Origin of the sequence: Micromonospora sp. WMMD1120 (genome assembly GCF_029626235.1) — a bacterium.
GTDB lineage: Bacteria > Actinomycetota > Actinomycetes > Mycobacteriales > Micromonosporaceae > Micromonospora.
In genome coordinates, this window is the sequence record NZ_JARUBO010000005.1 from 2,195,914 (window position 1) to 2,252,880 (window position 56,967).

Annotated in this window: 57 protein-coding genes, 1 tRNA gene and 4 pseudogenes (2 of these 62 cut by a window edge); 28 read left to right on the plus strand and 34 right to left on the minus strand. The window is 66.4% G+C overall.

The genetic code is table 11. From position 1 onward, the window contains the following. Window positions 1–1,230, minus strand: partial view of an extracellular solute-binding protein gene (locus O7634_RS10420; protein WP_278149924.1) — the 5' portion only. Its footprint begins 207 nt before the window's first position; 1,230 of the gene's 1,437 nt are visible here — the first part of the coding sequence; its start codon is at window positions 1,228–1,230; the stop codon falls past the left edge of the window. A gap of 446 nt (window positions 1,231–1,676) precedes the next feature. Continuing rightward, window positions 1,677–2,447, minus strand: coding sequence for an IclR family transcriptional regulator (locus tag O7634_RS10425; RefSeq protein WP_278149925.1), 771 nt, complete (start codon window positions 2,445–2,447; stop codon window positions 1,677–1,679). A 211-nt stretch (window positions 2,448–2,658) separates the two neighbouring features. On the opposite strand from O7634_RS10425, the gene O7634_RS10430 reads away from it, so the two are divergent. Beyond that, entirely contained in the window at window positions 2,659–3,255 is a 597-nt protein-coding gene (locus O7634_RS10430) for a dihydrofolate reductase family protein (RefSeq protein ID WP_278149926.1), read from the plus strand. 603 nt (window positions 3,256–3,858) lie between these two features. Then, entirely contained in the window at window positions 3,859–4,017 is a 159-nt protein-coding gene (locus tag O7634_RS10435; protein WP_278149927.1) for a hypothetical protein, read from the plus strand. A gap of 95 nt (window positions 4,018–4,112) precedes the next feature. Here the strand turns inward: O7634_RS10435 and O7634_RS10440 are convergent, their stop codons facing one another. Beyond that, window positions 4,113–4,631: a DinB family protein gene (locus O7634_RS10440; RefSeq protein WP_278149928.1), complete on the minus strand. Its 519-nt coding sequence runs from the start codon at window positions 4,629–4,631 to the stop codon at window positions 4,113–4,115. Window positions 4,632–5,429: 798 nt separating this feature from the next. Further along, window positions 5,430–6,675: pseudogene (locus tag O7634_RS10445) on the minus strand (IS701 family transposase). A 598-nt stretch (window positions 6,676–7,273) separates the two neighbouring features. On the opposite strand from O7634_RS10445, the gene O7634_RS10450 reads away from it, so the two are divergent. The 3 genes and pseudogenes from O7634_RS10450 to O7634_RS10460 all read left to right on the plus strand — a co-directional run. Further along, window positions 7,274–8,656 carry an AAA family ATPase gene (locus tag O7634_RS10450; protein ID WP_278149929.1) on the plus strand — a complete coding sequence of 461 codons (1,383 nt, stop codon included), beginning with the start codon at window positions 7,274–7,276 and terminating at the stop codon, window positions 8,654–8,656. Window position 8,657: 1 nt separating this feature from the next. Then, on the plus strand, window positions 8,658–9,539 hold the full coding sequence (locus O7634_RS10455; RefSeq protein WP_278149930.1) for a hypothetical protein: 882 nt from the start codon (window positions 8,658–8,660) through the stop codon (window positions 9,537–9,539). A 272-nt stretch (window positions 9,540–9,811) separates the two neighbouring features. Next, window positions 9,812–10,544: pseudogene (locus O7634_RS10460) on the plus strand (IS701 family transposase); the annotation flags it as partial. 190 nt (window positions 10,545–10,734) lie between these two features. Here the strand turns inward: O7634_RS10460 and O7634_RS10465 are convergent. Beyond that, a complete protein-coding gene (locus O7634_RS10465; protein ID WP_278149931.1) occupies window positions 10,735–10,920 on the minus strand; it encodes a DUF5713 family protein in 186 nt (61 codons plus the stop codon). Window positions 10,921–11,219: 299 nt separating this feature from the next. On the opposite strand from O7634_RS10465, the gene O7634_RS10470 reads away from it, so the two are divergent. The 5 genes from O7634_RS10470 (at window position 11,220) to O7634_RS10490 (ending at window position 15,694) form a co-directional block, all read left to right on the plus strand. Beyond that, on the plus strand, window positions 11,220–11,945 hold the full coding sequence (locus O7634_RS10470) for an NUDIX domain-containing protein (RefSeq protein ID WP_278149932.1): 726 nt from the start codon (window positions 11,220–11,222) through the stop codon (window positions 11,943–11,945). Further along, the gene (locus tag O7634_RS10475; protein WP_278149933.1) at window positions 11,942–13,099 is read left to right on the plus strand and encodes a 5'-methylthioadenosine/S-adenosylhomocysteine nucleosidase; all 1,158 of its coding nucleotides are present in this window, start codon (window positions 11,942–11,944) and stop codon (window positions 13,097–13,099) included. Before O7634_RS10470 ends, O7634_RS10475 begins: the two co-directional genes overlap by 4 nt. Next, window positions 13,096–13,497, plus strand: a complete 402-nt coding sequence (locus O7634_RS10480; RefSeq protein WP_278149934.1) for a hypothetical protein — start codon at window positions 13,096–13,098, stop codon at window positions 13,495–13,497. The genes O7634_RS10475 and O7634_RS10480 overlap by 4 nt, the downstream gene beginning before the upstream one ends. Before the next feature lie 7 nt (window positions 13,498–13,504). Further along, a complete protein-coding gene (locus O7634_RS10485; RefSeq protein WP_278149935.1) occupies window positions 13,505–15,100 on the plus strand; it encodes a hypothetical protein in 1,596 nt (531 codons plus the stop codon). 126 nt (window positions 15,101–15,226) lie between these two features. Continuing rightward, window positions 15,227–15,694 (plus strand): DIP1984 family protein, encoded by a 468-nt coding sequence (locus O7634_RS10490; RefSeq protein WP_278149936.1) that lies wholly within the window; start codon window positions 15,227–15,229, stop codon window positions 15,692–15,694. Window positions 15,695–15,993: 299 nt separating this feature from the next. Here O7634_RS10490 and O7634_RS10495 read toward each other — a convergent pair whose 3' ends face one another. The 3 genes from O7634_RS10495 to O7634_RS10505 are packed head-to-tail and all read right to left on the minus strand — an operon-like array spanning window position 15,994 to window position 17,588. Next, window positions 15,994–16,674 (minus strand): hypothetical protein, encoded by a 681-nt coding sequence (locus O7634_RS10495; RefSeq protein ID WP_278149937.1) that lies wholly within the window; start codon window positions 16,672–16,674, stop codon window positions 15,994–15,996. A 53-nt stretch (window positions 16,675–16,727) separates the two neighbouring features. After that, window positions 16,728–17,219, minus strand: coding sequence for a hypothetical protein (locus O7634_RS10500; RefSeq protein ID WP_278149938.1), 492 nt, complete (start codon window positions 17,217–17,219; stop codon window positions 16,728–16,730). Window positions 17,220–17,225: 6 nt separating this feature from the next. Next, on the minus strand, window positions 17,226–17,588 hold the full coding sequence (locus O7634_RS10505; RefSeq protein WP_278149939.1) for an ADP-ribosylation/crystallin J1: 363 nt from the start codon (window positions 17,586–17,588) through the stop codon (window positions 17,226–17,228). 90 nt (window positions 17,589–17,678) lie between these two features. Here O7634_RS10505 and O7634_RS10510 point away from each other — a divergent pair, with 90 nt between their 5' ends. Beyond that, window positions 17,679–18,248, plus strand: coding sequence for an NADAR family protein (locus O7634_RS10510; protein WP_278149940.1), 570 nt, complete (start codon window positions 17,679–17,681; stop codon window positions 18,246–18,248). A 66-nt stretch (window positions 18,249–18,314) separates the two neighbouring features. Here the strand turns inward: O7634_RS10510 and O7634_RS10515 are convergent, their stop codons facing one another. The 11 genes and pseudogenes from O7634_RS10515 to O7634_RS10565 all read right to left on the minus strand — a co-directional run. Continuing rightward, window positions 18,315–19,454, minus strand: a complete 1,140-nt coding sequence (locus O7634_RS10515) for a hypothetical protein (protein WP_278149941.1) — start codon at window positions 19,452–19,454, stop codon at window positions 18,315–18,317. A gap of 24 nt (window positions 19,455–19,478) precedes the next feature. Next, entirely contained in the window at window positions 19,479–19,790 is a 312-nt protein-coding gene (locus tag O7634_RS10520) for a calcium-binding protein (protein WP_278149942.1), read from the minus strand. A 50-nt stretch (window positions 19,791–19,840) separates the two neighbouring features. Then, window positions 19,841–20,584, minus strand: a complete 744-nt coding sequence (locus O7634_RS10525; protein ID WP_278149943.1) for a serine/threonine-protein kinase — start codon at window positions 20,582–20,584, stop codon at window positions 19,841–19,843. A 44-nt stretch (window positions 20,585–20,628) separates the two neighbouring features. Continuing rightward, window positions 20,629–21,459, minus strand: coding sequence for a nucleotidyltransferase domain-containing protein (locus O7634_RS10530; protein ID WP_347404312.1), 831 nt, complete (start codon window positions 21,457–21,459; stop codon window positions 20,629–20,631). A gap of 419 nt (window positions 21,460–21,878) precedes the next feature. Then, window positions 21,879–22,331, minus strand: coding sequence for a SitI3 family protein (locus tag O7634_RS10535; RefSeq protein WP_278149945.1), 453 nt, complete (start codon window positions 22,329–22,331; stop codon window positions 21,879–21,881). A 15-nt stretch (window positions 22,332–22,346) separates the two neighbouring features. Further along, on the minus strand, window positions 22,347–22,745 hold the full coding sequence (locus O7634_RS10540) for a hypothetical protein (protein ID WP_278149946.1): 399 nt from the start codon (window positions 22,743–22,745) through the stop codon (window positions 22,347–22,349). Window positions 22,746–22,927: 182 nt separating this feature from the next. Then, complete coding sequence (locus tag O7634_RS10545) at window positions 22,928–23,455, minus strand: DUF6244 family protein (RefSeq protein ID WP_278149947.1); 528 nt, start codon at window positions 23,453–23,455, stop codon at window positions 22,928–22,930. Between the two features lie 98 nt (window positions 23,456–23,553). Further along, window positions 23,554–24,611 (minus strand): annotated as a pseudogene (gene trpS, locus O7634_RS10550) (tryptophan--tRNA ligase). Between the two features lie 455 nt (window positions 24,612–25,066). Next, window positions 25,067–26,260 carry an NUDIX domain-containing protein gene (locus O7634_RS10555; RefSeq protein ID WP_278149948.1) on the minus strand — a complete coding sequence of 398 codons (1,194 nt, stop codon included), beginning with the start codon at window positions 26,258–26,260 and terminating at the stop codon, window positions 25,067–25,069. A gap of 243 nt (window positions 26,261–26,503) precedes the next feature. After that, complete coding sequence (locus O7634_RS10560) at window positions 26,504–27,406, minus strand: phosphotransferase (RefSeq protein ID WP_278149949.1); 903 nt, start codon at window positions 27,404–27,406, stop codon at window positions 26,504–26,506. 124 nt (window positions 27,407–27,530) lie between these two features. After that, window positions 27,531–27,656 (minus strand): annotated as a pseudogene (locus O7634_RS10565) (SAM-dependent methyltransferase); the annotation flags it as partial. Between the two features lie 225 nt (window positions 27,657–27,881). Here O7634_RS10565 and O7634_RS10570 point away from each other — a divergent pair. Further along, the gene (locus O7634_RS10570; protein WP_278149950.1) at window positions 27,882–28,697 is read left to right on the plus strand and encodes a TIM barrel protein; all 816 of its coding nucleotides are present in this window, start codon (window positions 27,882–27,884) and stop codon (window positions 28,695–28,697) included. Here O7634_RS10570 and O7634_RS10575 read toward each other — a convergent pair. From O7634_RS10575 to O7634_RS10605, 7 genes are all read right to left on the minus strand, one after another. After that, a complete protein-coding gene (locus tag O7634_RS10575) occupies window positions 28,645–29,325 on the minus strand; it encodes a TylF/MycF/NovP-related O-methyltransferase (RefSeq protein ID WP_278149951.1) in 681 nt (226 codons plus the stop codon). The two genes, O7634_RS10570 and O7634_RS10575, sit on opposite strands and share 53 nt — an antisense overlap. Continuing rightward, window positions 29,318–30,574 carry an aminotransferase class III-fold pyridoxal phosphate-dependent enzyme gene (locus O7634_RS10580; RefSeq protein ID WP_278149952.1) on the minus strand — a complete coding sequence of 419 codons (1,257 nt, stop codon included), beginning with the start codon at window positions 30,572–30,574 and terminating at the stop codon, window positions 29,318–29,320. The genes O7634_RS10575 and O7634_RS10580 overlap by 8 nt, the downstream gene beginning before the upstream one ends. 17 nt (window positions 30,575–30,591) lie before the next feature. Continuing rightward, complete coding sequence (locus O7634_RS10585) at window positions 30,592–32,181, minus strand: radical SAM protein (RefSeq protein WP_278149953.1); 1,590 nt, start codon at window positions 32,179–32,181, stop codon at window positions 30,592–30,594. A gap of 14 nt (window positions 32,182–32,195) precedes the next feature. Beyond that, window positions 32,196–33,116 (minus strand): NAD-dependent epimerase/dehydratase family protein, encoded by a 921-nt coding sequence (locus tag O7634_RS10590; protein ID WP_278149954.1) that lies wholly within the window; start codon window positions 33,114–33,116, stop codon window positions 32,196–32,198. Next, window positions 33,106–33,936, minus strand: coding sequence for a nucleotidyltransferase domain-containing protein (locus O7634_RS10595; RefSeq protein WP_278149955.1), 831 nt, complete (start codon window positions 33,934–33,936; stop codon window positions 33,106–33,108). Before O7634_RS10595 ends, O7634_RS10590 begins: the two co-directional genes overlap by 11 nt. A gap of 18 nt (window positions 33,937–33,954) precedes the next feature. After that, entirely contained in the window at window positions 33,955–35,271 is a 1,317-nt protein-coding gene (serS, locus tag O7634_RS10600; protein WP_278149956.1) for a serine--tRNA ligase, read from the minus strand. Window positions 35,272–35,344: 73 nt separating this feature from the next. Beyond that, entirely contained in the window at window positions 35,345–36,583 is a 1,239-nt protein-coding gene (locus O7634_RS10605) for a phytanoyl-CoA dioxygenase family protein (protein WP_347404245.1), read from the minus strand. Between the two features lie 101 nt (window positions 36,584–36,684). Between O7634_RS10605 and O7634_RS10610 the strand changes: the two genes are divergently transcribed. From O7634_RS10610 to O7634_RS10620, 3 genes are read left to right on the plus strand one after another with little or no spacing between them, the layout of a single operon-like run. Next, complete coding sequence (locus O7634_RS10610; RefSeq protein ID WP_278149958.1) at window positions 36,685–37,149, plus strand: helix-turn-helix domain-containing protein; 465 nt, start codon at window positions 36,685–36,687, stop codon at window positions 37,147–37,149. Between the two features lie 49 nt (window positions 37,150–37,198). Next, complete coding sequence (locus tag O7634_RS10615) at window positions 37,199–38,056, plus strand: hypothetical protein (protein WP_278149959.1); 858 nt, start codon at window positions 37,199–37,201, stop codon at window positions 38,054–38,056. A 7-nt stretch (window positions 38,057–38,063) separates the two neighbouring features. Then, window positions 38,064–38,948, plus strand: coding sequence for a phosphotransferase (locus tag O7634_RS10620; protein ID WP_278149960.1), 885 nt, complete (start codon window positions 38,064–38,066; stop codon window positions 38,946–38,948). Window positions 38,949–39,053: 105 nt separating this feature from the next. Here O7634_RS10620 and O7634_RS10625 read toward each other — a convergent pair whose 3' ends face one another. From O7634_RS10625 to O7634_RS10635, 3 genes are all read right to left on the minus strand, one after another. Further along, entirely contained in the window at window positions 39,054–39,608 is a 555-nt protein-coding gene (locus tag O7634_RS10625) for an HD domain-containing protein (RefSeq protein WP_278149961.1), read from the minus strand. Window positions 39,609–39,701: 93 nt separating this feature from the next. Further along, on the minus strand, window positions 39,702–40,172 hold the full coding sequence (locus O7634_RS10630; protein ID WP_278149962.1) for an NUDIX domain-containing protein: 471 nt from the start codon (window positions 40,170–40,172) through the stop codon (window positions 39,702–39,704). A 3-nt stretch (window positions 40,173–40,175) separates the two neighbouring features. Continuing rightward, window positions 40,176–40,946, minus strand: coding sequence for a DUF5919 domain-containing protein (locus O7634_RS10635; protein ID WP_278149963.1), 771 nt, complete (start codon window positions 40,944–40,946; stop codon window positions 40,176–40,178). Between the two features lie 227 nt (window positions 40,947–41,173). Here O7634_RS10635 and O7634_RS10640 point away from each other — a divergent pair, with 227 nt between their 5' ends. The 7 genes from O7634_RS10640 (at window position 41,174) to O7634_RS10670 (ending at window position 46,769) form a co-directional block, all read left to right on the plus strand. After that, entirely contained in the window at window positions 41,174–41,521 is a 348-nt protein-coding gene (locus O7634_RS10640; protein ID WP_278149964.1) for a helix-turn-helix domain-containing protein, read from the plus strand. A 208-nt stretch (window positions 41,522–41,729) separates the two neighbouring features. Beyond that, on the plus strand, window positions 41,730–43,136 hold the full coding sequence (locus O7634_RS10645; RefSeq protein ID WP_278149965.1) for an APC family permease: 1,407 nt from the start codon (window positions 41,730–41,732) through the stop codon (window positions 43,134–43,136). Then, window positions 43,133–44,161, plus strand: coding sequence for an acetamidase/formamidase family protein (locus O7634_RS10650; protein ID WP_278149966.1), 1,029 nt, complete (start codon window positions 43,133–43,135; stop codon window positions 44,159–44,161). Before O7634_RS10645 ends, O7634_RS10650 begins: the two co-directional genes overlap by 4 nt. Next, window positions 44,158–44,844: a GPP34 family phosphoprotein gene (locus tag O7634_RS10655; RefSeq protein ID WP_278149967.1), complete on the plus strand. Its 687-nt coding sequence runs from the start codon at window positions 44,158–44,160 to the stop codon at window positions 44,842–44,844. The genes O7634_RS10650 and O7634_RS10655 overlap by 4 nt, the downstream gene beginning before the upstream one ends. Window positions 44,845–45,253: 409 nt before the next feature. Continuing rightward, the gene (locus tag O7634_RS10660) at window positions 45,254–45,853 is read left to right on the plus strand and encodes a hypothetical protein (RefSeq protein WP_278149968.1); all 600 of its coding nucleotides are present in this window, start codon (window positions 45,254–45,256) and stop codon (window positions 45,851–45,853) included. A 58-nt stretch (window positions 45,854–45,911) separates the two neighbouring features. Further along, window positions 45,912–46,685 (plus strand): GNAT family N-acetyltransferase, encoded by a 774-nt coding sequence (locus O7634_RS10665; RefSeq protein WP_278149969.1) that lies wholly within the window; start codon window positions 45,912–45,914, stop codon window positions 46,683–46,685. 9 nt (window positions 46,686–46,694) lie between these two features. Then, a tRNA-Lys gene (locus tag O7634_RS10670) sits at window positions 46,695–46,769 on the plus strand. Here O7634_RS10670 and O7634_RS10675 read toward each other — a convergent pair. Continuing rightward, window positions 46,735–46,965, minus strand: coding sequence for a hypothetical protein (locus tag O7634_RS10675; protein ID WP_278149970.1), 231 nt, complete (start codon window positions 46,963–46,965; stop codon window positions 46,735–46,737). The genes O7634_RS10670 and O7634_RS10675 overlap by 35 nt on opposite strands. Here O7634_RS10675 and O7634_RS10680 point away from each other — a divergent pair. The 6 genes from O7634_RS10680 (at window position 46,958) to O7634_RS10705 (ending at window position 52,535) form a co-directional block, all read left to right on the plus strand. Next, window positions 46,958–47,623 carry a hypothetical protein gene (locus O7634_RS10680; RefSeq protein ID WP_278149971.1) on the plus strand — a complete coding sequence of 222 codons (666 nt, stop codon included), beginning with the start codon at window positions 46,958–46,960 and terminating at the stop codon, window positions 47,621–47,623. The genes O7634_RS10675 and O7634_RS10680 overlap by 8 nt on opposite strands. 189 nt (window positions 47,624–47,812) lie before the next feature. After that, the gene (locus O7634_RS10685; RefSeq protein ID WP_278149972.1) at window positions 47,813–48,796 is read left to right on the plus strand and encodes a hypothetical protein; all 984 of its coding nucleotides are present in this window, start codon (window positions 47,813–47,815) and stop codon (window positions 48,794–48,796) included. A gap of 13 nt (window positions 48,797–48,809) precedes the next feature. Then, window positions 48,810–49,247 (plus strand): hypothetical protein, encoded by a 438-nt coding sequence (locus tag O7634_RS10690; protein WP_278149973.1) that lies wholly within the window; start codon window positions 48,810–48,812, stop codon window positions 49,245–49,247. A 762-nt stretch (window positions 49,248–50,009) separates the two neighbouring features. Continuing rightward, the gene (locus tag O7634_RS10695; protein ID WP_278149974.1) at window positions 50,010–50,192 is read left to right on the plus strand and encodes a hypothetical protein; all 183 of its coding nucleotides are present in this window, start codon (window positions 50,010–50,012) and stop codon (window positions 50,190–50,192) included. Further along, on the plus strand, window positions 50,182–51,906 hold the full coding sequence (locus tag O7634_RS10700; protein WP_278149975.1) for an N-6 DNA methylase: 1,725 nt from the start codon (window positions 50,182–50,184) through the stop codon (window positions 51,904–51,906). Before O7634_RS10695 ends, O7634_RS10700 begins: the two co-directional genes overlap by 11 nt. Further along, on the plus strand, window positions 51,894–52,535 hold the full coding sequence (locus O7634_RS10705) for a restriction endonuclease subunit S (RefSeq protein WP_278149976.1): 642 nt from the start codon (window positions 51,894–51,896) through the stop codon (window positions 52,533–52,535). Before O7634_RS10700 ends, O7634_RS10705 begins: the two co-directional genes overlap by 13 nt. Before the next feature lie 117 nt (window positions 52,536–52,652). Here O7634_RS10705 and O7634_RS10710 read toward each other — a convergent pair whose 3' ends face one another. The 4 genes from O7634_RS10710 to O7634_RS10725 all read right to left on the minus strand — a co-directional run. Beyond that, window positions 52,653–54,008, minus strand: a complete 1,356-nt coding sequence (locus tag O7634_RS10710) for a hypothetical protein (RefSeq protein ID WP_278149977.1) — start codon at window positions 54,006–54,008, stop codon at window positions 52,653–52,655. A 308-nt stretch (window positions 54,009–54,316) separates the two neighbouring features. Further along, complete coding sequence (locus O7634_RS10715) at window positions 54,317–55,051, minus strand: hypothetical protein (RefSeq protein ID WP_278149978.1); 735 nt, start codon at window positions 55,049–55,051, stop codon at window positions 54,317–54,319. Between the two features lie 315 nt (window positions 55,052–55,366). Continuing rightward, entirely contained in the window at window positions 55,367–56,845 is a 1,479-nt protein-coding gene (locus O7634_RS10720; protein ID WP_278149979.1) for a site-specific integrase, read from the minus strand. A gap of 2 nt (window positions 56,846–56,847) precedes the next feature. Beyond that, window positions 56,848–56,967, minus strand: the 3' portion of a protein-coding gene (locus O7634_RS10725) for a DNA-binding protein (RefSeq protein WP_278149980.1). It continues 276 nt past the right edge of the window; the window shows 120 of its 396 coding nt (coding positions 277–396); the start codon falls outside the window, past its right edge — the gene reads right to left on this strand; it ends in the stop codon at window positions 56,848–56,850.

The following is a 56,967-nucleotide window of genomic DNA, read 5'->3' on the forward strand; positions in this document are numbered from 1 at the left end:
CTTGCGCAGCATGGGGAACGCCGGGTCCCCGCTGGTGAAGAACGGGTCGGCGTCCCAGACCTTCTCCCAGGCGGGCATCACCAGGCCGGGTGCCTCCTTCGCCACCCCGAGCAGGGCGGGGGCGCTGACCAGGTACTGCGCCAGGAGCTTGGCGAGCGTCGGGTTCTTCGCGCCCTTGAAGATGACGAAGCCCTGGGACTGGCCGAGCAGCAGGGACTTGTCGGTCGCCGGTCCGGTGCAGTCGGGGAACACGTGGGTGTTCGGGTACACCGGGTTCTTCTTCGTCCTGGAGTCGGCGTAGACGCTGAACTGGTTACGCGTGTAGCCGACCACCCCGGCGAGCCAGTTCTCGTTGTTGCTGGTGTCGGTCCAGCTGGCCACCCCGGGCGGCAGCATCGGCTTGTACTTCGGGTTCGTGTAGATGTCGCCCAGGAAGGTCACCGCCTGCACGGTCTCCGGCGAGTTGAAGGTGACCTTCCGGCCGTCGTTGGAGGCGATGGCCCCGCCGTACGAGTTGATCAACGCCTCGATCATGCCGTTGCCGTCGCCGGAGCGGTTCACCGTCATGCCCCAGCCGAACCGTCGCTTGCCCGGGTCGGAGATCTCCAGGCAGAGGTCCCGCAACTCCTCCCAGGTGTAGCCGTCCTTCGGGGTGATGCCCTTGTCCTGCATCCAGTCCTTGCGCAGGAACGAGCCGATACCGATGAAGTGGTACGGGATCGCGTACCACCTGCCGTCGAAGACGCAGTAGTTCTTCGCCTCGGCGCAGGGCTCGCCGTACTTGGCCGTCAGCGCCTGGACGACGTCCGTCACATCCTCCAGGTCACCGAGCCCCTGGAACTGCGCGACGAACCGCGAGTCGGTCATGAACGCCATGTCACGCGCCACGCCACCCTGCACCTCGGCGTGGATCTTGGCCACCACGTCACCGGCGTCGGCCTGCACCAGGCTGTTCTCGATCTTCGTGCCGGTGGTGTCGGCGAACTTCTTGATCGAGCTGTCGAGGGCGTCGTTGGCCGCCGTCGAGTACAGCTTCTGCGACAGCATCCCCATCGAGGAGCCCTTCGACGCCGCCGCGGCGTCGATCAACTCCTGCGGAACCTCCGGCTGCACCTTGGTCGGTGATTCGGAGTCGCCCCCGCAGCCGGCCAGTCCGGCCGCGCCGAGTACCCCCACTCCCAGTCCCAGGAATCCGCGCCGGGACCACACCGGGCTCTCCTTCATGGACATCCGCCTCCCTCTTTCCGCACCGCTGCACGCCCGAGGGCGTCGGTCATCGTCGTTTGAGTTGGTGGGGTAGCCACGGTGCTGTCGGGCCCGCCCCGCCCCGCCGCGCCACGCCCCGGAGGTCCGCTCGCACGCGTCGTCCCGGCGCTGTCCGGCACCCGGATCGGATGCCGCGTGTTTCCTACAGATCCGTCACGTCGGTAATGGCCTGCGTTCGCACCGGGACGCGTCGGGCCGTGGCTCGTCGATCGACGCGGCAGCGCGAGGTGATCGGCGACCGGGCCGAGATGGTGGCGCTGGTGTGCCAGTTCCGTCGAGCCACGGGACCACCGCCGTTCGAGATTTCGAACTGAGTTCGAGATACCGCATCAAGTGGTCGCGACGCTAGAGCAGCTATGCAAAGGATGTCAATGTTTCGATGATGTTTCGAGCCGAAAACGGGAGGTCGGCTATCGAGGTTGCGCGCGGTATCCCATCCGGGTCGACAGGGCGGCCGCTCCCTCGCGGACCAGCTCGGTCCACTTCACCTGCACCTGCGGGGTCCAGCGGATGATGGGCGCGGACAGGCTCATCGCCGCGATGGTGGCGCCGGAGTGGTCGCGGATCGCCGCGGCGACGCAGCGCATGGCGGTGTCAGACTCGCCGACGTCGACCGCGACGCCCTCCGTCCGGACACTGTCGAGATGTGCCCGTAGGCGGTCCGGATCGGTGATGCTCTCCGACGTCATGCCCGGCAGCGCACCGTTCGCCAGAATGGCGTCCAGGCTGGCCCGGTCGAGGCCGGACAGCAGAATCTTGCCGACCGCCGTGCAGTGCGCCGGCAGGCGCCGGCCGACCCCGGAGACCATCCGGACGGGGTGCGTGCTGTCAAACTTGACCAGGTAGATCACGTCGGCGCCGTCGAGCACCGCCACGTGCACCGCCTCGTTGCACGCGGCGGCCATGTCCCGGGCCACGCACTGCGACTCGCGGACCAGATCGAGCCGGCCGGCGAACGCGGTGCCGAGTTGGAACAGCGGCATGCCGAGCCGGTACTGCACCGGCTGTCCCGGGACGGAGATCAGGTATGACCGGGCCTCGAGCGTGACGAGCAGTTCGTGAACCGTGGTGCGGGGCAGGTCGAGCCGCTCCATCACCTGGCGGGCCGAGAGTTGAGGATGGTCCAGGAACAGTTCGAGGACGTCGAGCGCGCGGATGACCGCCGGAACCACACGGGGCATGTCGATAGTCCCTTCGCAGTGCCAGGCCGGATCAACGATCTCCACGGACCAGCACCTGAAGAGGATAACCGCGTCAGCTTTCGCCGCCAGGTTCCGGACCCGCCGTCGCGCGAACACCGCCGATCCGCCGTGGTTGTCGTCCCTGGCATCGCCGATCAGAATGATCATGTCGGAGCGCGACAGCATCCGGCGCGTTGGTAAGGGAGGTCTGGTGCGCAAGCTCGTGTACTACATCGCCGTCACCCTGGACGGCTTCGTCGCCGGCCCGGACGGCGCGGACCCCACCGGCCCGGACGGCTTCTGGCCGATTCCGGAGGACTATCTGGGTCACCTCGTCGCCGAGTATCCGGAGACGCTGCCGGGGCCAGCCAGGCAGGCCTTCGGCATCACCGACGAGGGCAGCCGGTTCGACACCGTCCTGGAGGGACGCCACTCCTACGAGGTGGGCCTGAAGGCCGGCGTGACAGACGCCTACCCGCACCTGCGCCACCTCGTGTTCTCCCGCACGCTGGGCGGCAGCCCGGACCCGGCCGTCGAGGTCCTGGCCGCGGACCCGATCGCCACGGTACGCGAGCTGAAGCGGCACGACGGCAAGGACATCTGGGTCATCGGCGGTGGCAACCTGGCCGGTGCCCTCTACCCCGAGATCGATCAACTGATCGTCAAGCTCGCGCCGCTGACCATCGGCGCCGGCATTCCGCTGTTCGGCAGCGAGGCCGTCTTCGCACCGCGTACCTGGCGCCTGACCGACCACACGGTGCTGGACAGCGGAGCGATCTTCCTCACCTACGTCCGCGCGAACGACTGAGACAGGTCCGGGCGAGCGCCCCCACCGGCGGCGTGACCGACGCCGACTCAGTCTCGGGGTGGGCCTCGCCGGGCGCGGCGGTAAGCACGTTGCCGGCAGGCATCCGAACAGAAGGCCCGATCGCTGCGCGCGCCCGGATCCACTGGTCTCCCACACCCCAGTCGGGCGCACAACTTCGGCAACCACGCGATCTGAAACGGCACTCTGAACTCTCGCCTGATCGCGAGCGCGAGATCGGCGGGCGAGATCGGCTCTCGCAGGCGACTGGCCAATGTGTAGGTCAGGCTGTACAGCTGAATTCTGCCCATGCTGGCAGCCGCGTCGACCGATCGACGGTCTCGGTAGTGCCTACGCTGCCGGCAGTTGTCGGAACAGTATTTTCTGTCCCTCCTGCTGGCCTGCGGAAGTGGAGTTTCGCAGACCTGGCAGCGGCGCCCGACAAGCACCACCGCATCGTAGGGCGTTACGGCTAATTTCGACGGCTGGCATCACTCGGAGCGGCGCTGACCAGGCCTGTCGGCCTGGGCTCAAGTGTTCATAAGTGGTCGGGCGCACTCGCGTCGCCCGCCACGCTTCTCTGGCATGCCGCGAAGGAGGGAATCATTGAAGTGGCGCACCTTATCGATCTTGACAGTGAGCGCGGTTGCCGGAGCCGCTCTCGGCATCGCCAGTTCAGTCCAGGATGGATTCTTCGGCGCTCTCGGCCTCGCCACGCTTCTGCACACGATGACCGAACCGAAGTCGCCCACCGGAGATGATTGAGGCCACCCCGCCGGTATTCCTGCCGACCCGGAACCCGGCCGCACGGGCGACAGCTCGATTCCTGCGGTGCGTCTGCTTCGATCGCCAGCCGTAGTTCAGCGAGGGCCGCGACCGGTGGCGCCGTCGAGGAGTTCTCGAGCGGCATCGAGGTGGCCGGCGTGGCGGGCGGTCTCCTCGATTATGTGCATGGCCACCCAGCGAAGGTCGGTGATCGGCTCGCCCGGCCAGTCGCGCCCGGGTGCGCCGAGCAGGGACGCGTCCAGGTCGACCGAGCGCAGGACCTGGTTCGAGATCTCACACTGACCCCGATAATGGTCGATCACCGCGGCGGTCGAGTGTTCGGTGGTGAACGGCGCCGTCGGGTCGTACGGCGGGTCGTCGATGTCGTCGTCCCAGGTCACCTGTGGTTCGGTGCCGAGGGTGACGCGTTGGAACCAGTGGGCTTCCGCGCCGGCGAGGTGCTGGATCAGACCGATGGGCGTCCACCCCGACGGAAACACCGGCGTACGCAGCTGGGACTCGTCCAAGCCGTCGATGATCGCCAACACGGCGGCCCGCTGCTGATCGAGAAAGTGCTGCAACCGGTCCAGTTCGCTGATTGTCGACTCACGCACGGGCCGACTCTAGACCGAACCGGGGCATCGAGGTTGCCCCGAACGGCCCACCGGAGGCGACATCGCCGCGCCAGCGACCCCAGCGCCGCCCCGGTCCGCTACCGGTCGCCGTCGTGGATTCGGCAGGTGATGATCTCGACGTCGTCCTTGCTGAGTTGCCACACACCCGGCCGATGCTGTACCCGCTGCTGCACGGGCCGAGATCGCGGTTCGCGCGACCCGACACAGAGCCGCTGACCTGCGGAGGAGTGGGCCGCCAGGGACTCGAACCCTGAACCTATGGATTAAAAGTGCCCAGGAGCGGACAAAAGCGCGCTAAGTGCCGTGCGGTGATGACGGTCCGGACTCCGCGTGTGTCGTCCGGCCGTGTTCGCGCTGGTCCGCGCCCAACCTGCGTGTCGTGATGTTGCGGTGGCCGTCCAACGAGGGCCCGAATCCGGGGACGGCGTAGCGAATCCGATTGATGCGGCGTCGTCCGAGCACCCGTAGAGCACCCACGAGCCGACGCGGTCCGGCGTCGGCGATCCATCTGGTGAGCTGCAAGCGCCTGGGTCAGCTGCCTGTTCTGCCTGGTCGGCTCACCATTCCCGATTGGCGATCAGTCGCTCACTGTCGGCGTCGGTGAACCCGTAGCTCGTCGCGACGAACCAGAATTCCTCTCCGATTGCTTCACGCGCGACCGTCTCGATCTCGCTGCCAGCCGCCTCGAACTCCGCCTCAAGCAGATTGAACTCGTCGGTCGCATCGTCGGTGAGTGTGTATGTAGAGGGCTGCTAGTACTCCAGCCGGGGATCGTGATCACGGCTCGATGAGGGCTTGTCGGGCGTAGTGGCTGGTCATGGCTCTGGCTTGGTGGCGGCGTCTGCGGATGGACCAGAGCAGCGGGTCGCAGCGTCGGCGGGTGGGTTCGATGATCAGGATGTGGAACAGGTGGCGTAGCTCGTTGACGGTTAGCGGGATCAGCTCGACCGGCTGGTTGTCGTTGCCGTGGTCGGCGGTCGCGGCGGCGAGGAACGCGTGGGCGAGGATCGCCAGGGTGGTCCAGCGGTGCCAGGAGGCCCAGCGGCGGTGTTGGTGCTGGTCGAGGCCGAGGCCGGTCTTCGCGGCCTGGAATGATTCCTCGATTTTCCAGCGTCGGCCGGCGACCGCGACGAGAGTGCCCAGCGCGACGACCTGCGGTGACCAGCAGCGATAGAAGGCCAATTCACCGGTGCGGTGGCTGCGGCGGATCAGCAGCCAGTGGTGCCCGCCGTGGGCGTCGGTGGCGTGGGGCAGGGCGATGAAGGACCAGTCGTAGTAGCGGTGGCCTTTCGCGCCCCGGCCGGAGGACATCCGCTGCCAGGCGGTGGCGGGAAGCTCGGCGGCGAGGGCGTCGACGCGGTAGACGTCGAGGCCGGTGATCACCTGATGTGAGCAGGCCACGGCCAGGACATAGCCCAGTCGCAGCTGACGCAGCCGGGCGGCCAGGTGGGGATCGTTGCCGTAGGCCTCGTCGCCGGTCGCCCACCGGCACGGCAGCTCAGCGGTGACCGCGGCGGCGATCATGCGGGCCGCCAGCTGCGGTTTGGTCGCGAAACGCACCTGCTCAGGGATACCGGCCTCGGCCCGGCGATCGGGATCGTCGCACCACGACTTCGGCAGGGTAGAGGGCCCTGTCGAGCATTGCGTGAGCAGCATCGGTGGCATAGACCAGGTGCACGGCGAGCTGGCAGTTCTCGATCTTCCCGGCCGTGCCCGAGTACTGCCGCTGCACACCGACGGTGTGCCGGTCCTTCTTCAGATCCCCCGTCTCGTCGATGACCAGCACCGCCTCGACATCCCCGAGGTGCTCACCGACGAACTGCCGGACATCGGCACGAACCTCGGCGTCGTCCCACACCATCCGGGTCAGCAGCTCCTGCATCCCGTCCGGGCCAGCATCCCCAGCCTGCTCGGCAATGGTTCAGCAGTTCTTCCGCAGCAGCGGGGCCAACAACCCTCGAACGAAGTCCCGGACCCGCCGACGCGGTTCCGGCCTGCGGAAACGCTGCCCGACCGTCAACATCAGCTCATCGAACAACACCCGCCACTACTGGGCGTCTACCCTATATCCGGCAACCACCGCTGCGTCATGGTCAGTCCACACAACCGCCCATGATCAGCGGTGGCTGCCCTCGTTCCCTCACCGCATCGAACCGCAGCTCAGCCAAAGTCAACATCCCCGGCTGGAGTATTAAAGAGACCGCGAGATCCTGAGTTGGGCTGGGTTCGAGCCATTGGTCGACAAAGGTCTATTGATCAGGCGACGCGGCGACACGGGCGGTCCCTACCGCGGACGGCGGCGAAGGAGACCACAGTTTAGACCACCCGTTCCCAACGGAGAAGCGGGACAAGTCGATGCCATGGCAAAGGGGTCCCAAGCGGCTCGCCGCTACCTTCCCGAGGCCACACCGAGGCACGCAAACCGGGCAGGATTGCCGCAACTTGCCGCTAAGTCCCCACCGCCTATACCGCAAGCGCTTAGCGCATATCCGACAGAAGATGTCGCCGAGATCGCCTGTTCAGCGCCACACCGCTTAGTCTGCTACGGCGTCAAGAGGCCGCCGACCGATGGCTAGCAGCATGGGCGACATGCGGTCACGTGTCTAGGAGGAATAGCAGCCGTGCCCCAGCTAGTGCGAATCGAAGTAGACGGCATGCTTGGCCGGTTCGACCATGTGGTGCCCTTCCCAGAGGACTGGGAGTTCGTTATCATCCACGGTCCGAACGGAGTAGGTAAAACAAAGTTCCTTGAGCTCCTGTCGGCAACCTTTAATTTCCAGATCGGTCGGATAGCCTCAATTCCTTTTCAAAAGGCGCGCTTTGATTTTGACGACGGAGCGTCTCTTCGGGTAACTAAGGTTGTCGCTTCACCTGAAGAGATAAGGCCTAGGCGCGCCCGTAACGTGAGTTTGCACAGTGGTATAAACCTTCACTTTGAAATACTAGGCGTCAAAGGTCCGAAGATATCGTGGACGTCGCAATCGGATATCTCGCCTTCAAGCGCCCGTCTCCGGCAGTTCCTCATGCAAGTCGCTCCGGTGCAAAGGATTGGTGGCGACCGCTACCAGGACATGTCCAACGGGGATTTGCTCAGTTTCATCGAGGTGCTCGACAAATATGGCCACATGTTGCCACAGGAACTATCTCCAGTGGCAGAGCGCCCGGCAGAGCTCAAGGACTTCCTTGCGCAAACGAAGGTTTATCTAATCGAAACGCAACGGCTCCTGAACCTTCCGACGCGGGTATCAAATATCCAGACGCGGCCTGCGCCCGATGCAGAGCTGCCGCAATCTCGGGTATCTTACTATTCTGACGACCTCTCCCGGAGACTGCGCGAGGCACTAGCGCAGAACTCACGCCGCTCGCAGGAGCTTGACCGAACGTTTCCGCTTCGGCTCCTGCAAGGAAACACCTCTGTCAAGGTGACGGACGATCAGATTCGCCGCAAGTATGCCCAGCAGGACCAATTGCGCGCTCGTCTCGCCGAGATTGACGTAGCTCAGGCGTCGTCTGGCTACTTCCCGCTGCCGGAACGGAGCCTAGAGCCGTGGGAACGGCGCGTTCTGTGGACCTACCTTGAAGACACGGAGCGCAAGCTCGAAACCTTTAAGGACGTTCTCGACAGAGTTCGCCTACTTAAGGAGATCGTCAATTCGCGTTTCAAGTACAAGACTCTGCGCATCAGCAGGGAGCAGGGCTTCCTCGTTGAAACAAATGACACCGGCCAGGAAATCCCTCCCGACCGCTTGTCGTCTGGCGAACAGCACGAGCTTGTTCTTGCCTATGATCTGCTGTTTCAAGTGCAAGAGAAAACGGTTGTGCTCATTGATGAGCCTGAGATCTCCTTGCACGTCGGCTGGCAGCGACAGTTTTTGTACGACCTTGTTGAGATAGCAAAGGTTACCTCTCTGCGATTCGTGATCGCAACGCATTCTCCTCAAATCATTCATAAGTGGCGAGAAAGGACGGTGCCATTGGTTCCGAAGTCGGAAATGGATGATTGAGTTGTTTGAACTTCTGACGGGTGACGACCTGTACGCCGAAGTACTCTTACTTCTCGACGACACGGGGAAAGGTGTCGTCTTAGTCGAGGGGCCCGACGACGTCGACACTCTCGATACCCACGTCGACGAGGACAAGTTCTATCTAATTCCGGGTTATGGCAAGACCTCGGTAGTTGAGACCATTGCGCTTGTCGACGCGGATCAACTCGACTTAGTTCTAGCGATCCTGGACAGGGACTGGGTGGGTATTCTCGATGAGCCCAATCCGTCCAGCAACGTTGTCTACACCGACATGTACGACCTAGACTCGACAGTAATGCTAACTGGAGATAGCTGCTCCCGTGTCGTCACGAGCTTCTGTAAGACTGCTGTGATGAAGAAGCATGTGGCGCAATCGGAGTTCGGCAAGCCCCTAGAGTTCGCGATTCGGCCCGCAGTGGCGGTGGGTGCTATTCGACTCATTACCCGTGAGCATGGTTTAAACCTCCGGGCCCGAGAATTCCCGGTCGCTGAGATTATGGATTTTGATGGGGGGCACCCGAACCTCCAGTTGGCCGCCACGATCGCGATCTCCAAGGCTGCCGGCGCTCGTCCTAAGGAAAAGGCTGAAGAAGTGCTGCCACTTTTGGCGGCTAAGTATGGCGAGATCGACATGGAGGCTCGTTACTGCTCCGGTCACGACATATTCCCGGCCCTCGCGGCGGTGATGAAGAAGCGGTGGGGTGGATCGGTTAATGCGAACAACGTAGCGAAAGCAATACGGGCCGCCTTTTCCTGCGCGGAGCTAATGCGTACGAGCCTTTATCGGGACGTTGAAGCGTGGGCAGAGTCGCGGTCAACCTATGTGTGGAACTGTCCCGAGATCATGCGTGGCGTAGTGTGACCGCCGATGCCGAGTGAAGCGCCATCCCGTCCGGCCCGTCTTCGCACTCGGGCCGGGTACCTGGCTGACGTGTACCTGACTGAACTTCATCAACAGGGAGCCGGTTAATACTCCAGCCGGGGATGTTGACCTTGGCTGAGCTGTGGCTTGATGCGGTGAGGGAACGAGGGCAGCCACCGTCGATCATGGGCGGTTGTGTGGACTGACCATGACGCAGCGGTGGTTGCCGGATATAGGGTAGACGCCCAGCGGTGGCGTTGTTCGACGACCTGATGCTGACGGTTGGGCAACGTTTCCGCAGGCCGGAGCCTCGCCGCCGGGTGCGTGACTTTGTTTGGGTTCTGCTGGCGCCCTTGCCGCGGAAGAACTGCTGGACGATCGTCGAGCATGCCGGTGACGCCGGCCCGGATGGGATGCAGGACCTGCTGACCCGGGGAAGTGGGATGACGCCGCGGTTCGCGCTGATGTCCGCGAGTTCGTCGGCGAGCACCCCGGTGATGCCGAGGCGGTGCTGGTCATCGACGAGACGGGGGATCTGAAGAAGGGCCGGCACACCGTCGGCGTTCAGCGGCAGTATTCGGGCACGGCGGGGAAGATCGAGAACTGCCAGGTCGCCGTGCATCTGGTCTATGCCACCGAGGCTGGTCACGCGATGCTCGACACGGCCCTCTACCTGCCGAAGTCCTGGTGCGACGACCCCGAGCGTCGAGCTGAGGCCGGTGTTCCCGAACAGGTGCGCTTCGCGACGAAGCCGCAACTGGCGTCCCGGATGATCGAGGAAGCAGTCAGCGGCGGGCTGCCCTGCCGGTGGGCGGCCTACCGCTGCTGGTCACCTGAACTCACCCCGCTGCGCACCCTCGTCCTGGTGGCCGGCCGCCGCTGGACGATCGAGGAATCGTTCCAAGCCGCGAAGACCGACTCGGCCTGGACCAGCACCAGAACTGCCGCTGGACGTCCTGGCACCGCTGGACCACCCTCGCAATCCTCGCCCACGCCTTCCTCGCCGCCGCGACCACGCACCGCAGCCGTCCCGATCCGGCCGGGCTGATCACGCTGACCGTCAACGAGCTACGCCACCTGTTCAACATCCTGATCATCGAACCCACCCGCCGCCACACCGACCCGCTGCTCTGGTCAATCCTCCGACGCCGTCACCAGGCCAGAGCCATGACCAGCCACTACGCCCGACAAGCCCTCACTGAACCGTGATCACGATCCCCGGCTGGAGTACTAGGTCCTTCAGCTGCTCCGCCTCGATCTGCTCGCACAACCGCAGCAGGATCGCTCGGCCCTTGTCGACGACGTGGTCCGGGAAGTACTCGTCCTCGTGCAACTCCTGCAGGAAGGCGTACGCCGTCACCTGCTGGTTCGTGAGCGACACGGTCAAGGCTCCCCTCCGCGGATCCACCAATCGATCATGCGACACGCTGCCGACATTTTCGGCCTTGCCGAAGGCGCAGCACATAACGCCTCTCGCAACACGCTTCACCCCGTCAGCCGGAGGCCTTCGACGACAGTCAGTCGTAAGTTCGCCCGGGACGGCGATGTCAGCGCCTCGCCTCGGCGGGAGGGAGGTGCACTTCCTCCTGCGATGTGGCTGCCAGCCTCGGATCGACAGGTGCCGAAACCCGACACACGGCAGGCATTCCTGTCACAGTGACAAAAACCTATGGTGGTCTCATGGTTAAGCCTCAGGGCAGCCCAACGGCTGTGCTCGTCGCGGTGGATCTCGTCATCCTCACGCTGCGGGAAGCCCGCCTCCACGCGCTATTGATTCAGCGGGGCATCGAGCCGCACTCCGGTCGTCTTGCTCTCCCTGGTGGATTCCTGAAGCACCCCGAGGAAGACCTCCTCGACGCAGCCCATCGCAAGTTGGCGGAGGAGGCAAGCCTCGGCTCGGAGCACCCACACCTCGAACTTCTCAGCGTGTACGGCACTCCGGGCCGGGATCCGAGAGGGCGTGTGCTGTCCGTCGCCTACCTGGCCATCGCGCCCCGGCTGCCGGAACCGACTGCGGGTAAGAACGCTACCCAGGCTTACTGGGTGCCAGTCGAGGAGGCGCTCTCCGACCACGTACGGCTCGCCTTCGACCACCGTCAGATCCTCCTCGACGGTGTGGAGCGGGCCCGCGACAAGTTGGAGCGGACCGCACTCGCCACCGCCTTCTGCGGGTCGACGTTCACGATCTCCGACCTGCAGGAGGTCTATGAGGCGGTGTGGGGAGTACAGCTCGATCCCCGGAATTTCTATCGGAAGGTTCAGAGCGTCCCCGGCTTCATCGTCCCGGCCGGACCTATTCGGAAGGCCGAGAGCGGGCGCCCCGCGCGGCTGTTCCGCCCTGGACCGCAGGTGGTGTTGAGGCCGCCAATGACCAGGCCCAACCCGACAGACAAGGAGCCGACGTGAGTTCAGACGAAGACCTCGTGGTAATCCTCACGGCCCTGGATCTTGAGTACGAGGCGGTCCGTGGCCGGCTGAGCGGCCTTGCCGTCCGGCGCCACGCCGCCGGCACGCGCTTCGAGGTCGGTCGTATCGGGCAGAGCGGACCTCGGGTGGCGCTGGGACTGGTCGGTATGGGCAACCATCCCTCCGCGGTGCTGGCCGAGCGCGCGATCGCCGAGTTCCGGCCCTCTGCTGTGCTCTTCGTTGGTGTGGCCGGCGGCCTGAGACACAGCGTCGCACTCGGCGATGTCGTCGTCGCGAGGAAGATCTACGCCTACCACGGGGGCACCAGCGAAGACGACGGGTTGAAGGCTCGGCCGAAGGCCTGGGAGATCCCGCACGAGGCGGATCAGGTCGCCCATCACGTCGCCAGGGTCGGCGAATGGAGCCGTGATCTCTCCGACGCACCCAACATTCGGGTTCACTTCGGCGCGATCGCTGCCGGTGAGGTGGTGCAGGACTCGGCGATCTCCGCCCAGGCCCAGTGGATTCGACAGCACTACAACGACGCGGTGGCGATCGAGATGGAGGCTGCCGGTGTCGCGCAGGCCGGCCACCTCAACCGAGCGCTTCCGGTGGTGGTCGTACGAGGAATCAGTGACCGGGCAGACGGCAGCAAGGCCGTCACCGACGGCCAGAACTGGCAGCCACGGGCTGCGCGTCACGCTGCCGCCTTCGCCATCGCGCTGGCCCAGGAACTGACCATCGACAGCGGCCGCGGAAACGGTACGCCGAGCGGACACGGGAGCGCTTCGATGCCCATGAAGAACGAGAACCTCGCGACCGGCAACGCCCGGGTCGGGGTGCAGGCGGGTCAGATCCACGGCAACGTCACCATCGGCGTCAGTCGGGAGGACCCAGTCGACCTCGCGGTCAGCATTGCCGACCTCCGGCGCCAGATGAAGCAGGCATGCCTGGACGGCAGGTTGGACGAGGAGACCTACGCGGCGGCAGAAGCGGAGCTGGACGCGGCGGCCGGCTGCCTGCGCGACGGATCTGCCACCGACCGCGGCGGATTCCTGGTCTCCCTCAAGCGGCTGCGAGGTTTGGTGGCCGACGTTTCCGAGCTGGCGGCGAGGCTGGCGATGATCATCGCGGCCGCGAGGGGTATGGCATGACGTCGCAGTCCACCCGCAACGTCGCCCAGGACAACGCATATGTCGGCGTCCAAGTGGGTGCCGTAGAGGGTGACTTCCACCATCACCACTACGCGCCTGCGGACCCCGATGCCACGCCTGAGGGCGAGTTCGAGGCCGGTGTGCGATACCTCGACAGGTTCCTGCTCGACACGGCGCGACAGCACATCGAACGAGCGGTCACCCGTGGCTGCCCCATCACTCCTCGGGTCCAGTTCTACCGCCTGGTCGCCCTGCTCAGTGGGCGGACCCCGCGCCAGTTGGAGGACGAGGAGTGGAAGCGGCTTCTGGCTATTTGGAGCGACCCGCCTGATCTCGACGAATGGGACGATTGGACGTTTGGGGCTCCGGGCGATCCTGAGGCTGCTGAGTTCGACTGACGCCGCCGTGCCGGAAACGGCGGCGAAGGATCTGGAATCGTTGCCCCCTCGCCAGCAGGGATACATCCTCGACCATCTGGATATAGCGCTCGAAGGAGCACTGCGGGACCGGCTGTGGCAGAGGTCCGTTGCCCATGCGCGAGAGAACCGGACCGCTGACGATCGGCTCGGTCGAGCGTGGAAGTTCTTCCATCCCACGCCCGCGCGGGCGAGGACTCGGCCGGTCACGCCGGCTGCCATCGCGATGTCGGACCGCGTCAAGGTGGGAGTCGGCGGATCGCTGCTCCTGCTGGCGACAGGCAAGTTGACGGCGTTGCTGGCAGCCAACGGCGAGTTCGGCGGGCTGATCGGCCTGTACAGCGCGGTGGCCGGTCTGGCGATCTTCGGTATCGCAGGGGCGGACCGGTACTTTAGGCACCGCTACCGGCAGGCGAAGGACAGCGAGCTTCGCCCACCCCGTCGTCAGCAAACCGACGCGAGGCCTGGCGGATTCGCCGGCAAGATCGACCGCCTCTTCACCCACTACTTCGCCCGCTACAAGCCCGACGGGATGGCCAGCGACCAGTGGCTCGATGAGACCGCCGGTATCCGCCGACACCTGCGTAACGAGGTGGTCGACGCCTACCGAGAGGAGCGCATCAACGCCGACCGGGTGGCCTGGCTGGTGAGGTACCTGGCGAGTGACGTAAGGACTCGCTGGAATCAAGGTACCCTGACCGCGTACCGCCAGGAGCTACGTGTGCCGCTTCGGACCTGGCTGCTGCAGGTCGTCGGCGTCGTCGCCCTCATCACCGGTTTTGTCTCGGCATCGGCAGCCGTCTTCTCGGCTGCCGTCCTGCCCGGCACGCTATGGCTGGCGCTGACCATGCCAACAGCCGTTGTCACCACGCGGGCGACGTTCCGCATAGTCGCCGAGCGTCGACGGGTTGCTGCCGACAGCGCTCACCGGTCCGCTGAACAGGGCAGACGAACAAAGGCGTACGAACGTTGGGTGGCCAAACTCGCCGACAGGCCGACGGACACCGAGATGGCCGCCTGGCTGGAGTACGACCGCAAGGTCATCACCGACCAGGCCCTACAGCAGTTCCGGCTCCAGCCGGGCCAAGTCGTGGCGCACGCCTTTCTGGAAGCACCCGCGAAGTCCACTCGGAAGAGGCGCGCCGAGGACGGTCCGTGGCGGTACTCCCACTACCGACTCCTGCTCTTCCTGCTCACCGAGGATGGCGTACGGCAGGTCGACCTCGAGCTGGACTTCAGACGCGCTGGCCATCGCGACACCCAGCGGCTCAACTACCGATTCCACGCGATCTCCGCCGTCCGGATCGATGGACTGGCTCTGCGCAAGCCGACGTTCCACCTCACCCTGAACAGCGGCGAGAAGATGACGGTCCAGGTGACCGGGACGGACACCAAACCGACCGAACCCAACGAGGACCCGAGCTCCATCACCGACCTGACCGTCGACGCTTCGGGCCTCCACCAGACCCTGCACGTCCTGGAGGGAGTCGCCGCAGAAGGCAAGGACTGGGTGAGACTCCGCCGGGAGCAGGCCGATAACCGGCTCGCCGAACTGTCCCGCCGCACCAGCGGGCTGCTGGACTGAGGGCACCAGGTTCCGCCCGGCTCCTCGGCCGAATGTCCGCCATCCTGTCGCGGGCCTTCAGGAGCGGGACCGGATCGGGAGGAAATTGGGAGCGCGTACTGATCTTCGCTGGCGATACTGGTGCCCATGAAGCTTGCTGAGGCCCTGGCGCTGCGCGCGGATGCGGCGCGGCGCGCCGAACAACGCCGTGCCCGCATCACGGCCAGCGCCCGCTACCAGGAGGGTGAGGCACCGGCTGAGGACGCCTCGGCTCTCCTCGCGGAGGCAGGCGTTGCACTCGGTGAGCTGGAGTCGCTGATCCGGCGGATCAATCGCACCAACGCGGCCACGGCCGTGGACGGGGTGGGCACGCTCACGGACGCGCTCGCACGTCGCGACGTGCTTCGTCTGCGGCACAGCGTGGTCACGTCCGCCGCGGACGCCGCTGCGGGTGAAGGCCAGCGTGGATACCGGCAGCTGCGGTCGGAGTTGAAGATGATTCCGGCGCTGCCGGTGGCCGAGCTGCGCCGGCAGGCCGACGACCTCGCCCGGCAGCTTCGCGAGGTGGACACGTTGATTCAGCGGACGAACTGGGAGGTCGAGCTGCTGGACTGAAGGGTTGCGGAGCAGGTAGCCAACGTGGAGGCGTGCACGAACCCGCGAGCCGGCGGGTAATCCGGCTCACTCCTGGCGCGCCGAGGGCAGGCGCAGGGGTTCGATTCCCCGGCACACATCGCACGCCCAGCACAGCACACAGGTGACGGCGCACAGGGCACGGCACACCACCGGGTGCAGATCCACGACGGCGAGGGTGGGACAGGGGACTTCCGCAACCTCCTACAACAGGGTCCGGCCGATTCTGGCCGCCGTCGCTCACGCGTGACTGGGCGACGGAGGACGCACCCAGGCATCCACTACGGCGCGGCTACCGGGTAACCGATCGCGGCGAGGTCCTCGTGCGCCATGGCGACAGTGAGTTGAGGGTTCAGGGCGCGAACCACCGCGTCGGTGAGGGGCCGGTGCGCGACGACGTGCGCGACCGCCGCCCGGTCCACCTCGATCTCGTAGTAGTCGCCGCAGAACTCGACGAACCGGTCCACGATGTCGTCGAGCAGGATGTCGAGCATGCCGGAGCCGTCCGGCCCGACGTCGTCGTACGGCCCGCGCAGCGGCGGGAACTCGATGCCCTTCCCGGCACGCCAGCAGTTGTCCCCGTTCAATCGCCACAGCACAGCGGTGGCGAAGAACTGCCCCGTCTCGTCGCAGAACGCAGGTTCGGTCACCTGCGGGTGCAACGCCTCGGGGAGGCCGTCGAGCAGGCCCGGCCACAACTCGTGGTCTGCGTCGCCATAGGGCGACATCGCCGACTCATGATCGAAGACCCGGATGAACGCACCCTGGCTCGTGAACACGATGGTCCACTCGTCGCCGCTGCCGTTGCTCATCGACGCCGCCTCGTCTGGGCCCCAGCGAGCGGTGTAGGCGTAGTAGGGCGCCCCGCCGTCGATGATGCGTTCCAGAACGGCCAGCGCCTTACAACGCTTCCGTAACTCGTCGATAGCGGGCAGCCGGGCGGCGATGTCGTACGCGGTCACCTGACGACCCTACGGGTGACGGAGACGTCATCAGGCGCGCAGGGAGTCGTGACTCAGTCCTCGTCAGTAGCCAGCACCGCGACCATGACGCCGCCGCCCTTGCCGATCACGAACGCGTCCATGACGTGTCGGGTGACCGGTTCCCATGAGACCAGGTCGGTGTTCGTCCACCAACGGGTTCCATGGCCCAGCAGCTTCACCAGCGCCCGTAACACATCACGAGCGCGCTCCTCCGGGTATCGACCCCGGGCACCGTAGGCGAGGGTGCGTGAGGTCATTCCGATCAGTAAGTCGAGGGCAACGTGCTGGCTCGCCTCGCTCATCCGCACCGACAGCTGCGCCGCGTCCTGCGGGGCCTGCGGCGGCGTTCCGTTAGGGCCGCCAGCATCCATGACGCCGACGCTGGTCAGGAACGCGAACGCGTCGGGGAAGGGGTCGCTGGTGTCGGTGGATCGGATCACGGTCCACAGCTGGCCGTTGCCGTACGGGCCCGGCAGCCCGGCCAGAAGCTGCCGGATCCGTACGAGCCGCTCGGTGGCATCCACCGCCGATCACTCGGCCTGCTCAACCGGGCGGAACTCGTGGACCACCTCGATGAGCCCGACGATGTGCCGGTTGAACTCGTCGAGTTCCTCGGCCGGCACCCACAGCTCAAGGATGTCGCGGCCGCCGACCTGCCGGACGGGGTATCGGGCGGCGAACTCCTGGTCGACGTGGAACCGGGTGACGTAGCCGACGCCGGAGGCGGGGACGTTCCAGTCCCGGGCGATCATGATCGCGTACTGCTCGTTGAGGATGGGATAGAAGATCGGCTGGTCGGGCAGCCGCGCCGGCCAGGCCTTCCAACCGGAGGCGCGGACGAGTTCAAGCTCCTGCGGGCCGGTCGGCCGCCACAGCGTCATCGTCTCCGTCACCACAGCTCTCCTCTGCCAGATCGAGGTACGGTACCGACAATCGCGAAACGCGCTGGTCCCGCACCGCCCGGGTCTGACAGCCTGCTGGGCGTGCCTGAGACGGATTCCTTGCCGTACAGCCTGCCCGAGCTGCGGGCGCTCGTCACTGCGAACGTGCGCCTCAAGTACCTGTTCTTCTGGGGCCATCAGCCCCAACCCGACGGCAGCGTCGGACCGGGTTGCCTGAGCCAGTGGTGGCCGGCCCCGTTCGTCGTGGACGGCATCCGCTATGCCACGGCTGAGCACTACATGATGGTCGGCAAGGCGCGCCTGTTCGGCGACGAGGCGATCGCCGAGCAGATGCTGGCCGCGTCGCATCCGGGCGCGGTCAAGACCCTGGGCCGGCAGGTACGCGGCTTCGACCAGGCACTGTGGGACGCGCACCGCTTCGACCTGGTCGTCGCCGCCAACGTGGCGAAGTTCAGCCAGCACCCCGACCTCGGCCAGTACCTGTCGTACACGCGTAACCGGGTGCTGGTGGAAGCCAGCCCGGTGGACCGCGTCTGGGGCATCGGCCTGGCCGCCACCGACCCACGCGTTCATGATCCCGCCCAGTGGCGCGGCCAAAACCTCCTCGGATTCGCACTGATGCGCGCCCGCGCACACCTCGATGCAGGATGACCTCAAGATCCACGGCGGCTTCACCGCCGTCGCCAGCGGTAGCAGCCTGAATCGTCCCCGCTGCAGTCAGCTCAGCCCGGCCCGGTCGAGCCGGTCCAGCAGGCTCGGCTTACGCGCATGCTGCTCCCGCAACAGCCGTATCCGTTGCCGAAACACCTCGGCGTCTCCTTCCCGATCAGCCAACGCCTTCAGGTCGGACAGCAGGACGACGGCGGCGTCGTACTCCTTCGGTCGTTTCGTCTCGATCATCGCGTCCACCCGCTGCCACTCCTGCTCCTGCCGGTCGGCGAGCACGTTCAGCCGTTGCTCACGGGCGGCGGCGGCCGCCCGCTCCCGACGCTCCCGCTCGGCCGCCTCGCGCTGCTGGGCGAGCTGTTGCCGCCGTGACCAGCGTTCCTCCGCGGAGGCCAACAGCTCCCCGACCGTACGGCCGGTCCGAACGCCCTCGTTCGGAGCCGCACCATGGAAACGGGCCAGCAGTTCCGAACGCAGGTGCGCGTCGCCGCGCACCAGCCGTACGACAAGGTCGTCCTTCTCCGCCTCGGGCAGCGCCGTCACCCACCGGGACAACGCCGCCCCCGACGGCGCCTTCTCTTTCAGCGGCGCGCTCCTCTCGGCCGCCACGGCGAGCAGATCGGGGTCCAGCCGCAGGAAGTCGACCAAGGCGCGTTGCGGCCCGGACAGGTCGCCCAGACCAGGCGGGACGGGCGGTTCCGGCTCGCCGTCGGTGACCTCGCGGTTCTGTACGCACAGCAGCCACGCCAGGTACAGCAACCGCCGATCCCCGGCGGCCAACTCCGCCCGGGCGGGAAGGATCGCGGCGAGGCGACCGGCCCCGTCGTACTCCTCGTCCTCGTCGCCTTCCTCGTCCTCACTGTGCAGGTCGAGGATCACGTGGGTACGGGTCGCCCACGAACAGGCCGATCGTCCGACGCAGTACGGTGCGGCCGTGCCCGCGTCCAACACCGTGACCGGCAGCCGCAGCGCCACCCGATGGGTGCCCCAGTTCGCCAGGTACAGGAACGCGTCGAAGTACCGCTGCATCCACTCCCGCGGGTCGCCCTTCAGGTCACCCCACTGGTAGTCGTTGACGAAACTCGACGCCGTGATCCGCGCCCGCGTCGACAACGCCCGCAACTCACGCTGCTGCACCGAGGTCAACGGCCGGTCGACCGCCACGAACTCGTAGTACTGGTACTCACTCATCGCTGGTCCCCCTCGCCACGAGGATCATCCGTTCGCCCAGTGCCGGTACGCCTCGATCCACTGCGCGCCGGACGGTGCCGGCTCCGGCAAGGGGAGATCGAGGAGGCTGATCGCCTGACGGATTCCGTCTCGATGGCAGACCGCGACGACTGCGCCGTGGCGCAGGTCAACCCGCCGCACTGTTACCTCGACACCCAGAACCCGTGTCGTGAACGGCACCGCCAGATGCTCCTCGATCAGCGTGTACAGACCGGTCAGCTGCTCGTCATCGTTGTAGGCGTCAACCGTCGCCTCGTCGACCAACGCGTCCAACTCGGCCTGGCTGAGTGCACCCACCGCAGCACCCTACGACGGCTCCCGCGCTCAGTACCGGACCACCGTGTCCATCACGGCGTCCACGTGGAGTGCCACGCCGCCGTCAGGCTCACCACGTCGGGGTACCGGTCGACGGGCGTCGCGCGGGTCGCGCGCGTCGCCAACCTCTCCTGAGCCGGGGATCCCCGCCAGCCATCAGGGGAGTCGAGCAGTTGGTGGATCGTACGACCGAGGTTGAACACGGTGGTGCGCTGATCGATGACCGCGCCGCGGACGAACTCTTCGGGGGCCATGTAGCGGCGCGAGCCGGGAAGGCGGTCGGCGTCGAGGACGAAAGGTCCGAGTCGGTACTCGTCCAGGTCGATCAGGCGCATTCGGCGGGCATCGAAGTCGTATAGGAAGCAGCCGTCGTACAGGTCGACGGCCACGAAGCCCGCAGCCGTGACGGCCACGTGCGCGTCGAGGATCGCGTCGACAGCCGCTACGACCTCCGGTAGCGGAAGCCGCTGGAATCGGGCCAGCGCGGTTCGGTCCGAGCCGTTCCGGGTGGCGTGGTTGAGCACGTTGCCGTCGTGCCACGGGTACACCAGTGTCAGCCCGTCGGGGCCGTCGAGGACCCGCTCGGGACGGACGATCGCCGCGTGCTCAACTGCGGCGTGTAGGCGGATAGACCGGTCCAGCGAAAGCCGGGCCGTTGGCGTGGTGGCCTTCTTCACGAACCAGCGATGCCCGCCGGACTCGACGCCGTAGGACAAGCAGCCGGAATCCTGCGCGTCGAAGACCGTGAACGCGGACGCGAGCGGCACGTCGGACATGATGCCGAACCTGCGACTCACGCTGACGATGGGATTCTGACCCGTCACGAACCGCTCCGCCCATCGTGCGACGGGTCATCCCGTAGCAGGTGCGTCGCCGCGACGGCGTCGGCAAGGTCGAGGAGGCGGTGAGCCGCGGCGATGGCGGAACGCAACTGCCGGGCGGCGGCCGGTTCGATGCGCTCGTCGAGGATCTGCCGCAGCATGACGTTGTCGGCGCCGGATGGAAGATCCAGATGTCGGGTGATGGCGACATGGCGCGGTTGGTCGCCGCGGGCGAGGTACTTGGCGGCCAGCTGCACCAGCATCAGAACGCTGGCCGGGCGGGTCGGGTCGGTGCCGGTGGTGTCGGGGGTGCGGTGTCGGTCCAGTAGGGGTATGAACGCCAGGTCGGTGCGCGGCGGTGGTGGCGTGCGGTGCAGCAGGAGCCGACCCTCGGCGGGTAGGGCAGCGGTTTCGGTAGGCCACAGGTAGAGATCGACCAGGACGGGCAGGGTGGCCAGCTCGACGCACACGGTCAGGTAGCCACCGCCGGCTGGAGCGTTGCGGGGCTTGCCCACGGTGAACAGCACCGGGCCGGGCAACCGCAGGCCGGCGACTGGGTCATCAAATACGCCCTGGGGTGTGGTGGTGTCGACGGCCACGACGAGGTCGACGTCGCTGTACGGGTCGGCGGTGCCCCGCCCAAGAGATCCCACAAGCCACGCCGCGTCCACAAATCGCCGCTGCTGTAGGGCGGTAACGCTGGCCGCGATCCAATTCGCACGGGCCGCAATCACGGCCCTCAGCGGTGCAGCTTCCCGCCGCAGGGGCGGCGGCGCCTTGGCGGGCCCGCGCTGGCTCATGCCAGCCCCGCCCCAGCTACCCAAGGGCATTGCTGCCCGTACGGGTTCGCGAAGGGCACCGACGGCTTCGAGGTGTGCGGCAGGTACGCGGGCATCCAGGCGTCGGGCCCGGGTGAGGTTGAGTGTTCCGGTCTGACGGTGTTCGTCGTGGTCAGGCGATCCACTTTGCGAGCTGCCTGCCCGCCCAGGAGCGTATGGCGTCCGCCGCCCCAGGAGGCCGCAGGCGTGCCGGGTGACGAGCAGCCGAGCGGCGACCGAGATCAAGGACAGAATTCGGCAGGCGGACTCCTCAGGCGGGAAACGCGTGTCGTACCTGGCGCTCAGGCCGTTCACAACTTTTGGTGAAGCACGTAGATGTCCTCAGCGAGATGGATTGCTGCACGGGTTTGGCGGAGAATCGAGCCGACGTTTGCGATCAGAGCGGACATTTCTGCCGCCGTGGGAACGTCCTACTGGACAATCATGTTCCGGACGCCGTACGTGTCCCACCATGATGATCGGTGTTCGCGTAGCTCCCCGGCGACTCGCGTCAGCAGGAGCCAGTTGCCGTTGAGCACGAGTGCGGCGTCTTCGGGTCGGCCGGCCAGGACACGGGCGACGGCCGACACCATGGAGGGAACCGCACCCTCCGGTGGGTCGTTCTTGCGCAGGTCGAACGCGACACTGGCGTACGCGTCGGGTTCCCATTCCCATTGGGTGCCGTCGTCGTCTTCGGCGTCGAAGTAGCCGTTGCTGCCTGCGTAGATGGTGACCGTGTAGCCGAGTTCCTCCCGGAGGTCGGCGCTGAGCAGCCGGGGGTAGCCGGGCTGTGTCGACTCCTCGACGCCGTGTGGGGCGACGAGGGGAGCGAGGTCCTCCAGCGGGATGTCGCCGGCCAGGGTGAGTCGGTACTCGATGCCCACGTGCTGCCTGCCTTCTCAGTCTCGTCGGACGATTTGAATGATCGCACCGCTTCGGGTCACCGCTGCTAGTTCCTTGAGCTGCGGGACCGGCCAGTCGTCGAACTGCTTCTGCAGGGCGGTGATGTCACCGCGCCAGTCCTGCAGGTTCAGCACCACCCGTTGGGTCTGCTGCCTCGCCACCTTCTGCGATACCTCCGTCCACACCCCGCGTACCGCTTTGCCGGGGGTGGGTGAGTAGCAGTCGAAGACGTGGCCCTCGATGAGGTAGTCAGGTTCCTTGTCCGGCTTGCCCACGTCGCCGGTGCTCTGGCGCGCGTCGGCGATCTCCCGCGGGGTCGGGTTCTGGTGTACGCGGTAGCCGTCGTGAGCGAGAGTGTCGGCGCACTCGTTCTCCAACTCCAGCGAGCGCCGCACCGCGTCGTCCTCGCGCAGTGGGATCCTGGTCCGTGGTCCGGTCGCCGAGCCGCCGGGAACGCCCGTGGGCGGCCTACTCCAGCGGGTAAAGGCCGATCGGGGGTCCTTGGCGGGTGTGGTTGCGGCCGTACTGCCGTCGGTGTCGGGGAATGGGCTGGCCGGCGAGGGACCGCCAGCCCTCGTCAATTTCCCGCTGATCCCAGCTGTCGTGCTTCGGCGGCTGCCGCGTCGACGAACTGCCGGGCGGTGCCGGTACGTTGAACGATGAGCACCATCACCTGTTTGACGCCGTCCAGGGCCTGCAACAGGGGTCCCGGCTGCCCGCCGAGGAGGACGGCCGTGACGAGTTGTTGCGCCGCGCCGGCCTGACTGATCACTGCGGTCGCCGCGTCGCGGGCGCCGTCCACCGCGCTCTGCACCGGCGCGAGCCCGGAGATCGTCTCCTGCGGTGTGCCTTGGCGGGGCACCGCCGCAGTGGCCTGGGCCGCCTCCCCGATCGACGTGGAGAGGCGGCCCAGAGCGGCCTGGATCTCGCCGATCGCGCTATGGACCCGAGCCATGCCGGCAGCCACCGCGGCGAAGCCGGCGCCCGCGGCACGAACCCCGACCTCCTGCGCCTGGGTGCCGGCTGCGGCGGTGAGGCCGCGAGCTCTGTCGACGCCGGCTGTCAGGGCACGCAGTTCGGCGTCAACCTTCTCGATGTTCGACACGTGAAGCGGTCTCCAATCGGCGACGATGTTGCTTGATCACTTACCCGTATTGCGATCGTGTCGGTGGCCAGCCTGACTTGGTCGTCGTCGGTCCTTGTCTACGCCGTGGTGGCCGCGGGTCTCCGGGACGCTCGGCCTTACGGCGGAGCTGGGTGTAGACGCCGGTGAGGCCCATCGCCTTGCGGGCCTCGAACACCGTCTGCTGCACCACGCGCCGGGTACGTTCCGTGCCCGCCACGATCAACTCGTCCACCAGGCCCTTGTCGGCCTCGTAGCGGGCGCGTCGCTCGCGCATGGGGTCGAGGAACGCGATCAGCGCGGTGGCGAGTTTCTCCTTGACCTCGACGTCGCCGACCTTGCCCTCGCGGTAGCGGCTCTTGAGGTCGTCAACCTCGGCCCGGTTGGGGTTGAAGACGTCGTGGTACTGGAACACCGGGTTGCCCTCGACCGTGCCGGGCACATCAGCGCGGATCCGGTTCGGGTCGGTGTACATGCCCATGACCTTGCGGCGGACCTCCGCCGGCTCGTCCGAGAGTGCGATGGCGTTGCCGAGGCTCTTGCTCATCTTGGCCCGGCCGTCGGTGCCTACCAGGGTGGGAGTCTCGGCGCTGACCAGGTCGGGGACGGGGAAGACCTCGCCGTAGAGGTGGTTGAAGCGGCGGGCGATCTCCCTGGTGACCTCGACGTGCGCGGCGTTGTCCTTCCCAACGGGCACCACGTGGGCCTTGACGCAGAGGATGTCGGCGGCCTGCAACACCGGGTACCCGAGAAGGCCGTACGGCATCTCCTCCTTGCCGGCGTCGCGGGCCATGTCCTTGAGCGAGGGCACCCGTTCCAGGCGCGGCACGGTGACCAGGTTCTGGAAGAGGGTGTTGAGGTCTCCGACTTCCTGGATCGCCGACTGGAGGTAGAAGGTGGCGGTGTCGGGGTCGATCCCGGCGGCGAGGGAGTCGACGACCATGTCCCGGGCGTTCTGGGTGGCCCTCGCGATGTCGTCGCGGGTGTTCTTGGTGGTCAGCATGTGGAGGTCGGCGATGATGAAGTAGCTCTCGTACTTCTGGTGCAGCTTCACCCGGTTGGCGATGCTGCCGACGTAGTGGCCGAGGTGCAGTTTTCCGGTGGGGCGGTCACCGGTGAGCATCCGCTGAGCGGTCATGACGATGGGGCCTTTCACGGGCGTGACGGGTCGACGAAGGTCGCGTACCGACGGGGCGATGGTCGCCACGTCGGTCAGAAGAGCTGGATCATCGCCGGAAGTCGCCATCGTGAGCCGTCACGGAACCGCAGCCCCGCAGGCCCGGAGCAGAGCGAGGACCTGACCACGCCGGTCCCCAAGATCGGTCGGAAGACACCTCACGGCCGGATGGGTGTGGTCGACCCTGGCACCGAACGTGACGTGCGCCCTGACCGGCGACCGGCACACCACCGTGTCGTCGCGCTCCTGAACGAGCCGCAGCGTCAGCGCGAACGGGTGTGCCACGGACTCACCGTAGACCTTGCCGTGATCAGCATCGTTCCGATTAGCTCGTGGAGGCGTCTCTGCAAGCGGTCGACCTGTTACGGAGGGAGAAGAACGCACCGTGGTCTCTGGTCGAAAGTCAGCAAAGATGATCACAGCGCTGCCGATTCTGCGATCATGCTTCTCGCGGCCACGAGCGCACTTGGTACGCGGGCGGCAAGCCGCTCGGCGCGCTCGATGTCGCTTGCGCCTGCCCGGCGGTAGGCGTCGTAGTCGCGCAGGAGCAATCTGAGCTCGTCGTCGGGTCCGCCGCGCAGAGCCTCGACCACGTCAGGAAGCCACAAGCCAACCTCTGGCGCTCGGCTGGCGACGAGCAGCCGACCCGCACTCGCCAGGACAGACAACACCTGGCGTGCCGCGTCCTCGCGTTCCGATTCTGCGCGGTGTCTCTCGGCCAGACGGGCGACGGCGAAGTCATGCAGTACAGCAAGGTCACCAGCGAGGTCGGCTCGTTCTGGAGCGGCGGCGAAGGTAGGGGCGGCACCTGCGATCACGGCGGTGTCGAGCCCTACGCGGCGCAGCGCCATTCGCATCTTCATGTCGTAGAGCGGACCGAGGCGACGGGCCTCGGCCCCGTGGCCGTCCGCGAGGTGCAGTGACGCGCGAGGACCGTGGCGTCGGGCCGCATCGCTGATGATCTCCTGGAGCGACGTGGCGGCGGCCGACGTGGGGGGCAGGTTCCAGGCGATGAAGTCGACATCGCTCCAGCCCTCGATGAAGTCTCCTCGTGCGGCGGATCCGCACAGGCCCACCCCAGCATCCGGATGTCCGGCGATGGCGGCCTCGGCCTCTGCCGCCATCTGGTCGACCAGGTGACTGAGCTTCCGGCTGAACGGCAGAGGATGAGCGGCACGCCAGGTGATGACGGCAACGGCGCGATCCAGCACCTGCTGGAACTGGGGGTGGCTGGCGGCCTGCCGGGCCGCGGGAGCCTCGAGCCAGCGGGCCTGGACGAAGCCTTCCTCTCGGGCCGGCGTCGTGACGGTGGTGGATGTCGTGAAGAGGAACCAGTCGACGACCTTCGCCGCTGGCATGCCGTCGTTGTCGGTGAACGTGTAGGCCTCCTGCCCGAGATACCCGCTGTAGCACGTACTGGTGAGGCCGGCCTCCTCGGCCACCTCCCTCCTCGCTGCCTGAAGCGGCGCCTCGCCCGGCTCCAGCTGGCCTTTCGGGGCGACGGTCTGTCGTTCACCGGTCTTTCGAACCTGATCGAGGAGCAGGATCTGTGGAGAGCTGAGGTCGTCGGTCACGACAACGGCACCGGCGGAGGCGGATCGACGAGTCATGGCTGGACGCCTCCTGAGGATGTCTGCGGGGCCTGGTACGCGTCGGGGTGACGAGCCCCGGAAGGTGATGATGTCGGCAGGGTGGGCGCCCCGCTGATCGCTCTGGCTGATGTGACCGGCGCGATGTCCCCCGTGATCATAGTTATCGATGCGCCCACCGTTGCTGGGCCAGGGAGCGGTAGAGGGTGCAGATGCCGCCGCGGCCCACTTCGTGGAGGTCCCGGTGGACCAGGGCTACGTGGATCATGCTGACCTGGCCGCGTTGATGCGTTGTAGGCGGGTGCTGGCCGAGGTCCAGGCGGCCTCGATGATCGGCAGACACCGCGTCCGCGCCGGGTCGTCCTCGGGCAGTTCGTGGTGCAGGCGCAGCTCGCGGGTCAGGACCACAGCGAGGTTGAGCGCGAATGCGGCCTCGATGCCCGTCTCACTCACGATCGCCTCGATACGCTCGCGGATCACTGGCGTACTCGCGCCGACCTGGGTGTGGAGCATCGCAAGGTCGAAGCCAGGAAGGAACAGCCCGGTGAACTCCCAGTCGACCAGCACCGCGGTGGCCTCGGCCTCGTCATCGCTGTCGGGACGGCCGGCATTGAGGAGGATGTTGCTGGCCAGCGGGTCGCCGTGATTGAGCTGTGCCGGCGCGTCGCAGCGGGCCAGCAGACTGTCCAGAGCCTCTCGCTGGCCCTCAGTGAGGTACCCCTTGGCCTGGTACCGCGCCACGCGCTCGGAGTAGTCGAAGGTCGGCGAGAGCCGGGCGGCGGGGTAGGTCCACTCGTTCAACGCGGTGATGCAGTCCAGGACGGCATCGACCTCCCGGGTATCGAGCTCTCGCTGGGGGTAGCGTTCGACCGCGAGGGGCGATGCGTCGACCCATTCCAGGACCAGCAGCCGGTCACGGTCGGTATGGAGCAGCCGAGGAACGCGGACCGGCGGGGTGGTGTCACCGAAGATCTCGTACACGTCCAGCTCATGCCGCCACCTGGCCGCCCAGAACGGATCTGGGTCGATCAGATATTTCACCGCTGCCGGTTCCCCGCGGAACGAGCCTCGCGCCAGCAGGGTCTTGTCCGTGCGCCGTAGCACCGTGTCGATGGTCAGCCCGATCGTGGCTGCCGAGCCCGGCAGATCAGGCGGCGTGTGCGACATCGGCGGTCGCCTTGATCGAGTCGATGAGCCGCTGGCGAAGGCTGGTCTCGGAGCGCTCCCCGTGCCAGACCGCCGTGATCTCTGCGACGCAGCGTGGAAGTAATGGTCGCTGAGCGCATGACCGGCCTTGGTCGAGAAGGCGTCGCGGCACACCGGTAGGGACTGCGACATCCAGCACGTCAACCATGGTTGACGGGATGCCGGGTCGGTACTGCCGGTAGAACTCGACGGTTCCGTGAACCACAATCATGCATGACCATCCTCGTGAAGCGAGTTCGTTAAGGTGCAGGCTGGCGGCGGTTAGATCAGCGGCTACAAGCACACCGTCGCCGTTGTTCGCAATCCCAATCGCCGGCCCATGTGCACCATATTCGCGGGGGGCCACGTGAGGAGTTCCTCGCGACTCGGTTCAGAGTTCGTGACGGATCTGCAGTCGCTTGCCAGAGGCGATGCGAGCCACTAGGAGGCTACCCCGGTGCATTTGAGCCTAAATGTCTCGATTTCACACATCGGCTTGACTCTTGTCGAACGCCTGAGATCAGCCGCTTCTGCAGGTTTTGACGTGGTGGAAATGTGGTGGCCGTTCGAGCAGCCGGACCCCCCTCGCGAGGAACTAGCAAGCCTGGCGTCGGAGATCCGCTCAGCTGGCCTGAAGTTGGCCCTGTTGAATCTGGATGGAGGCGACCTGGGTTCTGGTGAGCGAGGGATCCTGTCACACCCTCATGCCGCCGAGCGCTTCCGCGCCAACCTCCAATCTGCTCTATGGCTGGCCGAGGAGACCGGTTGTCGGGTTCTGAACGCGTTGTATGGTAATCGGCTTCCCGGCTTGGATCAGGAAGTAGCGGGTGCTCTGGCGGTCCGCCATCTGACAGCGGCATCCCAGGCGGCTTCCGACATCGGGGCCGAAATCGTGGTCGAGGCGTTGAACAGCGGGGACTGTCCGGCCTATCCGCTGAACACTCCTCAGGCCGTGGTGGAACTGATTGAAGAAGTCCGGAGCGCGGGTGCTGTTGAGGTTGGTTATTTGTGTGACGTCTACCATCTGGCACGCATGGGAATCGAGCCCGCCGTCGCGGTCCGAGACTTCGGTGCCTACGTCGGGCATGTTCAGGTGGCCGACTTCCCCGGACGGGGCATCCCAGGCAGTGGGACAATACGCTTCCCGGAACTGTTTGCGGCGCTGAGAGCGACAGGGTATGCCGGTTACGTTGGCGTGGAATGCCATGGGGCAGACAAAATCAAGCCTCGGGATGTGATCCGACTGATGGCCGGCGGAGCAGCGGGCGGGTAGCGTGCGATCGCACGTAGGTTTCGTCCTTGAACCAATAGAGTGCTCCCGTAACTCCGTGTCGGTGGACGATGGGTGCAATCTTTCGTTCGACGCAGAACTCGTAGAAGGCTCGTCGCGTTCCTTCCCACCAGGCGAAGTCGTCCATGATGATGACTCCACCGGCTACTACGCGGTCGTAGAAGTGCCGTAACACGGCTCGAACCCCGTCGTAGAAGTCCGCGTCGATGTGAAGGAGGGCGACGGCGTCTGGCCCGGGTTGCGCGAAGGTTTCGTCGAACCATCCCTCGCAGAGGATGGTGGCGTCGGTGCGTACGCCTGCCTCGGCAAGCCGGGCACGCACGCGGCTTGGATCGCCGATCAACTCGCCGGCGAACCGTGCGGCGTCGCGGTCGTCAGACGCGGTAGGGGTGGGCAAACCCTGGAAGGAGTCGTAGAGCCACAGTCGTTTTGGGTGGTGCCGGATGGCGAGGCCGATCGCGGCGGCGGAGCCGCCGTTGTAGACGCCGCACTCGACGATGTCGCCGGGAAGCTGCCTGGCGCAGGCCTGCGCGGCAAGGTTGTAGAGCAAGGTGAGGCCGTCGATTGAGTTCAGTGCCTCGTGGCGGAGTGGCCAGAGCTCCTCAGGCACGTGCATAGGATCCTCCGGGTGGGTTGGCAGAGGCGTGCTGGGAGTAGCTTCGGATTGCCGACGTGATGCGTTGGGCGCCTTCCGCGAGGTCGGCTTCGGTCATGCCTGCCGTGGGGTAAAACCTGGTCGGCATGGCAGGCAAGACTCCGGCGTCGAGTAGGTGCCGCCGCAGCGCTGCGGAAGTGGACGCTGCTGGCCTTCCGACGGGTCTGATCCAGAATCCGCCGGGCAGGCCCGAGATCGAGACGCTAAGCCCTTCCCGCTCGACGTGGGCGGAGACCGAGGTGAGCAGGAATTCGCCCGCTCGCTGTAGGGAGTGCATGGACAGGGCGCCGGGTTTTTGCAGCAGTTCGATGGTGTGGGCGACGGCGGCAGCGGCGAGTGGTGAGCCGTTCAGTGTGCCCCCGTGGACGACGCGGTGGTCGGCGCAAAGTTGGAGGAGAGGGTCGGAGGCCAGGACAGCGCTGACCGGTACCGCTCCCCCGCCCAGCATCTTTCCGACCAGGGTGATGTCTGGTGTAACTGAGCTGGTCGCCTGCCAGCCGCCCAGTCCGGCGCGGAAGCCGGTGATGATCTCGTCGAAAATCAGGACCGTATGGTGGCGGTCGCAGTGCTGGCGTAGCAGTTCGAGGAAGCCCGGCGCGGGCGCTACCGCTCCGGCGTTGATGGGAAAGGGCTCCAGCACAACGGCGGCAAGGCTGTCCCCGAAGCCGCGGAAGACGGCTTCGAGGTCGCCCACGTTGTTCCACCGAGCAAGGTAGTTCTGTGCCTCCAACTGCCCAGGTGCCGAGCCTTCAGTGACCCGCGGATCGTCTGGTAACACCGCAGGTCGGGGGAAGGTGTGTGGCGAGTACGCGCCGCCGAGGAGCGCGTCCAGGTGGCCGTGGTAGTGATCTGCGAAGCGCAGGATCCGGGGGCGGCCGGTCGCTGCGCGGGCCAGCCTGATGGCGAGCTGCGCTGCCTCGGTTCCGCTGGTGCAGAAACGGACTGCGGAGTGCTGTGGGAAGAGCTGCAGGACTGCGTCTGCCGCGTGCTCCACCGCGGCGGAGGGCAGAGAACCTGAGACCACCTTGGCGCCGACCGCCAGGGCCCGCTCATAAGCACGGCAGCCATGTGGGAACGCTCGTGCCCCGAATGCGGAGAACAGGTCGAACACGCGGCGTCCGTCGATGGTGGTGATCCAGGCTCCGGCACCTCCGGCTACCACCAGATGCGGCTCGTGCCCGGGCATGCGGAAGTTGTAGTTCACCCCACCGGCCAAGCGACTCATCGGCGTGTCATCAGGTCGCTGATGCGCGCCCGGACGAGGTCGTCGGTGACGCCGGGTTCGCGTTCTGCGAGTCGGGCGCGTACGAAGTCGAGGTAGGCGGTAATGACCTCGCGCTGTTGGGGAGTGCCTGCCGAGGAGTAGAGCGCGTCGGTGATGTGGGGGCGTAGGTAGAAGGAGTGTTCGATGACGGCGACGAGGTCGTTGAGGGTGCGCTTGTCAATGGCTTCGCATACCGACGGCAGCCCGACGGGTTGGTCGAGACCCCACCGTTCGATGTCCGGGATGACGGTGAGGCCTGTCTCACCGCCGAGGCTCAGTTGCAGGTCGCCGCCGCGGCGTCGTGCCCTCATGAACTCTCGGGTCCGAGGGTCGGGCGTCAGAACGTTGCAGCTGATGGCGAAGAGCGGGAGGGACAGGAAGGCATCCAGCTCGGCGAGCACATCGGAGACTGTGTGGTGCGGAAGCCCGACGATGAATCCACTGACGGCTCCGATGCCGTGCCGGTCGAGAGCAGTCGCCGCCGTGCGGTTCTGGGCGACGGTTGTCGCCTTGTTGAGGTAGTCGAGGCTGCGCTGCGTCATGGCTTCGAGGCCCAGGAAGACTCGCTGGCAGCCGGCTTGCGCCATGCGCTTCGCGACCTTGTCGTCGAGGATTTCGGATCGGGCGTAGCAGAACCATGGCAGCTGAATCTCACGCAGGACGTCGAGCACCGCGTCGAACTCGGGGTGCTGCAGGAGGTCGTCGTCGTGGAACTCGATGGAGTCGTAGCCCTGGTCTCGCAGATGGGTGAGATCCTGCCTGATCCGTTCGACGGGGCGTGCCTGCATACGGCGGTGGATGAGGTAGGTGGAGCAGAAGGAGCAGCGAGCGCGGCAGCTTTGGGTGCAGACGTAAATTTGCGGATTGACGCCGAGCAGGCGGGTGTAGCTGGTCGCGTAGACGCCTGCATCGAGGTCGCTGAGCAGGTCGTATGCGAAGCAGGGTACGGAGGTCGTCTCGATGGAATCATCCGTGGCCGCTCCCCCGTCGATGCGCGTGTCTCCGAGTTGGCAGCAAATGCCTGCGAGCCGTGCGTAGGTGAGAAAGTCGGGTGTGCCGAGTCTCTCGATGATCGTTACGAGGGCGTTGCGGCCCTCGCCGCGCACGATGATGTGGCACGGGAGGTCGTCGGGAACGACGGTGACGTGAGCGCCGCCGAGAATGACGAGGACGTTGTCTCCGGCGAAGCGCCGGCAATAGTCCGAGACGTGGTCGATGCTGGAGGTGTAAGTGCTCATCCCGAGGATTGCCAGGGTTGCCGGGGCCAACCAGGCGCGGATTGCGGCCTCCATCGCATCCCGGTCTTCGTATGCCTCTTCATCGAAGTAGCGCACCCAGTCGCGTAGGTCGCGATCCGGGAAGTGGTCGCGTAGCTGTTGCGCGAGGTTCAACAGGCCGAGGGCGGGAAAGTGGGCACTGAAGAGGGCCTTACTGCGGACCGCTCTGCTGCGCGCGACCTTGCGGAAGCTGAGGTGTACGAACGCGATGCGAACATCACGAGTGTCTCGGTCGGCTCCTACCGCCTGTATTGGGGTTAGGTCCCACATGGGTGTCTCCTCCACTAACCGCGAAGCCTGTAGTCGGCCAAGATGTCGGCGAAAGATGTGTCCTGTTGGAGCCCCAACCGGACAGCAGATGGGCAGTCCCACCCCGCCGGCCAGGACGTGACGACGGCCGCAACCTCGGGATCGATCTCCCGGCGGATTCTGACGGTGGCTGGCGCGGCAGCGCGGCACTGCTGAGCGATGTCATCGACGTCCACTGCGATGCCGGGAACGTTGATCGTGTTCGGAACGATGGCTCGTTCGCGGACCAGGGTCTCGGCCAGTCGGTAAAGGTTTTCCACAGCTGCTGTCGGCGACGTGAGCACGATCTGCTGTCCCGCAGGGACAGGAACGCTGATGTCCGTGCCGTCGAAGGCGTTCTTCACCATGGTGCTGGCGAAGGCCGAGGCCGCGCCGCTCGGTGGCCCCGGTCGTACGGCGACCGTCGGCAGGCGGGCTGCGTGGCCACGAACGATGCCGCGGCGCGTGGCGTCGGCGATGAGGAGTTCCGCCATCACCTTGCTCGTGCCGTAGGCGGACGAGGGTCGGACAGGCGTGTCGTCAGTCGCCCGCACCCCATTGAAGACCGCGATGGATGACGCCATCAGCAGGGCTGGTTGCCCCCTGTCAGCAAGGACCTCGAGCAACTTGGCTGTGCCTGCGACGTTGACGTCGAAGGCTTCGGCAGGGTTCTTCTCGCAAAAGGCCGAGAGCAGGGACGCCATGTGGATGACAATGTCGATGTGCCGTGGCAAGGCTCGTCCGAGCGTGGCGACGTCGCGGATGTCAGCGGTGACCACACCGAGCCTCGGCTGCGGGACACGGTCGATGCCGACCACCACCCAGTCGCGGGACCTCAGTTTTGCCGCCAGCATGCCGCCGAGGAAGCCACTCGCGCCGGTTACCAGCGCAACGGGCTGAGGATTGCTACCTGGCACCGGGATCGCCTTCCAGCCGATCCTGTCCGCAGTTGCGGTACCGCTTGGCGTAGTCGCACTCAAGCTGGTGCAGAAGCTGACACATGCTGCGCAGCAGCGCCCTGCCGCGTGAATCTCGTGGCATCTGGTAGCCCCAGGTGGTGCGACATGTCGTGATGACCTCACGTAGCCACTGCGCGAGGGCTGGATCGACGTCGTTGAGGCGCGTCACTACGTGCTCTTTGGCCGCGACCCGGTCCCAGCCCGTCGTCATCGAGACGATACCGGCGCCGATCCAAGAGGCCAGCGACACGATGATCTTGACCCGGCCGTCACGGGGGTACCCGAGGAAGTCATCGTCGGGTACGGGCGGCCCGGACACGGCTGTTGGTTGTAGCTGCTCTGGTAGCCCGCGGACCCTGCGAGTGAAGACCCACGGCATCGCCCTGGTGGGAGCGGCCCCCATGATCAGTCGACTGTTGAGGTGGCCGGCGAGGTCAGGCCCGCCGACGTGCCGGCCGTGGTCGGCGAGGGGATACAGGACTTCGCGCCGTTGAATCCGAGGGAGGTCCGTGGTGGCTGGGTGCCCGAGGTCGTCGTAGGCGAGGACGGTCAGGTCAAGCGGAGGGCCGGCGGGACAACGCTCTTGATAGAGCGACGTGGCGAGCTTCTGTGCGGTCTGGACGTCGCCCCGGGTCAAGATGACGACGTCCAGGTCGCTTGCCTGGTCAGCGTTGCCTCGGGCATGGCTGCCGATCAGGTAGGTGGCGGTTGGCTCGTGAAGCGCCTTGCAGGTGTCTTGATGGATCGTCTTCAGTGCGGTTGTCGCGAGACGCTCCACGAGTCTCCCTTCACGGGGTCATGCTGGTGTGTATGTCGGCACCAGCTCTGAAGAGGGCGTTTCCGCGGTGAGAGTCGACAGGCCGTTCAGGTATGGCCGGAGGGCCGTCGGGATGCGGACGGATCCGTCCGACTGCTGGTGGTGCTCGAGCAGGGGGATAAGAATCCGTGGCGCGGCCACTGCGGTGTTGTTCAGGGTGTAGGCGAACGCGGTCTCGCCGGTGGAGGTGCGGTACTTGATGTTTGATCGGCGTGACTGGAAGTCACCGAAACTGGAGCAAGAGTGCGTCTCCGAGTAGGCGCCACGGCTGGGCATCCATGTCTCGACCTCGTACTTCAGTCGCTGTCCTTGCCCCATCTCTCCCGTGCAGGCGATAGCTACCCGATGCGGCAGTTCCAGCGCCTTGAGCACCGTCTCGGAGTTGTCCAGCAGTGCCAACTGCTCCCGCGCGGACAGCTCATCGTCAGCTTCGATGATGGAAACCTGCTCGACCTTGTCGAACTGGTGCACCCGATAGAGGCCGCGCGTGTCCCGACCGTGAGATCCGGCCTCCCGCCGGAAACAAGAGGAAATTCCGGCGTAGCGAATCGGCAGGTCAGACAGGGAGAGAAGCTCGTCGCGGTGTAGGGAGACCAGCGAAACCTCGGACGTGCCGACGAGGTAACGGTCCTCGCGGTCGGCCTTGTAGGCGTCTTCCACCCCGAGCGGGAAGTACCCGGTGCCGACCATCGCCTCTTCCCTGACCAGGACGGGCGGCATGACAGGTCGGAAGCCGCGGACTGTCAGCAGGTCCAGCGCCATAGCGAGTACCGCCCGCGTCAGAAGGGCACCGTTGCCGGTAAGTGCGATGCTGCGAGACCCAGCGAACTTCTGCGCACGGTCGAACTCGACAAGTCCGAGCTGGCGGGCAAGTTCAACGTGATCGACCATGTCCGGATCCATTCGCCTGGGTTCACCCCAATGACGGATCACCTCGTTATCCTCGTCGGTCACGCCCACGGGCGCCGCTGCGTCGGGGATGCTCGGCGCGCGCAGCGCCAGCTCTTGAAGTCGTTCCTCGGCAGCGTTCAGCTGAACGGTAAGGCTCTTCACCTCGTCGGAGATCTGGGTGAGCTGAGCCTGCAAGGATGCGCGAGTCGCGTCGTCAGCGTCTCGGAAACCTTTTGACAGTGACTTCTGCCGGGCGCGGGCATCATCGACAAGGCCGACGATTTTGCGCCTATCTTCGAAGGCCGCAGACAACTGATTCGCGTCGAAATTCATTCGCTTCAGCTGCGCTGCGCGGCCGAGTTGGTCGACGAAAGCGGGATCCCGCAATAGCTGGACATTGATCACGGTGGGGGATTTTACCGTACGGGAAGTGCCCACCCGTGGCACCCGCGTAGGCGCTGGTGGCTTTGCGGCGCCGTCAGAGGTCACGAGGCGCCTCGCGTAGGGCCTCTCGGAACTGGCGGATGGCAGCTCGTTCGTCGTGTCCCCACGTGCGGATTGCCGCCGCCATCTTGGTCCGCAGCGCGTAGTCCAACAGTCCGGGTTCTGGCGGACGGCCCGGATCCGGCCATAGGCGCAGGTGCGGGACGCTCTGGTCCGCGTAGCCCTTCCACTCGTACGGATCGGCGCCCAGGACCGGGAAGACATCGCGGTAGTCGCCTCGTCCCCCCTGCCAGGGCAGCAGCGAGTAGGAGTCCATGTAGTGGTAGGTGAGTGCCCGCCTCATGCCGCTGGAGCGGTTGCGGCTCGAGCCATGGACAAGGTAACCGTGAAAGAAGATCGCAGACCCGGCGGTCAACTCCACCAACCTGGCGGCGCTCTCGTCGAACCCATACGACTCCGTGGTGAAGTCGTACTCATCTGACCGATGATGCTCACGTGTCGGATACAGGTAGCCCGACTGATGGCTCGCCGGAACTATGCGAAGGCAGCCATTTTCTGCGGTCGCGTCATCAATAGCAATCCATACCGCGACCAGACTGCGGTCTCTCGTCGGTATAGGGCCTTCATCTTGGTGCCATGCATTTCCTGGAAACCCTGGAGGTTTCACGAAGAGTTGCGACTGAAGACACTTAACCTGCGGCCCGATGATCTGAGCAAGCTTCTCTATAATCCCGGGATGCTTTGCGAGGGAGTGGAACATCGCGCTGATCTTGTGTACGTGGTGTACGCAAAGGACCTGATCTAGCAGACGCTCCGGGTTGGGAACTGCGTCCGTCCCAGGCAATCCCAGAGTCAAGCGGTTATCGTCCAAGACTTTGGGAATGGCGGTCCTGAGCGCGGCGACTTCGACGGGACGGAGAATATCTCTGCATACAACGTATCCATCTCGACGAAAGCGGCTCAAGATGTCGGGATCCATCCCTGCTCCGATCTGCGCAGCTAATGCCTTACCAGAAGCATGGTCATGGCTCATCCGGGGGTTTGCGCGGTTACCGTGGGCAGGGTCCTCAACGCGTGACCATCCAACCGCAGAGGGGCCTGCCGGCCCGAGATGAGCGGCCCGCGCTCCGGCGATGACCGCAGTACGTCTCACCGTGCCACTCCTTGATTGATCGATGGAAGTTGTTCCAGACTCCACGAGCTGTGGTCGCCTGTCGACGCCACGGTGGGGGGTCACGGTGGGGGTGGAGGCCGCCGCGCCAGCGGGGATCATCAGAGGGGACACCGCCCGTCAACGGATGCCAATCTGCTTGTCAGCGGAACGCGAGACGACTACATATCGACTACAGCCGCTGCCGTTGGAAGGAGGTGGTCGTGGGCACCCAAGTTGACCCGTCCTGGTGGACGTCCGGGGTTTGGGAAGGGCAACCGATCCGCGTGTTCCTCAAGCGTCGTGATATCGCTGCCACCTTCCGGTTCTTGCATGCTCGTGGGGTGTCATACGGCACCATCGCCGCGCTGGTCGGTGTGTCCGCTAATCGAGCCGCCGAGATCACCAAGGGCAGGCGTCAGGTGACGGCCTACGAGGTGCTCGAACGCATCGCTGTCGGACTTGGTATTCCCCGAGCCGTGATGGGCTTGGGCCAAGGCGAGATGGCGGAGGTGGAAGCGCGCCGCCCGCTCGGTCGGCAAGCAGGAGCCTCAGCGGATCTTCCTTCCGCCGAGCGAACAGCGAACCGGCCCGATCAGGCGATAGCCATGCTCGCTCGGCTCCGTATCGAGCTGGACGAGGGCGCTGGCCTCCTCGACGGTCGCTCCGCGACAACTCGATCTTATTGAGGCATCAGCCGGCGAGCACGCGCGCGTCTATCCCGCAGCCCCGCCGAGCGTGATGTTGTCGCGGCTCGTCGCCGAGTGTGCCGAGGTCCAAATTCTGTCCCAACGTCGGCAGCCGGCGGCGGTTCAGGCGCGGCTCTCCGGCGCGGCGGCCTTGTTAGCGACCATGTGCGCCGATGCGCTTATGCGGCTTGGGAACGTCTGTGAAGCACGCCTGTGGTTTCGGACGGCGATTCACGCGGCAGACGACAGTTCCGACGGTCGGCTTCAGGTGCTGGTCCGAGCTCAATCGGCGATGCTGCCTTACTACTTCGGTGACCCACAGCAGACGGTCGTGCTGACGGAGGCAGCGCTGGCGGTCACCGCCGCACCATCATCCTCGGCGGCCCTTGCTGCGGCTGGGCGGGCTCGGGCGCTGGCCCGCCTCGGAGCAGATGGTCAGGCACGAAGAGCGGTCCTCCAGGCCCGGCGGATGTTCGATCGGGTCGGCGATGACGACAGCGATACGGCGTTCCAGTTCCCGATGAAGCGCATGCTGTTCTACCTCTCCGGAGCGAGCACCTGGCTGGGCGACACGAGCGAGGCATACCAGGTCCAAGAGGAGGCGCTGCGGCTCTATGGGCCGTCGCCTTCGGTGCCGATCGATCCGGCGCTCATCGCGCTCGACCGATCGATGTGTCTCGTGCGGGATCGGCGAGCCGCCGAAGCCGCAGTATCGGCGCTTGACGCTGTCGCGACGCTGCCAGAGGCGCAGCGTACGGAGATCGTCCTCGCGAGGGCGGACGACGTGATCTCGGCGGTTCCGGTGAAACACCGCGGCAGCGAGGTAGCCGCGCTGGTGGACTATGTGCGAGCTTGTCGTGAGCGCAGCCGTACGCTTGCGGTCGGAACTGCCGCGCTCGATTCATAGGAGCCCCATGTTCGTCGAAGCGCGGACACGTCCGGCGCTCGCCGAGGTGTGTCGTCGCCTGGACATGTCCGACGCTGACGCCGTTCTGCTCCGGCATCACACCAACGCGGTGTACGCCGTCGGTGACGTGGTGGTCAAGGTCGCTCCGGCGGAGTTCGGGTTGGAGCGCGCACGTGCCGTAGTGGCCGTTGTGCGGTGGCTGGCTGGTCAGGGGTTTCCGACGGTCAACCTCAGCTCGCGTCTGCCACAACCTCTACTGGTGGGCGAGCATGCCGTGACCGTCTGGCAGCGGCTTGACCCGGCGCACGACGCGCCGGTCACGACGGCGGAATTGGGCGGTCTGCTTCGGCGGCTGCACGCGCTGCCTGCTCCGCCGGTGAGCTTGCCAACACTGAAGCCGGTCGACAGCATTCGCCGTTCACTTGCCAGGTCGACGATCCTCACCGTGCGGGATCGCGACCTGCTGCTGGAGCGTCTCGAGCCGCTCGCCACCCGCTGGCTCGAGGCGAGCTTTCCCCGAGGCGCGAGCCTGATCCAATCTGATCCCCAGACACGTAACGCCCTGCGCCGCTTCGATGGTACGCCGGTGCTTGCCGACTGGGACGGCGCCGTACTCGGTCCCCGGGAGTGGGACCTGGCCACCGTCGCGGTGCACTGTCGCCGGTTCACCCCACCGGGCCCTGCGGCCTTCTCGGACTTCACCGTCGCATACGGCTGGGATGTCACCTCGTGGCCCGGGTTCGAGGCGGTGTGTGAACTCCGCGAGCTGCAGATGATCGCCACCAACGCCCGCAAGGCGCGACCCGGGACGGAAGCCGAGGCTGAGGTGCTGCACCGAATCGGTGCCCTGAGGCGGAGCGACCAGGACGTGACCAAATGGCACATTCTCTGACCGTTTCAGCGTCGAGCGGTCGGCCGGTCCGTACCTGCCGGCCAGCGATACGGGTCACGTGCTGAACCAACCCGGCTGACCCTGACCGAGAAGTCATGGAACGAGTCAAACACCGACGTCGAGGCGCTCCAAAGTCCGGCGGGCGTGCGCGATGAGAAGCGGCTTTGCCTGCTGGATCGCCCGGTGAACGGGGCTCTGCGGTGAGTACCGCTGAAGGATCTCCTCGATACGCTCGGCGACCTCGATGCGCTGTCCCTGCGGTCCGACCGTTAGGTCGGCGGTGACGAGCGCGTCCATCAGAGGCCCTTCTTCGAACGGAAATGGCGCGAGCTGATCCGCCAGGCCGCGCTCGGCAGCTTCGATGCGGGCGCAGGTGTGATGGGCGACCAGCGCGACAAGCCGCAGCGGGTAGCCGTGGCGCCGCAGGTATCGCGCACCGTCGAGGGAGTGCAGACCAGTGTCCACGACCTCGGGCGCATAGCCGATGTCGTGTAGCCAGGCGGCTGCCACCAGCAGGTCACGATCGGCCGGTGCCACCGTGACCGCCAGTTCCGTTGCCCGCTGGCCCACACCCTGGACGTGAGCCCAGCGGCGGGCCAGCGGTGGAGAGTCGAGCAGCACAGCAGCAAGTTCCGCAGCGTTGGCTGTGAGGTCAGACACCCCCCAAACGGTAGTCGCCTGGCGGCTCGCCGCCTCACTGGCTCGGCGGATCGGTCGGGACGTGTTCATATCGAGGAACGCCCCCTTTCAGCATCAGCCGATGTACGGCACGGCCCGAGCCTCGAGTGCGTGGTCGATGCGGAGCCGCATCGAGGGGTGGATTTCCAACAGTGGGAGCTCGGCGGGATCCACCCAGCGAACCTGGCGTGACTCGCTGGACGTCGTCAGGACCCCTCCAACCGGTCTCGCCGTGAAGCACAGCGAGAACTGCTGGCGCACTTCACCGTCGTCGTAGGCCATCACGTGGTGGGGATTGGTGTAGGTGCCGACCAAACCCGTGACCTCCACCTCGATGCCCGTCTCCTCGTGCACTTCCCGCACCACCGTGTCGGAGATCGACTCTCCGATGTCATGCCCACCACCAGGTAGAGCCCACAGGTTGTTGTCCGTACGGTGGATCATCAACAACTCACCTTGTTCGTTACGCACCGCCGCAACCACCGACGGCACCACACTGTTGGCCTCGGGGGCGTTCGGATCGTTGAAGAAGTCGCGGCGTGGCATCCGTCATCTCCCGTCGAACGTGGCGATCACCGCGTTGATGTCCGAAGTGCGCTCCGCCTGGGTCCAGACCCGGTCGAAGCTGGTGAGGTAATGGTCAACGACCCGGCCGCCAGGCACGCGCCGGAGGTGTAACACCGGGTTGTGAGCGGCAGTAGATCCATACACGTGGGTGTTGACTAGCATGGTTTCGTCCACTCGGAAGATGGATGCGTACAATGTCGTGTCGTGCAGCCGGACCTCCACGCCAGGGATCGCCAGGATGGGCTCGTAGTAGCGCAGGCTCAGCAGCACCCGGTGGGCGAGGCCAATCCCGAAGCCCTCTTCGTCTCCCCGGCGACGCACTGCAGCACCGTTCGGATCGGCCAGCAGGACCCGTATCCGGCAGCCCTGGCGGGCTCGCTCACCGAGTTGGGTGATGTCGTGGAGCTCAGGCAGAAACAGGCCGGCAAAGACGAGGATGTCGACTGACTCCCGCGCCTGCTGGATCAGCGACCTCCACAGCTCCAACGGCACCGCCGACCTGGACGGATAGAACTCGACCATCTCGGCACGCCCTGCGGACACCGTCCTGGGATCGTCCACCACCGACGGCCACAGATATGTCTCGTCTACGCCAAGCAGGTCGGCAGCCGCAACGCGGTGAGCGCGGTGCGGGACGCGATCACGGGTGATCCAGCGCTCAACGGTCTTCGGATCAACCCCGAGCAGCTCTGCGCAACGCTGAGTAGTCAGCTCTCTTGCTGACACAGCCCCCCGTAGACGCTCGTTCGGCATCAGAGGCCGAGACTCGACGAGGGACGCATAGGGGCGTTTATACCCCCGTCGAGACGTCCGCGAAAGTCCCTGACCGGCGGTGGCCGGATCCCCACGATCAGCGATCGGATTGTGGGCGCGGTTGAACGCAAGTAAGCCGCACTTCTGTCATCCCAGAAGCCGACTTGCAGCAGCTCTCGCGTTGGCATCACAGCACGTTCGGGGAGGACGCCTTGACCACGAGGGCCATGAACACCAGCACCACCACGACCGCTGCGATCGGGGCGCAGACCACGAGGTATCCGGAGTGGCGAGCCTACGGCCAGACCGATCCGAGCTGGTGGATCGACGGGCATCTCGGGGGCCGGTCGCTTGCCGAACTGCTGCGTCAGCGTGACATCGGCTCCTTGTTCCGCTTCCTGAAATCGCGGGGGTGGAGCCAGGCGGCGATCGCCGCAGCCACCGGAACCACCGAGAACCAGGTTCGAGCGGTCATTCAGGGGCGCCAGCGAGTCACCTCTTATGACGTGCTCGAACGGATCGCCGAAAGACTCGACATTCCACGGGGTCTGATGGGGCTCGCGTACGAGAAGTGATGCGCGCCGAACGGTGGCGCCGAAGATCTGAGGCGCATCGCGGCCCCCACCGCTGAGGGAACTCATGGTGGCCGGCCACCGTGGGGCTGGCTCTGACTCGGGAAGCACGCGATTGTCGATGGTCACAACTATCGACGATGACCTGTCGGCGCTTCTTTTTCGGGTCGACGGAATTCATCAAACTATTGTGCTTGAGAAAGGTTCCTAGGTGTACGAAGAGAGCGAGCTTGAGCGTTACGGCTATCGGCAGGAGTTGGCCCGGCGGCTGCGGTTCCGGGACCTGGTCGCGTACGGGTTGGTGTACATGGTGCCGATCGCGCCGATGGCGATCTTCGGCAGCGTGTACGCCGGCTCCGGCGGGATGGTGGCCCTGGCCTACGCGGTGGGTGTGGTGGCGTTGGTGTTCACCGCGTTCTCGTACGCGCAGATGGTGAAGGCGTTCCCGATGTCGGGCAGCGTCTACAACTACGCGGGTCGGGGTATCAGCGCGCCGGTCGGTTTCCTGGCCGGCTGGGTGATCCTGCTGGACTACGTTCTCGTGCCGGGTCTGCTGTATCTGGTGGCGTCGGTGGCGATGCACGCCACCGTGCCGGCGGTGCCGGTGTGGTTGTGGCTGCTCGGCTTCGTCGCGGTCAACACGGTTGTCAACTCGGTTGGGATTCGGATGACCGCGATGGTGACCCGGGTGATGCTGGTCGGTGAGTTGATCGTCCTGGCGGTCTTCCTGGCTGTCGCCGGTTGGGCTCTCGCCTCGGGCCAGGGCCGGTTCAGTTGGGAGGCGTTCTACAACGCCGACACGTTCACCTGGTCCCTGGTGGCGGGGGCGGTGTCGATCGCGGTGCTGTCGTTCCTGGGCTTCGACGGCATCTCCATGCTGGCCGAGGAGACCAAGGGCGGTTCCCGGCAGATCGGCCGGGCCATGGCCGCCGTCCTCGTCCTGGCCGGGGTGCTGTTTATCGCCCAGACGTGGCTGGCCGCGATGCTCGTCCCCGACCCCGGCACCCTCCTCGCGGAGGGCGATGTGAACGGCACCGCCTTCTACGACGCCGCAGCCGTGGCCGGTGGAGGCTGGCTGGCGACGTTGTGCGCGATCGCGACGGCGATCGCGTGGGGCTTGCCGAATTCGATGGTCGCCCAGGTCGCCACGTCCCGGCTGCTGTATGCGATGGCCCCGGACCGGCAACTGCCCGCCTTCTTGGCGAAGGTGTCGATCCGCTGGAACGTGCCGATCAACGCCACTCTGCTCACCGGCGCCGTGTCCCTGGTGCTCGGCCTGTACATGGCGACCCGCGCCGACGGGATCACCGTGTTGTCGTCGCTGATCAACTTCGGGGCGATGGTCGCCTTCCTGGTCCTGCACGTCTCCGTGGTGGTGCACCACCTCATCCGTCAGCGCAGCGGGAACTGGTGGGCGCACCTGGTCATGCCCGGTATCGGGTTCGCGATCCTCGCCTACGTGGTGGTCAACGCCAACATCGCCGCGCAGCGCCTCGGCCTGGCCTGGCTCGCCCTGGGCATGGTCGTTCTCGCCGGCCTCTACCTGGCCGGCCGCCGGCCCGCCCTGTCGGGTCTGGCGCCCGCGCAGCCGCTCGCCCGCCACGTGGAACGGGTGTGACCGCCATGGACACGATCACCTACCGTCCCGCCCGCGACGAGCTGGCCTACACCTTCGGCGGGCGGATGCCGGTGGCCCACGTTCGCTCCGGCGACGTGCTGCAGGTGTTCACCGAGGACTGCTTCGGTGGTCTCGTGCGAGGGCCGGCGGACCTGCCGTCGCAGGTGTGCCGCATGCCGTACCTGAACCCGGTGTCCGGACCGTTCTTCGTTGAGGACGCCGAGCCCGGCGACACCCTCGCGGTCCATCTCGCCGCCATCACCCCCGCCCGCGACTGGGGTGTGTCCTCGACGTTCCCGCACTTCGGGGCGTTGACCGGTACGTCCCACACCGCCACCCTGCAGCCGCCGCTGGATGAGCGGGTGTGGGTGTACGACATCGACCGGCACGCCGGCACGGTCCGCTTCCACGCCACGGCCAGCGACCACACCGTCGACCTGCCGCTGGACCCGATGATCGGCACGATCGGGGTGGCGCCCGGTGGGTTCGAGGCCCGCTCCACGATCGTCCCCGACATGCACGGCGGGAACCTGGACACCCCGCAGCTGCGCGCCGGCACGACTCTCTACCTGGGGGTGAACGTGCACGGGGCGATGCTCGCCCTCGGCGACGGACACGCCCGCCAAGGCGAAGGCGAAGGCTGCGGCGTCGGGGTGGAGATCGCCACGACCACCACCCTGGCCATCGAGGTCATCAAGGGCACCCCGACGGTGTGGCCCCGGCTGGAGACCGACACGTCGATCATGTCGATTGGCTGTGCCCGGCCTCTGGAGGATGCCTACCGGATCGCCCACCGCGACCTGGTGGCCTGGGCCAGCACGCTCACCGGTTTGGAAGAGCTCGACGCCTACCAACTGATCTCGCAGGCTGGCAGGGCGCCGATCGGCAACGTGTGCGACCCGAACTACACGGTCCTCGCCGCCGTGGACAAGACGCTGCTTCCGGACCCGACCGCCGCCTACACGGGGGTACACGCCCGGCTGCGGCAGCATGTGGCCGGGCTGCGGGAGGAGCCGCCGCGATGACCGCGTCGATTCCGCAGCTGCCGTTGCGCGACGAACTGTTCCTGCTCGGCCACAACGACGACACCGGCCAACCCCACATCCACCGCCAAGCCCTCGCCCTCGGCATGGCCGGCGCGGTCCTGACCGACCTGTACCTGGCCGGACGGATCACCCTCGACGACCCGAACGACGACACCCGCCCGGCCGCCGACCAGCGGCTCCGGCTCCGCCTCGATCGGCCCGTCGGCGACCTCATCGCCGACACCGCTATCACCTCGGTCCGCTACGCCAATCCCGCCCCGACGCTGCGGGGATGGCTGCCATGGTTCGCCGCCGACGACCTGTACGAACGCACCCGCGCCGGCCTGCACGCCGGCGGGATCCTGCACCGCACCAGCCGACGCCGCCTCGGCGGGCTCGCCCGCACCGAGGTCTACCTCGCCACCGACAGCAAATGGGCGGTCGTAGCGAGGTCCCGGCTGCGGTACCTCGCCGCCGGACGCGAACCGCCCGACAACCACACCGCCGCCCTTGCCGGCCTCGTCGCCGTCCTCGGCCTCGCCACCCACCTATACCTCGACGACACCAACGCCGTCACCGCTCAGCTGCGGGCGATCGCCGAGCAGCACTACCGGCCGGTACGCGACATCACCGCCGCGGTCGACGCCGCCGTCGGTGACCTCGCCACCGCCGCCTACCGCTGACCCCCATCACAGATTTCCGGAGCTATCGACCGTGATCCACCCACCTCACCCACCCGCGATGTCCACGGATCTGCCGGCCCGCTGGCGTCGGCGGCCCGCCGTCAGGATCGCTGCTGCGCTGTGCGTGCTGGGCCTGCTCGCCGCTGCCGCCCTCGTGCCCGTATGGGCTGCCACTCACACCCCCGCGTCGGAGAGCAGCCGCTGGCAGGTCACCTCGCCCGCCCCAACGAGTGCCGCTCCATGTGAGATCCCCGCGCCGCTGACCGCCGCCGAGCTGCGCGCCTTCGCTGCGCGGACCGCCGCGACGCCACCCACCGCCCTCCCCGCACCGCAGCCAGCCGCCCACGTGCTTCCTCAGGTAGCCGCCGAGGCTCGCTGCGACGTCCCAGGCCGGTTCTCATTCGTGCAGATGCAGCAATGGGCCGCCGACACCCACATCGACGCAGGACACGCGACCAGCAGCGTCGTGGTCTTCCAGCATCGGTACTGGCGCGCCGACAACGGCTCCGGACGGGCCATCAGCCTGCGCCACTCACCCGGCCCGCAACCCGCCACCGACGAGACCTACCCGGCGGGCGCGCTCGACGGGAGCATCGGCCCGGTCGCGGCCGACCCCGCCGGACTCACCGAGCAGATCGCCAGTATCACGCCCCCGTTCCTCGGCGCGCCGGCGGTCCTAGACGCCATTGCCGGCCTGACCACCTGGCGCACACCCGACCGCGACGCCCGCACCGCCATCCTCGCCCTGCTCACCGACACCGAAGGGCTCACCTACCACCCACAGGTGCGAGACCGCGCCGGCCGCACCGGTGTCGGCGTCAGCGCCACCCGAGAGAACGGCATTGTCCGCGGGCTGCTCATCCTGCACCCCACCACCGGCGAGGTCCTCGCCCACGAACGCGCCCACTTCCAGCTCTTGCAGGGCCAACAGCCCCGCACCGGCCGTGTCGAGGACTACCTGCTGTTCTGCGCCCACACCCGCACGAGCACCACCAATACGCCCGGATGACCGCGTCGCCAACCACGCGGCAACTCCCACCCAGTACCGCAAAGACGAAGGAATCCCCATGGACGCCACTGCTCGCATCCGCGCCGCCCGCTGGACCGACAAGGACAAGGTCGCCGCGCTCATCGGCGACGCCCTGCATCCTGACCCGTTGGCTGCCTGGCTTGTCCCCGAGACGACCCACCGGCGCCGCATCCTCACCGAGGTAGCGGCGATCTGGGTGGAGCACGCCATGTTCTACGGCGACATCCACGTCACCGACGACCTGAGCGCCGCCACCGTCGGTTTCCACCGCTACCGGCCCATCCCACCACCGGCCAACTACCACAGTCGATTGCTCGACGCCGCCGGGCTTCACGCCGACGGCTTCGACCAGCTCGACACCCTGCTGTCCGAGTCCCGACCCACCGAGCCGCACTACCAGCTGGCATTCCTCGCCGTACACCCCGACGCCCGAGGCGCGGGACGGGCGACGGCGATGCTCACCCACCACCGCAACCGACTCGACCGCATCGACCTGCCCTCCTGGACCGACACCACCACCGAGGCCCACATCCTGTACGCCCGTCACGGCTACACCCCACGAACGCCGATCGCCCTGCCCGACGGGCCGACCCTGCAGCCCATGCGCCGCAACCCCGAACGCCGCGGCGCCGTCCCGATCAACGCCGCCCGCGGGCACGGGAGCTGTCCGGCGACGGAGCGTCCTGTACCCCGAGGTTCTTCACCTGGGGGTTTCGAATGCCCGTCCCGGGGCGGTCCGCTCCCGCCGTCACTGTCGCCCCCGCAGCCCCAGGCGGACCTCAACCCGGAGGCAGGTGATCGGGTAGCCTGATGGCCCTACGGGCCGTTAGCTCAATGGCAGAGCTGAGGACTTTTAATCCTTAGGTTCTGGGTTCGAGTCCCAGGCGGCCCACCAGGTTTGGCATTGCGCGAACGGGATCCGGTTCGTTGCCGTCGCCGGTGGACGTAGCGGCTGTCGCCGCGTCCACCCCGACGGGCTCGTTGCGCGGCAGCCAGAACACCGGGATAATCTCGTCGCCGATGATGCGTATCTCGGCGATCAGCTCTTCGATGATGGCCTTGCGCTCGGCTGAGTCGCCGTTGGTGATCACGTGTTCGAGGCGGCTCGGATCTTGGCGGGTTGCTGGGCGACGGTGCGACGGGTTCGTCGCTGATCAGGTCGGTGATCTCGTCGCGGCGGGCCTTAAGGGCCTCGATCTCGGTACGGAGTTCGCGAAATCGCGGGCCGGTGTCTTCCTCGTCCATGGTGCCGTTCTCGAACGCCGTCCGGTATTTGTCGCGTGCCGTGGTCTTGGCGGCGATGGCGGCTTCGATGGCGTCGAGTTCACCGAGGCCAGCGAGAAGCTCGCGGAGGTCGGTGCGGAGATCACGATGCTGTACGCCGAGATCGACGATCTCACCGGTCAGCTCGCCGAGGAGCAGAAGGTGTGCGGGAGGGTCGAGGACCTGCGGCTGGGCTGGGAACTCGGAGAGATCGAGCTGACCGATCTGGAGCGGGACAACGAGCGCCTGCACGCCCGGATCCGCTGGCTCGAATCTGAGCTGACCGCCCATCACGTGCACGTCGCCGGGCAGGAGAGTCCCGGCCAGATCATTCTGCCCGGCAACGTGGTCGAGACACTCGAACTGGCGGCCTGGTTGTCGTTGCTGTCCATCGGGGCCACCTCGGACGCGGGCGGCCGGGCTCGACGTGCACCCCCGGGCAGAACGGTGGGCAATCAAGATCTGGGCAGGCGCTCGCGACGCTGAACGCCTATGCCGAGGCGCAGTCGACCGGCGTCTGGACCAAACCGTTTTTGGCCTGGTGGAAAGCGCCTCCCTCAGGCGGCGCCGCGGTCCCGGCAACGTGGGTCGCGCTAAGCGAGGCGATAGCATCCGCTGGCGAGACAAACCCGACAGGGACGCATCGTTCGACCAACCTGAACGAAGGAGCCGCCGATGGCGCGGATGGTTATGCGGCCTGTTCCTGTCATGCTTGCGGCTACCGCAGCCGTCACCGGGGTGAGTGGCGCTGCAGGCGCCGTCTACGGCAGCGTTCGACGCTACCGGGCAGAAGGGCAGGTGCGGGAGCTGTGGGCTGCCTACTCAGACCGCCACAACGCGCACCTCGCCGAGCACGAAAGGACAAACGAACAGCTACGAGTGTTCGGCCGTAGGCATGAGCAGGTCCATGACAGCGTCGTCCTGCGGATGCGCGACATCCTGGTGCGAAACAACATGCAGGTACGTGTCAGCGAGTTACTCGTTCTTGACGGAGTCGAGTTCTCCACCACCTTGCAGGTCATGGCGCAGCCGAAGCTCGACCTCGACATTGAGGGCTGGGCCCAGGGCCTGCTCCAGTCAGCCCAAGCCGGTCGTACCGTATGGAGTTTCCTGCAGGACGGGATGAACCGGATCGCGGTCGCCGGGACCGGGGCCGCCGCCTCGGAACTGCATGGCGCTGCCCGGACGGCCGCGCGTGAGGCGTACTTGGGTGGCGGGACGATTGCGTCGGGCGGCGGTGGCCGTGCTCTGGGTGACCTGCTGAGTAAAGCTGCGGTGGTCGGGGTGGCCGTTGGTATCGGTGGCGCAGCGGTGTATAAGCAGGGCGAGAAGGCTATGACCGAAGCCGAGAAGCACCGTACGGCGTTCGGTTTCGTCATTGAGAATCTGGATGTTGTCGACCGGCTCTTTCAGGGGGTGCGGGAGCAGGCGCAGGAAAAGGATCGCACCCTCACGTGGCTTGCCGAACGGGCGTCAAAGGCTATTGACGGTCTCGACGACGGCCCACTCGATGTGGTAATTCATGGTGATCGATTTGATATGGCATGGAGCTTGGTCAAAGCGGTGCAGAAGGTCGCTGTCGCACCCGTTGCAGGCAAGGACTCCTGCCTTGACTCTGACACCGGACGAATGATCTTCAAGTACCGCAAACGCGCATAAGAGGGGAAGCTGCATGGCGGAGAAGAAGGACGTGCTGGAAGGCACGCCGATGCGCCCGGAAGCTAAAGATCTCCAGGCCGGAGCCCAAGACGCGCTGAACGCCCTCAACCTGATCGTCGTTCTTGCTCGCGATGGATTCCAGACTTATCAGACCGAGAGCACCAAACGCGAGTATCTACGGACGCTCCGGGAGACGGAAACCGCGAGAATCCGTGCCTCGCAGGAAGCCCTGCGGGACTACCTTGACCGGGTCTATGCCGATCGCCGTGACACCCATCAGCGGCTGTTCGCCAGCCTCGACCAGGCTCTGGCGGCCGGTGACACCGCGGCAGTCCAGGCTGTCGTCGGTGGGATCGTCGAGGTGGCGCGAACGTCACCACTCGCCGACATCGGCAACATCGTTGACCTGAAGCGGGCCATGAGCGACCCCAGCACGATCTGGGAGCTGTAGCAAAGATAGTCCGGGCCCACGCTGGCTCTCGGGATGCAGCTGGCAGGTTACCTGCATCGATTGAAAACGCCGCCGCCGCTGCTTGATCGGCCCACCGACACCGGCGGCAGAGCCTGCTGATTCACCGGCGGCGGCATCGCCAGCACCAGCTTCGCACTGACCGAGCCAGGGGAAGTCCTCCTCGACGCTACCTGTCGGCGTACAGGTTCAGGTGCACAGGCGCGTACGGCTGAATGTGCAGAGCTCGCCGTACCCGCCCGGATCCCAAGAGATCACTTAGAACTCCAATGTCACTTGGCTTCGGCGTTGGGCGTGGCGCGGGCATGAAGACGGCCACCGCATTGATCACCGACGGTTTGTGAGGACAACCGAAGATCGTGCGGTGGCCACCCGGGCGGCACCGTCATCCTGCGCGCCGACGACCACGACCTGCGGTGGTGGTCTGGGCCGTGTCCGCGCCAACGTCACCCTCGCTGCGACCCCTGAGCGAGGTCGTGGACCCGCCGAGCGATACGACGATTGTTGCTTTCGCCTGCGCGAAGACCTCACTGCGGCAACCTGACGTGAACTCACTGCCGACGCGTCGAAGCGCCTCCTGCTGCCCGAAGTCGGTAGGGAAGGTGCTCGACCGGCTCGAACGCGGCGACAGCTGCGTGCCATCGAGTAACAGAACGCTTCGTATGCTCGCTACGAGGCTGACCCGCGCGTGGTGTGCGGCTTACCGTCGACGCCATGAGGGCCGCATCAAGGGAGGAAACGGGCGTGGTTGCCAGACTGATGGACATGGCAGGGCTCGTCGATCCGGGGAGCGCCGTTGCGGTGATCGTGGTGCTGGCCATCGGCTTTCTCGGCTGGGTGATCGTGAGTGACGGCCGGACGGTTCGGTTGGAACGGCTGATTCGTGCCTTCAGGGAAGGGCGGAAGGGGGCGGACGATGACGCTTGATCATGCTGTCGGCGGTGCCGGCGAACGGCGTCTGATGACCAGGCTGGAGATCGCCCAGGCGGCCGGCGTCCATGGGGCGGCGGTGAGCAACTGGATGCGGCGGCACCCGGACTTCCCCGACCCGGTCAGGACCGTGCCCGCTGACCTCTTCGCCGCCGAGGAAGTGGCCGAGTGGCTCGACGGTCGCAAGATTCAGAGCGACGAGCGGCGAGAGGGCGAGACGGCCGGTGTCACCTACGGCCGGCGCTTTCGTCTCACCGTCGGCTTGGCCTATGTCCACTCAGACGTAAGGGTGGCACCCGACATGGTCGCCGAGGCCATCAAGGCCGACCTGTGGAAGAGCCTGGAGCCTGACTTCACGGCGAGCCAGGACCGCACCATGTTCCAGGAAATGATCATGGCGCTGGTCTGCGTCCAGGCGATCGCTCCGAAACAGTGGACCCCCATCGCGGACACCTACAGTCCAGACCTCTTTGCCCGCGTGTGGTCCGCCCTGCCGACAGCCGACGGCATCCGTCCGGAACTGTTGGACAGGATCGTCCGAGACGGGTGGTGGCAGGCTCGCTTCCGTACCGGCGTCAAGGTTCTGCAACGCTGGGTCCAGCCTGGTACGAGTGCGCCACAGGAAAGGGTCGGCCGCCGGTTGACGGCCGCCGCGGCCTTCGACCACCTGCTCGATCGGTTCGCGCAAGCCCGTAAGTCCAGCGACGACGAATACCTCACCCCGCACGGCGTGGCTCGCCTCATGGTGCTGCTCGCTGATCCAGGAGCCGAAGACCGGGTGTACAACCCGTGCTGCGGCTCCGGCGAGATCGTCGCCGCCGTACTGGACCACCAACGCGACAACGGAGCAGACCGGTCGCTGGCACACAACGTCAGCGGTCATGCCCTGGCCTCCCGGGCATGGCGCCTGGCTGTCATGAACACCGCCGTTCACGGCTGCCCACTCGACCTCGGCGGGCAGCCGGCCGACGACCTCAAGGTCGTCGACGTCAGGGGCGGCCCCTACGACGTCGTCCTGACGAACCCCCCGTTCACGATGGCCGACTGGCGGTCCGCAACGGAGATTGCGTCTTCCGGTTGGCCGTACGGTGAGCCGCCCCGCCACAACGCGCACTTCGCCTGGCTGCAGCTGATCGCGGCCGCACTGAAACCGGCAGGCCGAGCCGTCGCGGTGATGCCCAGCAGTACCACCTCTATCTCCACCAGCAAGAGTCGGCAGATCCGCGCCGCGATGGTGGAACAAGGCGTGGTCCGGTGCATCATCGAGCTCCCTAAGCAAATGTTCCGGGAGACGGCCAGCCCGCTCAGCCTTTGGGTCCTCGGCCGCCCGGAGCAGCGTCGGGACCACGATGTCCTGCTCATCGACGCGAAGAAGGCCACCCGAGCCGCAGGCAGAACCCACCGGATCCTGACCGACGCCGGTAGCCGGCACATCGTCGACCTCTACCACGCATGGTCGGAGGCCGGAGGCGGCCCGATTCAGCCGATCGGCAACCTTGCCGCAGTCTCCGTCACCCTCGAACGTCTCCGCGAGCACGACCACGACCTCACGCCATCGACCTACCTTCGCCCGCCGGCCCCGGACGTGACGAGCCGGTCGTCGAGCCTCAGCGCGCTCCGTGCCGAAATCCGCCAGCTCGACGACGCGGCCGTTGCCGCGGACCTCGACCTGGATCACCTACTCGATCGGTTGCAGCCATGGAACCCTTGATCAGTCCCAGCCCCGACAACTGGACGCACCGTCGCCTCGGCGACCTCTGCCTCATCCACGGCGGCCCCAGCGGCTCCGACCTCAATGCCGGCGACCGCGACGCCGAAGGCATCGCGGTCATCAACACCGTCGACATCAGCGACGGCCGGGTGTCCGACACTCCTAGAACCAGGATCAGCCCGGAGGCGGTGCGGAGGCTGAGCCGCTATGAACTCGCCGTCGGCGACGTTCTGCTGGCCCGGCTCAGCGGGAGGATCAATCACGTCATCATCGGGCAACGGGAAGCCGGGATGCTCATGGGCGGATCCACGATCCGGATCCAGGTCACGGAGCCCGCGAGAGGGGTCCTCCTACCGTTCTATCTCCACTGCTACCTGATGCACCCGACGGTCCTGGAATTCCTTGGTCAGCAGGTCAAACAGGGAGTCCAGCCCAGCCTGACCCAGAGCAGCCTCAGAAACCTGCCCATCGCCCTGCCCCCGATGGACATCCAGCGGGAGATCGCCGAGGTGGCGCAGGCGTTCCGGAACAAGATCGAAGCCCACGAAAGGGTCGCGGGGTTGACCCGGCAGCTGTACCAACAGGTGGTTCCGCAGATGGTCGCGAATGAGATGACGTTTCGGGTGTAGCTCAGGGATCACTCACGACGATGATCACGTGGTGCGGACGCGGTCGTCGCGGTCGCCCCGGATGATCCCGCGGCAGGAGGGTGATTCCGGGCGGGATCAAGGGCTGAAGGGCTTGGCCTACTGCTGCTTCAGGCGGGCGATCTCCGCTTCGAGGTCGGCTACGCGTTTCTCCAGCTGTACACGGGTCGGCCGCGGAGCGACCGCTGTGTCCGCTCCTGATCTGCCCTTGACGGGAGTCGGTGGTACCAGCCAACCCACTCGCTGGAAGGCGACGATGGGTTGCTCGTATCGGCAGGTCCAGCATGTCGTCATCGGGTCCGGCTCGAGGTGACCCTGCTCGACCCGGCGGATGGCCTGCGCGTACTCGGTTACGCCGAGATGCTCTTTGATCTGCTCCATCCGAGCCTTGCGCTCCGCGACAGCGTCGAGATCGTTCGGTTCCGTCTGCCGATGGCCGTCCGCTGGCTTCCAATTCAGCGGCGTGATCTGGTGGTCGAGGTGTCCGCATTCCAGCTTCACGGTCCAGTAGCCGACCGTCTCAGGTTCCCGCCGTAGGACCTTGTCGCCTTTGAGATCCAGCGTTGACCGGGTCAGATAGTGGCTCACCGCCTGGTACGGCGTCTCGGGGGTCCGGTGAGTGGCGCAGGTGTAAGCCCCTTTACGCAGCGGGCTACCGCCCCACGACCATGTCATGTCCGTCAGTGGCCGCTCGTCGCCAAGCGTCAGGATCTCGACGATGTCGCCGCAGCCGAGCTGCATCCGCCACCGGAACATCAGCTCCGCATCCGGAAACGACGACCGTGTCAACGTCCGGTCTTCTCTCTTCACGGCTGCCAGGGCCTCGGCGCGACGCTCGTTGTATTCGCGTAGCACCACAGCGACGGGCCGGGCTCGGCCAGGCAGCCGCCGCTCCGACTCGTGGTGCTTGTATGTTGTGCCTTCGCGCCGGGCCTTTCGTACCCGTTCCTCCGCACTGCCCTGAAGGATCTCCGAGATTCGGCGGATCTGGCCGGGGCTCATCGGAGGTGGTGGGCAGCATCGCCCGCAATGGCTGACCGCGCTACCCGCCATACTCCATCGCCCGGCGTGGCAGTAGGGGTGCCGCTGCTTGAAGGCCTTTTCCGCAGCCGTACGGGCGGCCTGCTCCTCGACGCTCAGATACATCGTGCCCTTGCCGGTGCACGAGGGCGACTCACCGAGCGAGATGAGTTGCTCGCCGCAGCCGGGACACGGTTCGCCGGCCATCATCTGTGCGTGAGTCAGCCGGTCCGAGTCGGTGTAGGTCGGCACGGACCACGCTTCGCACTGGAGATGTTTTGTGACGCCGCTGGCGACCATCCGATGGAGCTCACCGTACCTGCGGCAATCCATGCAGTACGGAGTTCCGTCGTCTGCCTTGGCCGGCAACCTGCGCAATGCGGCCTTGGTGATCAACGCCCGTTCTGTCACCGCCAGCGGCCTTCCGTGCGACATCGATGACTCAGGCTATTCCCCTGTCGGTCAAGATCGCGTGAGACACCCCGTGTGGCTATCGACATCCCGCGGTCGAGTGCCTCGCGGCGTGTCGCCGCGAGGCACTCGATCGTGCTGGCACTCCTCGGAGTTCGCGTCTCAGCGTGCCCACCGGCGCCGAACCGCTACCTCGGGCGGAGATCGATCGTGGCCTTGCCGTCGACCTCGACGTTGGTTGTGGCCCCGGCTATCTAACGCGCAAGTCCCCTGCCATGCCGAGAATCGAGCTCCGATGGGCGCGGAGATCGCTTCGATGCCGCCGGGCGTGGTCACGTCGTTGGAGAACGCCCCTCTTCGTCCGGTGGTGGGTTCTTGGCAGCGCGTCGGACGATGTCCTCGGCGTCGAAGGTGACATCGGCGACGATCTCGTAATCGGCGACGCGGGCGCGTAGTGCCGTGAGTCGGACTGCCGCCTGTTGTAGGCGTCCGCCTTCTACGTCAAGCGCGGCGAGCAGGTCAGCATCGTCGATCCACGTCCGGACGCCGTCGACCTCGTCTTCTTCGTCGGAGTCCGTGGAGTGCGTGGTTCCTAGCGTGCTGGCCATCCAGTTCAGTAGTTCGACCTGGGCGTCGAGTGCCACGCACGGTTCACCGCTGCGGAAGGCGTCAACGGCGCGTTCGTAGGCGGGTGCCGGGACGACCATCGCTGGTACGCCGGGTGCGTCGTGAGCGACGATCACCGCGGCCAGTTCAACCGCCGGGGTGACGGCTATGGACTCGCAAATTTCGTCGCCGTCGTCGACCTCGACGAGCTTGTCCGGATGATCAAGGGGTATCGCTTGGGCCGTGGTGATGGTGCGCCGCTGTGTGGGGTCCGTCGGCGGGCGCGGATCCATGCGAGTGCTGCTGGCGATGGTGATCGGAGTGTCGGCGGGCAGCCGCTGCATCAGTTTCGCGAGCTGGCCGGCGGTCCGGATCTCGATGGTGTGGTCGACGAGGGCTTCGTGTACTGCTGCGAAGGCGGCGGCCTGCCGTTCTTGGTATTCCTGCCAGTTGCTGGTCATGGCGTTTCTCCGGGAGTTGTCGTCGGTGTTGGTCCTTGTAGGTGCATGGGGTGCCAGGCCGGCAGGGCAGCCGACCTCGATCAGGATCGCGTCGGGGCGTTCGGCAGGTAGTCGGGCCACGATGTCTACCGCCGCCTGCCGGCGAGTCGCCGCCGGTTCAGGGACGGCTGGGCGCGCGGGCCACTGAATTGGCGGGCCGTCTGTGCTCCGTCCGCCGCTCGCGTCCACGGCGGTAGTCGTGCAGCGAACGGAGTCGTGCTCGACGGCGGGGGTGGCAGCCCTCGGGCTGCCACCCGTCTGGCGAATGTTGTCCGTCTACGCGGCCCGTTTCCGCCGGCGGGGGAGTAGCTTCGCGGCGGCTTCGGCCTTGGCGCGTTCGACGTCGAGTTCGGCGATGACGGAGGTGTAGACGTCGGTCATGGCGGCGGAGGAGTGGCCGAGGAGTTCCTGGATGTCTTTGAGGTCTGCGCCGGCGGCTTTGAGGTAGGTGGCGGCGCAGTGCCGGAGGTCGTGGAGTCGGATGGGTGGTAGGTCGGCGTCGCGGACGAGGGCTTCGAACCGGTCGGTGACGGTGTTGGGGTGCCAGGGCTGTCCGTCGGGTTGGACGAAGAACAGTCCGGTGTCGGGCCAGGTGTGGCCGGCGGCGAGTTTCCACGTGGCGCGGCGGGCGTGGTGGGCGCGCAGCACGGTGCGGGTGATGCTGGCCAGGGCCATGATCCGGTTGCCGGACTCGGACTTGACCTTCTTGATCACGGGTGTGTAGCCGTGGGTGGCCATCTGTTGGGTGATGCTGATCAGGCTGTTGTCGAGGTCGACGGCGGTGTCGGTGAGTCCGACGGCCTCGCCTCGGCGCAGACCCCGGTGCAGGATCAGCGTGAACAGCGGGTAGAGGGCGGGGTCGTGTTCTTCGGCGTGGTCGAGGAACGCGCCGGCCTGCTGGGGTGTCCAGACCATGACGGGACTGGGTCGCTCGCCGGTGTCGCGCCACCGTTGGACGGCGTTGGCGGTCCAGACGCGGGCTTTGGGCCGTACGCCGGAGGGCAGTTCGATGTGGGCGGCGGGGTTGAAGTCGATGAGCCGGTTGTTGCCGCGACGGATGGCGTCATTCAGTGCCTTACGCAGGGTGGCGCGGATGCGGTGCATGCTGGCCGGTCTGGTGGTGCGCATCCCACGGACGCTGGCGCGGACGGCGGGGTCGTCGCTCTGGCGGGCGACCTCGAGGGCGGTGCTGCGGTCGGCGATGGCGGTGAACATGGCCTCGATGTGCTCCACCCGCAGTTTGACCAGGGGGATGGCGCCGAGGTGGGGGACCAGGTGGGTGCGAATGTGCGACTCGTACGCGAGCATCGTGTTGGGTTGGACGCTGCGCAGGTTGCGGCGCGACGCCAGCCACGACTGCAGGTATTCGCCGACGGTGGTGGTGACGGTGGCCGGTAGGCCGGCGCGGACCCGGCGGGCGATGGTGTCGCGGTCCGGTAGCGGGGCACCGATGGCGACGGTGAGGAGCATGTCGGCGATCTCGGCGGCGACGGCCGGGTCGTCGCCGGCGAGGGCGAGCAGGGCTTTGGCCTGGTCGCGGTCGGCGGTGGCGGCGTCGCGGGTGTCGAAGGTGCTGCGGCGTAGTTGCCGGCGCGGCTTGCCGAGGTGGGTGGGTAGTTCGAGTTGGTAGGCCCACCGTCCGTGGGCGGGGCTCCACGCCCCGCTAGGCCGGCGCAGGCGCGGGCAGCGGTTGCCGAGTTTGCGCCCGTCGCGGTCGCGGCAGGAGCAGCGTTTGAAGACGGATCCTTCCGCCATCGTCAGGTGTTCCCTTCGGTCGGGGTGTGCGGCAGCCGGGGGCTGCGGATTCGGTACGGGGTAATCGACGCGTGACTTCCGCCGGGGGGCAAGTCGTCGTCGGGCGGTCCGGTCGAGGACCC

Bases quoted from the DNA above. Each gene is read 5' to 3' on its own strand.
- O7634_RS10425 (WP_278149925.1), bottom strand. From the start codon at position 2,447: ATGCCCCGTGTGGTTCCGGCGGTCATCCGCGCGCTCGACGTCCTCGAA.
- O7634_RS10470 (WP_278149932.1), top strand. From the start codon at position 11,220: ATGGTTAAGCCTCAGGGCAGCCCAACGGCTGTGCTCGTCGCGGTGGAT.
- O7634_RS10480 (WP_278149934.1), top strand. From the start codon at position 13,096: ATGACGTCGCAGTCCACCCGCAACGTCGCCCAGGACAACGCATATGTC.
- O7634_RS10490 (WP_278149936.1), top strand. From the start codon at position 15,227: ATGAAGCTTGCTGAGGCCCTGGCGCTGCGCGCGGATGCGGCGCGGCGC.
- O7634_RS10515 (WP_278149941.1), bottom strand. From the start codon at position 19,454: ATGAGTGAGTACCAGTACTACGAGTTCGTGGCGGTCGACCGGCCGTTG.
- O7634_RS10525 (WP_278149943.1), bottom strand. From the start codon at position 20,584: ATGTCCGACGTGCCGCTCGCGTCCGCGTTCACGGTCTTCGACGCGCAG.
- O7634_RS10530 (WP_347404312.1), bottom strand. From the start codon at position 21,459: ATGCCCTTGGGTAGCTGGGGCGGGGCTGGCATGAGCCAGCGCGGGCCC.
- O7634_RS10555 (WP_278149948.1), bottom strand. From the start codon at position 26,260: ATGACTCGTCGATCCGCCTCCGCCGGTGCCGTTGTCGTGACCGACGAC.
- O7634_RS10560 (WP_278149949.1), bottom strand. From the start codon at position 27,406: ATGTCGCACACGCCGCCTGATCTGCCGGGCTCGGCAGCCACGATCGGG.
- O7634_RS10585 (WP_278149953.1), bottom strand. From the start codon at position 32,181: ATGTGGGACCTAACCCCAATACAGGCGGTAGGAGCCGACCGAGACACT.
- O7634_RS10605 (WP_347404245.1), bottom strand. From the start codon at position 36,583: ATGATCCCCGCTGGCGCGGCGGCCTCCACCCCCACCGTGACCCCCCAC.
- O7634_RS10620 (WP_278149960.1), top strand. From the start codon at position 38,064: ATGTTCGTCGAAGCGCGGACACGTCCGGCGCTCGCCGAGGTGTGTCGT.
- O7634_RS10630 (WP_278149962.1), bottom strand. From the start codon at position 40,172: ATGCCACGCCGCGACTTCTTCAACGATCCGAACGCCCCCGAGGCCAAC.
- O7634_RS10635 (WP_278149963.1), bottom strand. From the start codon at position 40,946: ATGCCGAACGAGCGTCTACGGGGGGCTGTGTCAGCAAGAGAGCTGACT.
- O7634_RS10640 (WP_278149964.1), top strand. From the start codon at position 41,174: ATGAACACCAGCACCACCACGACCGCTGCGATCGGGGCGCAGACCACG.
- O7634_RS10655 (WP_278149967.1), top strand. From the start codon at position 44,158: ATGACCGCGTCGATTCCGCAGCTGCCGTTGCGCGACGAACTGTTCCTG.
- O7634_RS10660 (WP_278149968.1), top strand. From the start codon at position 45,254: ATGCAGCAATGGGCCGCCGACACCCACATCGACGCAGGACACGCGACC.
- O7634_RS10665 (WP_278149969.1), top strand. From the start codon at position 45,912: ATGGACGCCACTGCTCGCATCCGCGCCGCCCGCTGGACCGACAAGGAC.
- O7634_RS10685 (WP_278149972.1), top strand. From the start codon at position 47,813: ATGGCGCGGATGGTTATGCGGCCTGTTCCTGTCATGCTTGCGGCTACC.
- O7634_RS10690 (WP_278149973.1), top strand. From the start codon at position 48,810: ATGGCGGAGAAGAAGGACGTGCTGGAAGGCACGCCGATGCGCCCGGAA.
- O7634_RS10700 (WP_278149975.1), top strand. From the start codon at position 50,182: ATGACGCTTGATCATGCTGTCGGCGGTGCCGGCGAACGGCGTCTGATG.
- O7634_RS10705 (WP_278149976.1), top strand. From the start codon at position 51,894: ATGGAACCCTTGATCAGTCCCAGCCCCGACAACTGGACGCACCGTCGC.
- O7634_RS10710 (WP_278149977.1), bottom strand. From the start codon at position 54,008: ATGTCGCACGGAAGGCCGCTGGCGGTGACAGAACGGGCGTTGATCACC.
- O7634_RS10715 (WP_278149978.1), bottom strand. From the start codon at position 55,051: ATGACCAGCAACTGGCAGGAATACCAAGAACGGCAGGCCGCCGCCTTC.
- O7634_RS10720 (WP_278149979.1), bottom strand. From the start codon at position 56,845: ATGGCGGAAGGATCCGTCTTCAAACGCTGCTCCTGCCGCGACCGCGAC.